This is a genomic window from Bacillus sp. MRMR6 (assembly GCF_001940785.1).
Taxonomy (GTDB): domain Bacteria; phylum Bacillota; class Bacilli; order Bacillales; family Cytobacillaceae; genus Neobacillus.
This window is the reverse complement of record NZ_MSLS01000015.1, coordinates 1-57,671: the sequence shown is the minus strand read 5'-3', so window position 1 is coordinate 57,671 and position 57,671 is coordinate 1. Positions and strand designations below refer to the sequence as shown.

At 36.3% G+C, this 57,671-nt stretch carries 47 protein-coding genes (1 of these 47 running past the window's edge); 8 read left to right on the top strand and 39 right to left on the bottom strand.

Annotation, left to right across the window (positions count from 1 at the left end; translation table 11 throughout):
• The 11 genes from ftsX to BTR25_RS15110 form a co-directional block, all read right to left on the bottom strand.
• A protein-coding gene (gene ftsX, locus BTR25_RS15160) for a permease-like cell division protein FtsX (protein WP_075688894.1) crosses the window boundary here: on the bottom strand, positions 1–29 show its start. The gene continues 865 nt to the left of window position 1, outside the view; 29 of the gene's 894 nt are visible here — the first part of the coding sequence; the start codon lies at positions 27–29; the stop codon falls past the left edge of the window.
• Positions 19–705: a cell division ATP-binding protein FtsE gene (ftsE, locus tag BTR25_RS15155; protein WP_075688893.1), complete on the bottom strand. Its 687-nt coding sequence runs from the start codon at positions 703–705 to the stop codon at positions 19–21. The genes ftsX and ftsE overlap by 11 nt, the downstream gene beginning before the upstream one ends.
• A gap of 299 nt (positions 706–1,004) precedes the next feature.
• A complete protein-coding gene (cccB, locus tag BTR25_RS15150) occupies positions 1,005–1,331 on the bottom strand; it encodes a cytochrome c551 (RefSeq protein WP_075688892.1) in 327 nt (108 codons plus the stop codon).
• A 51-nt stretch (positions 1,332–1,382) separates the two neighbouring features.
• The gene (locus BTR25_RS15145) at positions 1,383–2,246 is read right to left on the bottom strand and encodes a YitT family protein (RefSeq protein WP_075688891.1); all 864 of its coding nucleotides are present in this window, start codon (positions 2,244–2,246) and stop codon (positions 1,383–1,385) included.
• A gap of 544 nt (positions 2,247–2,790) precedes the next feature.
• Positions 2,791–3,892, bottom strand: a protein-coding gene (gene prfB, locus BTR25_RS15140) for a peptide chain release factor 2 (RefSeq protein ID WP_139311254.1) whose coding sequence is annotated in 2 segments (ribosomal slippage) — positions 2,791–3,819 and positions 3,821–3,892 — 1,101 coding nt in all. Because the reading frame shifts where the segments join, the coding sequence is not laid out codon by codon here.
• 364 nt (positions 3,893–4,256) lie between these two features.
• Entirely contained in the window at positions 4,257–6,302 is a 2,046-nt protein-coding gene (locus BTR25_RS15135) for a multiheme c-type cytochrome (protein WP_075688889.1), read from the bottom strand.
• Positions 6,303–6,607: 305 nt separating this feature from the next.
• Positions 6,608–8,467, bottom strand: a complete 1,860-nt coding sequence (locus BTR25_RS15130; protein ID WP_075688888.1) for a cytochrome c3 family protein — start codon at positions 8,465–8,467, stop codon at positions 6,608–6,610.
• Between the two features lie 126 nt (positions 8,468–8,593).
• Entirely contained in the window at positions 8,594–9,562 is a 969-nt protein-coding gene (locus tag BTR25_RS15125) for a 6-bladed beta-propeller (protein ID WP_075688887.1), read from the bottom strand.
• A gap of 30 nt (positions 9,563–9,592) precedes the next feature.
• A complete protein-coding gene (locus BTR25_RS15120; RefSeq protein ID WP_075688886.1) occupies positions 9,593–10,306 on the bottom strand; it encodes a tetratricopeptide repeat protein in 714 nt (237 codons plus the stop codon).
• A gap of 24 nt (positions 10,307–10,330) precedes the next feature.
• A complete protein-coding gene (locus BTR25_RS15115; RefSeq protein WP_075688885.1) occupies positions 10,331–11,500 on the bottom strand; it encodes a cytochrome c3 family protein in 1,170 nt (389 codons plus the stop codon).
• Positions 11,501–11,525: 25 nt separating this feature from the next.
• Positions 11,526–12,923, bottom strand: coding sequence for a cytochrome c3 family protein (locus BTR25_RS15110; protein WP_075688884.1), 1,398 nt, complete (start codon positions 12,921–12,923; stop codon positions 11,526–11,528).
• 494 nt (positions 12,924–13,417) lie between these two features.
• Between BTR25_RS15110 and secA the strand changes: the two genes are divergently transcribed.
• A complete protein-coding gene (gene secA / locus BTR25_RS15105; protein WP_075688945.1) occupies positions 13,418–15,931 on the top strand; it encodes a preprotein translocase subunit SecA in 2,514 nt (837 codons plus the stop codon).
• A 130-nt stretch (positions 15,932–16,061) separates the two neighbouring features.
• Here the strand turns inward: secA and BTR25_RS15100 are convergent, their stop codons facing one another.
• From BTR25_RS15100 to hpf, 4 genes are all read right to left on the bottom strand, one after another.
• Positions 16,062–17,129, bottom strand: a complete 1,068-nt coding sequence (locus tag BTR25_RS15100) for a DUF5667 domain-containing protein (protein WP_075688883.1) — start codon at positions 17,127–17,129, stop codon at positions 16,062–16,064.
• Positions 17,130–17,303: 174 nt separating this feature from the next.
• Positions 17,304–18,149 carry a DUF1028 domain-containing protein gene (locus BTR25_RS15095; protein ID WP_075688882.1) on the bottom strand — a complete coding sequence of 282 codons (846 nt, stop codon included), beginning with the start codon at positions 18,147–18,149 and terminating at the stop codon, positions 17,304–17,306.
• Positions 18,150–18,374: 225 nt separating this feature from the next.
• Positions 18,375–18,560, bottom strand: a complete 186-nt coding sequence (locus BTR25_RS15090; RefSeq protein WP_075688881.1) for a hypothetical protein — start codon at positions 18,558–18,560, stop codon at positions 18,375–18,377.
• Between the two features lie 29 nt (positions 18,561–18,589).
• Positions 18,590–19,138, bottom strand: a complete 549-nt coding sequence (gene hpf, locus BTR25_RS15085) for a ribosome hibernation-promoting factor, HPF/YfiA family (RefSeq protein ID WP_075688880.1) — start codon at positions 19,136–19,138, stop codon at positions 18,590–18,592.
• A 256-nt stretch (positions 19,139–19,394) separates the two neighbouring features.
• Between hpf and BTR25_RS15080 the strand changes: the two genes are divergently transcribed.
• Complete coding sequence (locus BTR25_RS15080) at positions 19,395–19,892, top strand: spore coat protein (RefSeq protein WP_075688879.1); 498 nt, start codon at positions 19,395–19,397, stop codon at positions 19,890–19,892.
• Positions 19,893–19,913: 21 nt separating this feature from the next.
• Here the strand turns inward: BTR25_RS15080 and BTR25_RS15075 are convergent, their stop codons facing one another.
• The 5 genes from BTR25_RS15075 to BTR25_RS15055 all read right to left on the bottom strand — a co-directional run bounded on the left by BTR25_RS15075 (position 19,914) and on the right by BTR25_RS15055 (position 25,422).
• Complete coding sequence (locus tag BTR25_RS15075; RefSeq protein ID WP_368482997.1) at positions 19,914–20,636, bottom strand: ComF family protein; 723 nt, start codon at positions 20,634–20,636, stop codon at positions 19,914–19,916.
• A 3-nt stretch (positions 20,637–20,639) separates the two neighbouring features.
• Complete coding sequence (locus tag BTR25_RS15070) at positions 20,640–22,130, bottom strand: ATP-dependent helicase ComFA (protein ID WP_075688877.1); 1,491 nt, start codon at positions 22,128–22,130, stop codon at positions 20,640–20,642.
• A gap of 459 nt (positions 22,131–22,589) precedes the next feature.
• Positions 22,590–23,432, bottom strand: a complete 843-nt coding sequence (locus BTR25_RS15065; RefSeq protein WP_075688876.1) for a DegV family protein — start codon at positions 23,430–23,432, stop codon at positions 22,590–22,592.
• Between the two features lie 126 nt (positions 23,433–23,558).
• Positions 23,559–24,239: a response regulator gene (locus tag BTR25_RS15060; RefSeq protein WP_075688875.1), complete on the bottom strand. Its 681-nt coding sequence runs from the start codon at positions 24,237–24,239 to the stop codon at positions 23,559–23,561.
• Between the two features lie 37 nt (positions 24,240–24,276).
• Complete coding sequence (locus BTR25_RS15055) at positions 24,277–25,422, bottom strand: sensor histidine kinase (protein ID WP_075688874.1); 1,146 nt, start codon at positions 25,420–25,422, stop codon at positions 24,277–24,279.
• Positions 25,423–25,728: 306 nt separating this feature from the next.
• Between BTR25_RS15055 and BTR25_RS15050 the strand changes: the two genes are divergently transcribed.
• Complete coding sequence (locus tag BTR25_RS15050) at positions 25,729–26,370, top strand: YigZ family protein (protein ID WP_075688873.1); 642 nt, start codon at positions 25,729–25,731, stop codon at positions 26,368–26,370.
• 38 nt (positions 26,371–26,408) lie between these two features.
• Here the strand turns inward: BTR25_RS15050 and BTR25_RS15045 are convergent, their stop codons facing one another.
• The 11 genes from BTR25_RS15045 to BTR25_RS14995 form a co-directional block, all read right to left on the bottom strand.
• Positions 26,409–27,470, bottom strand: a complete 1,062-nt coding sequence (locus BTR25_RS15045; protein WP_075688872.1) for an MraY family glycosyltransferase — start codon at positions 27,468–27,470, stop codon at positions 26,409–26,411.
• 413 nt (positions 27,471–27,883) lie between these two features.
• Positions 27,884–30,142: a hypothetical protein gene (locus tag BTR25_RS15040; RefSeq protein ID WP_075688871.1), complete on the bottom strand. Its 2,259-nt coding sequence runs from the start codon at positions 30,140–30,142 to the stop codon at positions 27,884–27,886.
• A 207-nt stretch (positions 30,143–30,349) separates the two neighbouring features.
• The gene (locus tag BTR25_RS15035) at positions 30,350–31,423 is read right to left on the bottom strand and encodes a glycosyltransferase family 4 protein (protein WP_075688870.1); all 1,074 of its coding nucleotides are present in this window, start codon (positions 31,421–31,423) and stop codon (positions 30,350–30,352) included.
• Between the two features lie 385 nt (positions 31,424–31,808).
• A complete protein-coding gene (rfbD, locus tag BTR25_RS15030; protein WP_075688869.1) occupies positions 31,809–32,648 on the bottom strand; it encodes a dTDP-4-dehydrorhamnose reductase in 840 nt (279 codons plus the stop codon).
• Positions 32,648–33,670, bottom strand: a complete 1,023-nt coding sequence (gene rfbB / locus BTR25_RS15025) for a dTDP-glucose 4,6-dehydratase (protein WP_075688868.1) — start codon at positions 33,668–33,670, stop codon at positions 32,648–32,650. The genes rfbD and rfbB overlap by 1 nt, the downstream gene beginning before the upstream one ends.
• A gap of 14 nt (positions 33,671–33,684) precedes the next feature.
• The gene (gene rfbC, locus BTR25_RS15020; protein ID WP_075688867.1) at positions 33,685–34,245 is read right to left on the bottom strand and encodes a dTDP-4-dehydrorhamnose 3,5-epimerase; all 561 of its coding nucleotides are present in this window, start codon (positions 34,243–34,245) and stop codon (positions 33,685–33,687) included.
• Positions 34,246–34,260: 15 nt separating this feature from the next.
• Positions 34,261–35,136: a glucose-1-phosphate thymidylyltransferase RfbA gene (gene rfbA / locus BTR25_RS15015; protein WP_075688866.1), complete on the bottom strand. Its 876-nt coding sequence runs from the start codon at positions 35,134–35,136 to the stop codon at positions 34,261–34,263.
• Between the two features lie 114 nt (positions 35,137–35,250).
• Complete coding sequence (locus tag BTR25_RS15010; protein ID WP_075688865.1) at positions 35,251–35,955, bottom strand: glycosyltransferase; 705 nt, start codon at positions 35,953–35,955, stop codon at positions 35,251–35,253.
• A gap of 57 nt (positions 35,956–36,012) precedes the next feature.
• A complete protein-coding gene (locus tag BTR25_RS15005) occupies positions 36,013–37,203 on the bottom strand; it encodes an oligosaccharide repeat unit polymerase (RefSeq protein ID WP_075688864.1) in 1,191 nt (396 codons plus the stop codon).
• A gap of 78 nt (positions 37,204–37,281) precedes the next feature.
• Positions 37,282–37,887, bottom strand: coding sequence for a YveK family protein (locus BTR25_RS15000; RefSeq protein WP_075688863.1), 606 nt, complete (start codon positions 37,885–37,887; stop codon positions 37,282–37,284).
• A gap of 31 nt (positions 37,888–37,918) precedes the next feature.
• Positions 37,919–38,704, bottom strand: a complete 786-nt coding sequence (locus tag BTR25_RS14995) for a glycosyltransferase family 2 protein (protein WP_075688862.1) — start codon at positions 38,702–38,704, stop codon at positions 37,919–37,921.
• A 246-nt stretch (positions 38,705–38,950) separates the two neighbouring features.
• Between BTR25_RS14995 and BTR25_RS14990 the strand changes: the two genes are divergently transcribed.
• Positions 38,951–39,943 carry an LCP family glycopolymer transferase gene (locus BTR25_RS14990; protein WP_075688861.1) on the top strand — a complete coding sequence of 331 codons (993 nt, stop codon included), beginning with the start codon at positions 38,951–38,953 and terminating at the stop codon, positions 39,941–39,943.
• 108 nt (positions 39,944–40,051) lie between these two features.
• On the opposite strand, the gene BTR25_RS14985 is transcribed toward BTR25_RS14990, so the two are convergent.
• Positions 40,052–41,017 (bottom strand): glycosyltransferase, encoded by a 966-nt coding sequence (locus tag BTR25_RS14985; RefSeq protein WP_075688860.1) that lies wholly within the window; start codon positions 41,015–41,017, stop codon positions 40,052–40,054.
• A 364-nt stretch (positions 41,018–41,381) separates the two neighbouring features.
• Here BTR25_RS14985 and BTR25_RS14980 point away from each other — a divergent pair, with 364 nt between their 5' ends.
• The 3 genes from BTR25_RS14980 to BTR25_RS14970 all read left to right on the top strand — a co-directional run bounded on the left by BTR25_RS14980 (position 41,382) and on the right by BTR25_RS14970 (position 44,877).
• Entirely contained in the window at positions 41,382–42,824 is a 1,443-nt protein-coding gene (locus BTR25_RS14980; protein ID WP_075688859.1) for an oligosaccharide flippase family protein, read from the top strand.
• 192 nt (positions 42,825–43,016) lie between these two features.
• Positions 43,017–43,337: a hypothetical protein gene (locus BTR25_RS14975; protein ID WP_075688858.1), complete on the top strand. Its 321-nt coding sequence runs from the start codon at positions 43,017–43,019 to the stop codon at positions 43,335–43,337.
• The gene (locus BTR25_RS14970; protein WP_075688857.1) at positions 43,324–44,877 is read left to right on the top strand and encodes an LTA synthase family protein; all 1,554 of its coding nucleotides are present in this window, start codon (positions 43,324–43,326) and stop codon (positions 44,875–44,877) included. The genes BTR25_RS14975 and BTR25_RS14970 overlap by 14 nt, the downstream gene beginning before the upstream one ends.
• A gap of 135 nt (positions 44,878–45,012) precedes the next feature.
• On the opposite strand, the gene BTR25_RS14965 is transcribed toward BTR25_RS14970, so the two are convergent.
• From BTR25_RS14965 to BTR25_RS14935, 7 genes are all read right to left on the bottom strand, one after another.
• Positions 45,013–46,200, bottom strand: a complete 1,188-nt coding sequence (locus tag BTR25_RS14965) for a glycosyltransferase family 4 protein (RefSeq protein ID WP_075688856.1) — start codon at positions 46,198–46,200, stop codon at positions 45,013–45,015.
• Positions 46,201–46,254: 54 nt separating this feature from the next.
• Entirely contained in the window at positions 46,255–47,616 is a 1,362-nt protein-coding gene (locus tag BTR25_RS14960) for a sugar phosphate nucleotidyltransferase (protein WP_075688855.1), read from the bottom strand.
• A gap of 71 nt (positions 47,617–47,687) precedes the next feature.
• Complete coding sequence (locus BTR25_RS14955; protein ID WP_139311253.1) at positions 47,688–48,629, bottom strand: glycosyltransferase; 942 nt, start codon at positions 48,627–48,629, stop codon at positions 47,688–47,690.
• Between the two features lie 356 nt (positions 48,630–48,985).
• Positions 48,986–51,529, bottom strand: coding sequence for an N-acetylmuramoyl-L-alanine amidase (locus BTR25_RS14950; protein ID WP_075688853.1), 2,544 nt, complete (start codon positions 51,527–51,529; stop codon positions 48,986–48,988).
• A 195-nt stretch (positions 51,530–51,724) separates the two neighbouring features.
• On the bottom strand, positions 51,725–54,322 hold the full coding sequence (locus BTR25_RS14945; protein WP_075688852.1) for an SH3 domain-containing protein: 2,598 nt from the start codon (positions 54,320–54,322) through the stop codon (positions 51,725–51,727).
• 575 nt (positions 54,323–54,897) lie between these two features.
• Positions 54,898–55,770 carry a UTP--glucose-1-phosphate uridylyltransferase GalU gene (gene galU, locus BTR25_RS14940; protein WP_075688851.1) on the bottom strand — a complete coding sequence of 291 codons (873 nt, stop codon included), beginning with the start codon at positions 55,768–55,770 and terminating at the stop codon, positions 54,898–54,900.
• A 438-nt stretch (positions 55,771–56,208) separates the two neighbouring features.
• On the bottom strand, positions 56,209–57,075 hold the full coding sequence (locus BTR25_RS14935; RefSeq protein ID WP_075688850.1) for a CPBP family intramembrane glutamic endopeptidase: 867 nt from the start codon (positions 57,073–57,075) through the stop codon (positions 56,209–56,211).
• Positions 57,076–57,490: 415 nt separating this feature from the next.
• Between BTR25_RS14935 and BTR25_RS14930 the strand changes: the two genes are divergently transcribed.
• Positions 57,491–57,671, top strand: a 181-nt coding sequence (locus BTR25_RS14930) for a transposase (protein ID WP_483295249.1), incomplete at its 3' end; no start/stop codon positions are given.

Here is a 57,671-nt window from a genome sequence, read left to right as displayed (position 1 = left end):
GCATGCCGGCCAAGAGTTCTAATTTTCATAACCGTAATCACCTCTTTGCTCATCACGAACAATTTTCCCGCCTTCAATGGCAATAACACGGTGCTTGATTGTATTTACAATTTCTCGGTTATGTGTTGCCATGACGATGGTTGTTCCGCGATTATTAATTTCTTCGAAAGTATTCATGATTTCCCATGATGTTTCAGGATCAAGATTACCAGTCGGCTCATCTGCGATCACAACCTTGGGTGAATTTACAATTGATCTAGCAATGGACACACGCTGCTGTTCTCCGCCTGAGAGTTCTGTTGGAAGCATTCTAGCTTTGTGCTTAAGGTTAACAAGGTCTAAAACTTCCATCACACGTTTTTTTATATATTTGGGTTGTGCCTCGATTACTTCTAAAGCAAAAGCGACGTTTTCATATACAGTTAACATCGGAAGAAGCTTGAAGTCTTGGAAAACGACTCCTAGATTACGGCGAAACAGTGGTACCTTCTTCATTTTTAGCTTTGCAAGGTTTACGCCATTCATTGTAATTGTGCCTGAAGATGGAACTTCTTCGCGGTACATCATTTTGATAAAAGTTGATTTCCCCGCACCACTTGGTCCAACGACATAGACGAATTCCCCTTGGTTAATTCTAACATCTATCCCATTAATAGCCGAAACCCCATTCGGGTATTTCTTATATACTTCTTGCATTTCTATCATTTAGAATCACCTATCATTGAATTAGGATCGAACCGAAAATTCGACAATAATTCTTTATTTTCTTGCATGAAAACAAAATCCTCAGACAAAATGTGCAGGATTTCGCATAGATTCATTATAACACTCTATACTGCTATTCATAGCGGTAAAAATATTACAGTTTCTTTTCAAATAATACATTAATTGACAGTAATATCCAGCCGTTACTCAAGATTTTTCGACATTTTCTCGAAAAATCTTTATAGACTCATAAAAAAAAACGTTCTGTCTATTAACAGAACATTTTATGTAAGTGGTTATTACTTTTTAGTTGCTAACCATTCAGCTACTTTGTCAAGGTCATCTCCAGAAATAAGACCCGCTGGCATAGCGCCTTGACCATTTTGAATGATATCAGCAATTTCATCCTGTGAATAATTAGCCCCAACAGCTGTTAATTCAGGACCCATTCCACCTTTAAGATTGTCTCCATGACAGCTGGAGCACTTTTGATTGTAGATTTTTTCAGCATCAGCATGAGCTGAGTCAGTACCACCACTAGCAGTATCCTCACCGCCACCACCGCATGCAGCTAAGCCCATGACGAGACCAATTCCTACTAACATTTTAATTAGCTTGTTTTTCATTCCCTACTCCCCCTATGAAAGGATTTCCATACATAAAATAGTATAACAGCATTAAGCCCTTTTGAAACCTTCTCCTAGTACTTCTGAAGCATCCATAACCACGATAAATGCAGTCGGATCAACTGTTTTAACTAATTGTTTCAATTTTGTGAACTCCCGTTGATTAACCACACACATAAGTACAGGACGTTCATGATCCGTAAAACCACCGTATGCAGATAGTTTTGTCACACCACGGTCGATTTTATTCAAAATTCCTTCTCGTACTTCCTCTTGCTTATTTGTTATGATCATCGCAGTTTTGGACCTTCCAAAGCCCACCTGAACTAAATCAATCGTTTTACTTGTTACGTAAAGGGCGATTAAGGCATACAAACCTCGTTCTATATCAAAAACAATCGCTGCTGTGATAACGATTAACCCGTCAATCAGTACCACACAGGTACCCAAGGTTAAGCCAGTATATTTATTGATAATTTGGGCTGCAAGATCCGTTCCCCCTGTAGAGGCATTCCCTCTGAAGACAATTCCTAACCCTAGGCCAACACCGATTCCGCCGAACAACGCACCAAGTAAAGCATCCATCGTCCATGGTGCAATGTCTTTTGTTAGGAACACCACAAATGGCAAAAATATCGTTCCAACAAGTGTTTTTGCCCCAAATTGTTTTCCTAATAACATAACTCCGGCAATAAATAATGGTATGTTAAAAGCCCATTGAACATAGGCTGGCTCCCAGCCGAGCACATTCAAAAGGATGATACTTATCCCGCTAACGCCGCCGGACGCAATTTGGTTTGGCAATAAAAAGACATTAAATGATAATGCTATGATTGCTGAACCAATTAGTACATAAACGTATTCGATTATTCCCTCAAGTTTAGGATTCATTTGAACATTTCTTCTTCTATTCATAAGCTATTCCCTTCTATATTCCCAGTTTTCGGCTGTAACCCGAAGTGAGTATAGCATGGACATTATTTGCTGTAAATGCCAATAAGTTACCGCATTAAAGCAATAAATTTACATTAGTATTTGTCATTTTTACTGTTTTCATGAGGCACTCTAATTAGATTAAAATCAAAGAACTTTAGGTGGTATAATGTCGAATAGAGGAGGTGAAAAAATGGAGCAATTGATAATGCAAATGATGGAGCAAATGAACATGGATTTGATTTAATAAATAAACGATTTGATACTGTTGGGGTTAAACTCGATCATGTTGAGCACCGGCTTGATACCATCGAAGTTGATACCATTGAAGTCAGACTCAATAAAGTCAAGGAAAGTATTGTTTCCCTTAAGGAGACAGTCGAAAATAATGCAGTTGAATACAGTAATGCTTGAACATAATCCCTCAGATAAATCCATAAAATCCTCTCTACCCCAACATGATTGGCAAACAAATTCAAAATAGTAAAGCCTTTGCCACTCATTGGGCAAAGGCTTTCGCTTTAAATTAAGAAATTCTCGAACGCAGATAAGCGTCGATAAATTGATCTAATTCTCCGTCCATTACGGCCTGGACGTTTCCGCTCTCTGTATTTGTGCGGTGGTCCTTCACCATTGAATACGGATGGAAGACGTATGAACGAATTTGGCTTCCCCAGCCAATTTCCTTTTGCTCACCGCGAATTTCAAGTAATTCTTTTTCTTGTTGTTCGATTTCTCGTTGATATAGCTTAGCTTTTAGCATTTTCATAGCAGATTCACGGTTTTTGATTTGTGAACGCTCAGATTGACAGGTAACGACAACTCCCGTTGGTGTGTGAGTAATCCTTACCGCTGAATCTGTTGTATTGATATGCTGCCCTCCAGCCCCGCTGGCACGATACGTATCAATTTTTAAATCTTCTGTACGAACTTCGATTTGAATTTCATCATTAAATTCGGGCATGACTTCACAGGATACGAAGGAAGTGTGACGACGGCCTGAAGCATCAAATGGTGATATCCTTACTAGTCGATGTACGCCCTTTTCTGCCTTTAGATAGCCGTAAGCATTATGACCTCTAATCGCTAAGGTTACGCTCTTGATCCCCGCTTCATCACCCGGTAAGTAATCGAGTGTCTCCACCTTAAAGCCCTTCTTCTCTGCCCAGCGTGTATACATACGGAGAAGCATTGAACCCCAGTCCTGCGACTCCGTTCCACCTGCACCTGGATGCAGTTCTAGTATGGCATTATGTTTATCATATTCTTCACTTAGAAGCAGTTGAAGTTCAAAGTCACTTAAACGTGATGTAAGCTTTTTGAGCTCATCCTCCAGTTCAGCCTGCAACTCAGCATCACTTTCTTCTTTTACTAACTCATAGGACACTTCAAGATTTTCAAACGTTTCAAATAAATCCTTAAACTCGTTTACCTGGTCCTTTAAAGCATTCGCTTCACTGATTACTACCTGTGCAGCCTGCTGGTCATTCCAGAAATCAGGATGAAGCATCGTATCATCATGCTCAGCAATCCTGGCTTCTTTATTCTCTAGGTCAAAGAGACCCCCTAAAGTCCGCTAATTTTTTASCTATTTTCTCAAGTTCGTTACGAATTTCTGCTAATTCCATTTTCGTCACCTCTATAATGATTCGGTCTTTACCGTAGTTTATGCATATCGTTCATTAGTTCCTCATTCATTATAGCCTGAGTAGCGTGGAAATTTCAAAATTGAGTTGGTATATTATTTTTGTTTTATTGTGGATAACCTTACTTATCAACATATGTATAGACATTTTCCAAAAATCTTATGTGATTAGGGAGCAGTTATCTATTTATTTTGAAATTTTCTTGAGATTATATCCACATATCAACAAATTAACATAAGTTATCTACATTTTCTAAATAACTCAACTTTTATCCTTTTGTTTTATCCACATAAAAACGAGAGGGCAATTCCTCTCGTTTTAAATGACCATAAAAAATCTTTATATTTTATTGTGATGTAGTCGCTTTTGGTGCATGGACTGCTTCCATAAATGTTTTAGTTTTACTATGACAAGTTGAGCATGAAGCCAATGGTTCAGTATGGTTCTCAGGTGACAATTTCTGACCGGTGACCCCATAAATGCTCGTTAATCCATTATGGCACTTTTCACAGAAGGCTCGTTCCTTGTCTTCCCACGATTCTCCGATATCATAAGTAAAATCACCAGCTTGATTCTCGTGACCAAATCGTTCTTTTAATAGCTTCAGGTTGGTCGCTCCATGTGTTTCATGACACTCTGCGCAAGGAATTGGTCCATTTTGCATACTTCCGTCTAATGCTAAAATAGTATGCTTAGATTCAGTACTCTTGTAAAAACTCTGAATGTCAAGAATCTTATTATTAGCTTTATTTTTAGTTTCTTCTTCTTTTAAACTATTATGACAACTAAAGCATAAAGCAAAGTCCTCTTCTGGTTGATTTTCCGTAGATGTCTTACGATAATGTAGGATTTTGTAGGCACTTCCTGCCTTTTCCTTGTATACTCGTGTTCGATTATAATGGCACTCTTCACAAAGGGTTATACGACTATCAATCTTTCCAACTACCTTGCCTTCCAACAAATCCCCTGTGTTATGTTCAAATTCAACTGGTATCTCTTCTAAGTTATATCTGTAGAGTCTTCTATCATGGCACTCAGCACATTGCCTATTATTGCTATCTATCGTCCCAACAGGCTTATCTTCCCATGTAACCTCAGGATTGTGTGTAAATATGACCTGCTCTGCTCCGATCTTGTAATCTTTGGTTGAACGATCATGGCATTCTTCACAAAGTCTAATTCTACTGTCTATTTTACCTACAGGTTGCCCTTCCCATAATAACTCTAAGTTATGTTTATAAACATAATGATCCTTAAGAAGATTCGGATTGTCTTCACTCCATGTTAAATGAGGATTATGACACGAAGTACACGAACCAGCACTAGATGAATGTTCTCCCTCAATAACATCATGGTTTGATATAATATCTCTCCTTTGAGGATTTATAGCATTTTCAGGATCAGAGTAATCTGATACATAATCTGACGAATCAGGAAAAGGTGCTGCTACGGTTCCGTCATGGCAAACTAGACAATAATTATTTGCCATTGTGTTGGTTTGTATGCTTTGAAAGTTCGGTCTTTCTAATTTTGATTTCGTAGTATTATGTGTTCCATGACAATTTGAACAGGTATTAACATTATTAGTGTAGTACCCATGAGGATTTCTTTCCCAGTTTGCAGGATCATTAGTCCCATCCTGAACAATGCTGCTAACAGTAGTAAATTTTTTTATTATAGGAAATACCTTATTTCCACTGTTGTCAGTAAAAAAAAATGTTGTCGTTTCTTCCTCCGTTCCAGTAATAAGCCTTTGGTTGAACATTAGATAATAAGTTGTACTTTGTTCTAAATCACTGACGGGGTCGAATTTTAAGATTGTATTTTCTACATTAAAAGTTGGTGTTACGGTACCTTCAATGACTCCTTCTTTGCTAAAAACGGTAATAGGGTGATTAATTATTTGCTCAGTAATTGCTTCATTATCCTGAATCTTAATAATAATATCGGTGTCTACCGAGACTCTTGTTAATTCTCCAGTTCTGAGGATATCGACTTTCTCTATCGATTTCTTCTTGGTTTCCATATCTAATAAACTAAGAAAAATGTTTGTGATGTACGGGCGTTGTATATCAGCTTGAGGATCCTCCTCTACACTATTTGGATTGGTACTATCAATAATAGTGCCATTAGTTTCAGTAGTTGTTGTATCATTAGGTATCGGGGTAGAAGATTCAATAATTTGTTTTTCTGGGGTTGCAAGTTCTTGATTTGTTATTTCTATAGAGGCAGAATCGTCAGAGGCCGTTTCCTCAGTAATCGGTAACACTTCATTACCCGAATTATTAGAAGTAAGGGCTATTGATTTTTCTGGCAGGAGAGGGAGAAGAACGATTAAGGCCATGATTATATTGAATAATTTGATGTTATAAAATTTTGCTAATCTATTCATTTAAGATCATCCTTTTCCTATTTCCTAAAAAATTTTAAATCCAAATAGAGCCTATTCATAGTTTATATGTAAAAGTAAAAATACTATTTCCTTCATTACTATTATACCCATATTACAAAAGGGATTTGAATAACAGAATGGTGAAGAATAAGTGACAAAACAGTGAACTAGAATTTGACGATTCTATGAATTTTTAGCATAATAAAAATAGATAACAGCCTGCCTACAGGCAAGCTGCTATCCTTTAAAACTAAACTATTCCATTTTGTGCTATCAAATAGTGGGGCTATTTGGTAGCTTTTTTATTAATTAACTTTTGGATGGTTAAGAGTACCTTCAGTAGCCGGAATACCACGAGGATCTAATACACCATTTTTATCATATGAATAAGAATCTGTGTTCTTTAAAGATTCTGCTCTTGAAGAAGTGTGACAAGACCAACATACAGCCATGTTCGTATAACGCTTTAATGCAGATGATGGGTTTTTGTCAATCATGTAAGCAGCCGCTTTAGTTGCATCCATTCCCGGCATTACAGCAACTTGATCAACAGTTCTGTTTTGAGCATCTAACATTAATTCTACGTCAGTACCGTGTGCAAAGTGACAACGTACGCAAGTGTAAGAGTCAGACTTTGTAGTGTGGCGGTATGCTTTAGTAAAGACACCTTCTCCTCCATTTGTAGCTGTTTGGTTAGAAGTAGAAGCTAGATAATCAGTATGGCATGTTGAACAATAGTCAGATACTGCGATACCCCAACCAGAAACTTTTCCACCAGCAGTTGTACCGTTCTTAACAGCGTTTAATGAGAAAGTGCTGATTTCACCAGCGTAAAGTGCACGTTGGTTAACAGTTGTGATTTTCACACCACCAAAGTCTTTCCAGCCGTCTTTATCAGAGTCATCTGAACCGTCAACTAATGCGTTGATTGGCATTAAGTCTAACTTTACTACATAGTTACGAGAAACTTCAATATGTGTAGCTTTTGCAACTGGACCATTAGCTGGACCATAGAACATACCTTTTGCATACTTGATATAAGCCTTCTTAGTTGGATCTGTTTCTGTATCGTAAACAAGGTAGTCATAATGGTCAATTACATCTGCAGCATTAGCTGTTGGATAAGTTCCGTTAGCATTTAAGTAACCAGCAGTTGTTGGATCCTTTGTGAATAAACGAGCGTAGTAGTAGTGGCTGTTCGTACCAGAACCACGAGTTGGGTATCCATAAAGGAAAGGGTTTGTTGTCTTAGTATAAGTTGTTGAAGTACCAGACTTTTGATATACCATAACAACTACATAGTCAGCAGGAACATCTGAAACGCCATGTTGAGCTGCAGTACCTCTAACCCCGATTAACTTAGCTCCACCAGAAACAGCATCAGCAACAGTTAGACTTCCAACAGCAGCTCCACTATAATCTACAACTGGAGCAGTTTCACCAGTTTTGTATCCTCCAGCTTTAATACCGCCACCAGTAGCTGGAGTGGAAGCCATTCCGTTCGGGCTATAGTGTAATAGTCGGTCAGAGAAAGAACCGTGTGGAGCGTGACAGCTTGCACAGTTGAATTCTGAAGTCCATTTTCCACCTGTTGCTGTTGTAGTTGTACCACCAGGAGCAGCAGCCATCGTTACAGCGCCAGTAGCGTTGTGAACGGACATGTTACCTTCAGTTGTACCCCCAAAAGTACCAGCAGAAGCGTTATGGTTACCGTTTTCGTACACGTTATAGAATCCTAATGTACCATCATGGCATGCCGCACAAGTTGCATATACACCATCCTTGAACAATAAGCTCTTAGAATCAGCGGTGTGTGTTTGGTGACAGCTAGCACAAGAGTTGGTGTTATTGTGGTATTCACCGTGTGTTCTTTGTGTACCAGTAGTACCATCTTGGTTAGTCATATCGCCAGATCTAATAACATCAGTATTTTTATTAGATCCTTCAGTGCCTACACCAGATTTATTGGCGTTATTTATATTCTTACCCCACTCAGGTGAATTCATTAATTGGTTCTGTACTTTATTTTCATTTGTTACATCTGGAGTAGTTTGTGTTGGCGTTGCAGGTTGCTTCACTCCAGATTCTGCAGAAGCAGCTGAAACGAACATTCCTACTAGGAAAAGCGCTAGTAAGAATGACAAACCAAATTTGATTTTACTCATTCTAAAAAACCTCCCTAAAATCTCTTTCTCTCTTTTTCTCTCTTTTTCTCTCTTTTTTGTTTGATTTCTATAAAACCTACTTTTCCTTCTACGCCGAGGCATCACCCCCTTTAATAACGTCTAATATTAGTAGTAGACTACTACCCTTTGATTTAACGTATCCGTAATATAAATTTGGTCATTTTCATCGATTACAAGACCGTTAGGAAGGTAAAACTGTTCGTTTTGGTCACCCATGCCTCCAAATTCAAATACCTTTTCCCCATTTTTATCGAATCCGTAAACGAAGTGACTTAGATTATTAACAATATAGACGATACCGCGTGTATCGACTGCTATTCCTCTTGGATTGACAAGGGTTGAGCTGCCCACTCCATCTTTAGATCCATTAATAGCTCTAACAAATTGACCATCCTTATCAAAAATTTGGATCCGCTGGTTTCCAGTGTCAGAAACATAGATATTTCCATCTTTGTCGACAGCAATTGCATTTGGTGCACGAAGTTGACCATTTTCAAGACCTGCTTGGCCAAATTCATTAAGTTTTTCTCCCTTTAGGTTAAAGACAAATATTTTATTTTTTTCAATATCTGTAACATAAATCTTCTCTTCAACGATTCGAATTGCTCCAGGTGCCTTTATTGCCTTTGTCTCTTCCATTTCTTTGAAGTATTCAATAAATTTCCCTTTGGAATCAAAGATTGAAATGTTACCATTATACAAATCCGCTACGTAAACATTTCCTTTCTCATCTCCTGCAATTCCATAAGGGAATTTAAACTCCCCTTCGCCTTCGCCTTCTTTACCAAATTTAAAGATAGAGGTACCTGCTAAATCAAAGACTTGGACTCTCTTATTATTCGTATCAGAAACATAGATAAATTCACCAATCTTTGCTACATCCATGGGTTTATCTAAAGGATTATCAAAGTCTCCATAAATCGTATGACTAAATACTGGTGGACCGTTTCGGTCTACAGTCCTTGCTGCTTTTTCAACTCGGTTTTGCAAGTTAAATAGATATATTGCTGCAAATGCAAGAATGACAAGAAGTACCGTGGCACCCATCCATCTATAGGTTGTTCTTTTCTTCAAGGGGTTCCTCTCCTTTTTTTGCTGTTAAGATCATTTTTTTGATACACGATCTAAGCCTTCTAAAGAGTTTTTGTGTAATGGGTCGTAACCTAATGCCTCTTTATAGATTGCTTCGGCTTCTTCTGTTAACCCCTGAACCTCAGATAGTTTTCCAATTTCATAGATAATATCTACATTTCGCGGCATTAACTGATTGGCCTGATTTAAAGTATCTAGTGATTCCTCATACATTTTTAATTCTCGATATATTGTTCCTTTGATTAAATGGCCCTTGTAATCCCTTGGTGAGAGCTGAGTAGCTTTCTCTGCATTTTTTAAAGCATTGTCATATCGTTGATTATCGTTATAAACAATCGCTAAGTTAAGGAAAGCGTTAAAATTATTTTTATCTAAATCAATTGCCACCTTTAATTGTTTAATTGCTTCATCATTATTTCCTTTTATAAAGTAGGTATATCCTAGATTTACACGATGTGTTGAATTGTTTGGCTCGGCATCAACTTTATCTTTATAAAATGAAAGCTGTTCATTGATCCGATTTGTGTCGATTTTCGGCCACAAATACTGGTCGCTTACATAGTAGGAAGTCCCTGCGGTAATTAAAAGTGTAGCGAAGATAAGCAATAGGCTTTGCCACCATTTAAACCGTTCATCCTTAGTCGATTTCTTCTCTTTTTGCTTGCTCTGTTTAGGAGTCTCAGTAGTAGTCTCTTCTTGGTTGACTTCATTTTGGGGTGCTGACATAATATCCCTCCTTAAAATCTAAATCTATTCCTGCTTATGACAGACTGAACAATTCGGTTCTGAATGGCATTGATAACATGATTGGGTCAGTTTTTGGCCTGGTTTTACTTCAATTGGATGCCCTTTTCGCCAGGAAGTATTTTTATAATGACTGCTTGGATGACACGTTGCACATGCAACCTGAGAGTTATTGGTGTTATTTGATTTCTGTAATTCGTGACAAGCCATACACATCTCTCGGTCTATTAATGCTTCAGTACCATGCTCTTTCATGAAATAACTAGTGTGACTTGGTGGTCGCTGGCTATGACACTCCTGACAGAAAGTGTTATCTTTTGCATAATTGTAATGATTCTTTTTAGGTGTTTGTATCTGTGAATTTTTGCTTAATAATTTGTTTAAGGTAGATACTTCCTCATACCCTTCTAAATCGTGGGTTGACATACCCTCATGACACTTATTACAATCCTTTAGATCAGTCTTAGCTTGTTTACCATGCGAAACAAGTTTAAAACTTTCTTCTTTATGGCTTTCAGGTACCATTCCCGTTGTATGACAAGCTGTACACTCAGTCGTAACTTTTCGAACCTTATGACATTCCATACAAGTATCCATGTCTGGCCTAGTCCATTGGATGTCAGCCATAGCCGCCGTTCCAACCTTTTCATCCCATTTGGCATAATCTGCCTGGTAGGTCATTTTCCGATCTGCAATTTTCCCGTGGGCTAAACCACTATGACATTGGATACATTCAATTCCTTCAGTTTTATGCTTATCATGTGGGATGATAATGTCCCCAGATGGTGTTACTTTTCTCATATTCATATTGTGACAAGTTTCACAAGCGTTATCCGGTATTTCATCGGGCATTCGAATGGGTGCTGTATAGGTTTGTGTTGTTTTTTTATAAAGCTCGACTACCCCTTCGGCTTTACTTTTTGCTAGATTTTCTAACCCCGGTTCGATATGACAACTAACACAATCCACTTCACTGTGAGTAGATGCTTTCCATGTGTAGAACTCTGGTTTCATCTCATGACAGGATGAGCAAAATTCAGAGCTTGATGTTCCTTTTAGGCCTGCAAAACTTACAAAGAAAAACAGGCCTAAAAACAACACGGTAAGAGTCATAATTTTAAAGATCTTATTGCGGAAACGGGGAGGGGCCGGCAGCTCTTTGTGCTCCTCTTCCATAAAAGCGTCCCTCCTGTTACATAGATTAATTCTTCACATCATCTTTAAAGCCAGTTCTATGACAGTATTGGCAATATACATCTGTCGGTGCTGGAACATCCGTTGAATCTGCTTTCGGCTTTTCACGATCGTGACAGACGAAGCATTCAGCTTTTAGGTCAGGTGTTTTTGCTTTGTCAGCGTGTGATGTTAACCAGATGTCGCTTTCTACGTGACTTTCAGGACGTTCGCCGTGACAGGCGCTACAGAATTTATTAACACGTGATTGTTCTCTAACAACCGTAATATTCGGTTTGTATTCGTGCTCTTTGTCTTCTTCCTTAACCTCGGCCATTTTTAACATTGATACTAGGTCTTCTTTAGGAATATCTCTAAGCCACTTTGAATCCTGGTGACAGTCTACACACTGGTCTAACTCTTGAAGCGCAGTACCGCCGTGGTCTCCGTTCCAGTTTGCAACTCTATGATTCTCTGGTACCTTTACGCGCTGGTGACACGTTTCACAAGCCATTGAAAGTTTTACATCTTTTGTCTGTTTTCCAACAGCTTCTAGGATGATTGCTTGAGTTTGGGCATCATGCTCAGCTAGTACTTCCTCTGCCTCTCCCTCTGTTGCTCCATCATGTGTTACTTCATTAGAAGATTTCTTTGCATTTTCTAATGCTGTCTTATCTAAGTGGTTCGGGTTAGGCGGCACAAGGTAAGCCACATCTGTCCATGGCTTTTCGCCGTTGTTGACTTTATCATGGCAGTCGATACAGGTTCCCATATTTGGTGCTAAGTATTTCTGTTCCATCATTTGCTGTGCCACTTCTGCTGTCCAATGACCGCGAACATCTTCCGTGTTAATTCCACGTGCAGCAATTTTTGCGTGGGCTACCCCTGCGTGACAGGCGATACACGGAACGCCTTCTTCAATATGACCTTTGTGGTTTACAATTAAGTCTTTTGACGCTGTCACTAGACGGTTCTTTGAGTGACATTGTAAACAGTTTTCATCAGAAACCGCTTCGTGTTCTGTTTGAACAATCTGCTCAGGTATTCCCATTACGTGGTGATAAACTTCTTTTAACGAAATCACTTTGTGTGTCATCATGTTGACGAATCCTGGCTTAATATGGCACTGTACACAGGAAATTTCGCTGTGTGCACTCGCTGTAAATGTCGTATATTCTGGAGCCATTTCATGACAGCTTGCACAGAATGTTGGAGAGTTGGTCATGGAGATTACTCCGTAGCCGCCTCCAAAAATAACAATAGACCCTATTAGGCCGACAAATAACGCTTTCCACCTATTAACTGGATCCTTCCAGTCTATTTCTCTGAGCTTTTTCCAGAGTCTCCGAATCAGGCCTGTTTTCTTATTATTCTCTCTAGTTTCGGGATCTATCTCTTTATTCTTTTTCTTCCCCCAAAAGGCCACTTTGCTCACCCTTCCCATATTTGTTTTTGTTCTCTCTCTATTTTTCTATTAACCTCTCTAATGGTAGTATCTAACATTGTAAGAGTATAATCCAATGTACAAATTGTGAATAATTTTTCAAAAACCAAAAGCACAACTTTTTTCCTAAAAACAACATTTAAACGTTGTTAATGCAAGGTTTTATTAACAACACAGATGTAGTAACAACTTGCATAGTCACTAATATTTATTCATACAACCGTATACTAATTAGCCTTATGAAGCCTATTTATGACAATTTCCTTTACTACATTGTATATGAATAATTGACATAGACAGTTTACACATTCATAAATGAAGTTTTCAATTTCGCCATATTTGGCTATAACAGTAACAATGTTGTCACTCCAAAGCGGAAGTGGTAAGATGAAAAGGGAAATTACCGAATGATTTTTAACAGATTTACTGTACTTAATAAAATAGGAAAATTCGTGAATAAAGGAGCGTTTCATCTTATGATGGGGATCTTAAATAAAGTGTTTGACTTAAATAAGCGCGAGCTTAAGAGGTTGGACAAACTGGCAAATAAAATAGATGCAATTGCCGCTGATACTGAAAAACTTACAGACGATCAACTTCGCGAAAAAACAGAAGAATTTAAGGCGCGTTATCAAAAAGGGGAATCTCTTGATGATTTGCTTGTTGAAGCATTTGCTGTTGTTCGTGAGGGAGCAAAGCGGGTTCTGGGCTTATATCCCTATCATGTTCAGTTAATGGGTGGTATTTCACTTCATGAAGGTAATATATCCGAGATGAAGACGGGGGAAGGTAAAACTCTTACTGCGACTATGCCTGTTTATTTGAATGCACTTTCTGGCAAAGGTGTTCACGTTGTTACCGTTAACGAATACTTAGTAAGCCGTGACGCGACAGAAATGGGACAGCTCTATCAATTTTTAGGCTTGACAGTTGGGCTTAACTTAAACAGCATGTCAAAGGAAGAGAAGCAGGAAGCCTACGCTTGCGATATTACTTATGGTACAAACAACGAATTTGGTTTCGATTATCTTCGTGACAATATGGTTCTCTATAAAGAGCAAAAGGTTCAGCGTCCGCTTTTTTATGCGGTCATTGATGAAGTTGACTCCATCTTAATTGATGAGGCACGTACGCCATTAATTATTTCTGGTTCTGCTGAGAAGTCGACAGTCCTATATATTCAAGCTAACGCGTTTGTAAGGACTTTAACAAAAGATAAAGATTTTACTTATGATGAAAAAACAAAAGGCGTTATGCTTACTGAGGAAGGTATCAGTAAAGCCGAAAAAGCCTTCGGAATTGAAAACCTATTTGATATTTCACATGTTACTTTAAACCATCATATTAACCAGGCGTTAAAAGCCAATGTAAGTATGCATTTAGATGTAGATTATGTGGTACAGGACGGCGAAATTGTCATTGTTGACCAGTTCACTGGACGGATGATGAAGGGCCGCCGCTATAGCGAAGGGCTGCATCAGGCAATTGAAGCCAAAGAAGGGCTGGAAGTGCAAAACGAAAGCATGACAATGGCGACGATTACCTTCCAAAACTACTTCCGGATGTATGAAAAGCTTGCTGGTATGACGGGTACTGCGAAAACGGAAGAGGAAGAATTCCGTAACATTTATAATATGAATGTTATCGTCATCCCAACGAATAGACCGATTACTCGTGATGACCGCCCGGATTTAATCTATGCGTCCATGGACGGTAAGTTTAAAGCAGTTGTTGAAGATATCGCAGAGCGTAATAAAAAGGGACAGCCAGTGCTAGTTGGTACGGTTGCCATTGAAACTTCTGAATTAATTTCTACCTATTTATTTAAAAAACGAATTCACCACAATATCTTGAATGCAAAAAACCATGAGCGCGAAGCGGAAATCATTGCTGAAGCAGGCCAGCAAGGATCCGTAACAATTGCAACGAATATGGCCGGACGTGGTACAGATATTAAGCTGGGTGAAGGTGTGAAAGAATTAGGCGGCCTTGCCGTAATCGGTACGGAGCGCCATGAAAGCCGACGAATTGATAATCAGCTGCGTGGTCGTTCTGGTCGTCAGGGTGACCCAGGGGTTACTCAGTTCTACTTATCAATGGAAGATGAACTAATGCGCCGTTTTGGCTCTGATAATATGAAGGCAATGATGGAGCGATTGGGAATGGATGATACTCAGCCAATCCAAAGTAAAATGGTTTCAAGAGCTGTAGAATCAGCGCAGAAACGTGTTGAAGGCAACAACTTTGATGCACGTAAACAGCTTCTACAATATGACGATGTACTTCGTCAACAGCGCGAAATCATTTATACTCAGCGTGACGAAGTAATGGAATCAGAAAACTTACGTGAAATTGTTGAAAAGATGATTGTTTCAACCCTTCAACGTATTGTTGATGCACATGCTTCTAAGCATGAGGATGAAGAAGCTTGGAATCTTCAGGCGATCATTGATTACGTCAATGCTAATCTGCTGCATGAAGGAGATGTCACTGTTGATTCTTTACGCGGGAAAGATCCTAGAGAAATAAACGAAACGATTTTTGCAAAGGTGAAAGAACGGTACGATGAGAAAGAACAACTGCTTTCACAGGAGCAAATGCGTGAATTTGAGAAGGTTGTTACGCTGCGTGCTGTTGATACAAAATGGATTGATCATATCGACGCGATGGACCAGCTTCGCCAAGGAATTCACCTCCGTGCTTATGGACAAATCGATCCACTTCGTGAATATCAGCATGAAGGGTTTGCAATGTTTGAAGCAATGATTCATTCAATCGAAGAAGAAGCATCTAAGTACATTATGAAGGCAGAAATCCGCAATAATCTGGAACGTCAAGAGGTTGCAAAAGGGCAGGCTGTTCATCCTAAAGATGATGGTGAACCTGTTAAAAAGAAGCCGAAGGTCAACCAAATCAATGTTGGACGTAACGATCCATGTATTTGTGGTAGCGGTAAGAAATATAAAAACTGCTGTGGAGCAGCGAAATAATAAAAGTGTTGGAGGGTCGGCTGCTGCCGACCCTCTTCTGTATGTTACTTTCTTTGAAAGGTTCATTTGTATTACGCCAGTAGTAAGATAGAAAAAGGTGTCCCGAATTTCGGTACACCTAATTTTTTAGCTATTTACCATTACCTTCGCCTTTGTTTCCTTGACCCTTATTACCTTGAGATTGGTTCCCTTTGCCATTGTTACCTGCATTATTTTTCTTTTCTTCTACTTTAGCAGTTCCAGCGTTTTTCTTTTCGCCTGCATTCTCAAGAGCTTCTGCTTTCTTTTCTTGTCCCTTATTTACTTTTTCAGTCTGCTCTGCATTTGCTTCTGTAGATTCTTCAACAACGAATTCTTCAACAACTGGCACTTCGCTCTTTTGCTTTTTATACTTTTCCTTTTTGACTGCAGCTTCTTCCCCTACAGTAACTTCATCAGATACCTTACCCTCTAATTCTGCCATTTTTTCTGCAAACTTAGCATCTTTTTCTTGTAATCTAACAGCCTTCTTTTCTAGTTTTACAAAGGTTTTTTGAATGTTTTTCATGATTGCTTGTTGTGCTCTTGGATTTTCAACCTTTGCAAGCACCACCAATAATGCATCAATATTATGAGCTAGCTTGCTCTCAACTTCTGCTGCTTCTGTTTCTTCACCTTCAACAGCTTCTTTTGTATCAGCCTCTGCTACTTCAGGTAATGATTCATTTGCTTGCTCTTGAGTCTCTATCGCTTTTTGTAAAAGCGCTTCTGCCTCTTCTGTTTGACCTTCGGCAATTAAAGCATTCGCCTCAGCAATACGTTCAGCCGTAAATTCTGCTAAAAGCTCTGCTTCTTTATAATCATTAAACGTAAAAGCAAGACGGATTTTTTCTGTCATGGTCTTAACAAAGTAGAAGAAATCACCAGGAACAAGAGAAGGTGCCTTTACTTCTTCTTCCGCTGTAACTTCTGCATTACCTAAGACAGCATCCTCTTCTTTTACCTCTTCCTCAGTTGCTTCTCCATCTTGTAAATCAATGATTCCCTCAGTAGCTTGTCCTTCATCTTCAATTGTCTCTGTTACTAAATCCACCTGTACCGTTTCCTCAATTGATTCCGTACTTTCATTTGCAAATACTGAACCAACCCCTACAGAAAAAACAAGTGTTGAAGCGAGCATACCGCTCGTTAATAAAGATGTCATTTTTTTGTTTTTCATGTCACTATTTGCCTCCTAATCTTTTTCTATTAAAAACTACGTCATCCTGTCATCACTTATGTGGGTATTTATCAAAAAATATTTTACAGATAACTGGAAACCCAACAATTCCTCTCTTCCACTTTCTATTTCAAAATAAAATGCCCTCCAAAATCCAATGGAGGGCGTGTGTATTTACCTATTCTTCTTCATAAAGTCAAGAATTTCTAAGTCGATTAGTCCTGCTTTTTGTTCACGCATTTCAAAGTTTTCTGTATGAATAAATGACTTAAGGGCTTTATTAATCTCCTCGTCGCCCGCTACAATGCTTCCTAAGTAATTCCATTTAACAAGCTGCTCTTTGAGCTCTTGTTTAATATCCCCTTCTACCTGCACGACTCTTTCGGGCTTTGAAGGAGCAAAATACAGTTGTTGGAGCTGGTAAATTCGAATTAATTCCTTTATTGGCTCTGGATGTTCATCCACTCTCAGGTCGATAAAGCGGTCATTAAAGCCCCCATAACCACCCTTCTCCTTTACAATATAAAGCGCTGCAGACTGTTGCCCTCTGCTGTCTCCTCCCGCTTCCTGGCCGGCATCAAGAGCCGCAAGAAGCTTATCTGCAAGGGAACCTTTTGTATCTGTGTACGCACGAGCCATCTCAGAAACCGTTTGTTCATCTACTAAGATATTTCCTTGTGCTGCAAAATGAGTGCCTGTCAACCCGCCGGCCCAATCATAGCATTCTTTCCCAGTAAAGGTAGCTGCATTCCCACTTGCATCAATGAGACCGACCTGGCGCATTTCTCTGTCTGGATCATCCTCAATGAGCAGTTCTAGTGTTTCCTGAGCTGTTTTGCCTTGCTCCATTAATTCAAGTGCTTTCGGACCATAGGCTGTATTTGCATATGATTGTGTTGCGACCGCTCCTGCACCGGCGCGTGCCCACGGAACAACTGCGCCTACTCCCAAAAACTTCGACTGTGTTGCGATCCCCCATTCTTTTTCAATTGGATCGTAACCAACAATAGAAAATGTCATATTTATAGCCTCCTTATATACCTTAATGTTACCAAGCGGCAATGGAACAATCTGTTCGAGATTCAGTTCCTCCCATTAAAACACCCTGTTTCTGGATCATGCAGTGATTTGTATTTAACACCTCTTTCTATTATTCATATTATATAGAATATTTGAAAATTAGTATATTGAAATAGCAGGCGGCTTTTATAACGAGCTAACAAAAAAACGCCTTCCAATGGCGTTTTAAATCCAACCTGTTTGCATGACACCATTTTTGTCTAAGAAGTACCACTTGTTCGAGTCAAGGATCCAGCCTGTTTGTCTAACTCCTCCTTTGTAAAAATACCATTTCCCATTTTCTAACTTTAAGATGGGATACTTAATTTGATATTTGTTTGTACCATAAAAAGTAATAAAAAACGCAGCCACATATTAGGGGCTGCGTTTTAAAAAAATGATTATTGAGCTTCAATCAAGCCGTAGCGGCCATCTTTCCGCTTGTATACAACATTTGTACGATTAGATTCAGCATTTGTAAATACATAGAAGCTGTGGCCAAGCAGGTTCATTTGCAGAATCGCTTCTTCGCTATCCATTGGTTTAAGGTCGAAGCGCTTTGTACGGACTAGTTCAAGATCATCTTCATCTACATCAACAATTTCTGGTGTTTCGGAAGTTGCAAATGTATTTGGTAAATCACCTTTTTCACGGAATTTCCGGTTTACTTTTGTTTTATGCTTGCGAATTTGACGCTCAAGCTTATCTGTAATTAAGTCAATTCCTGCATACATATCAGTATTTGTTTCTTCAGCTCGAAGTACGAGGTGAGGCATTGGGATCGTTACCTCTACCTTTGATGTTTTATCTTGATTGAATCTTAAATTCACATTTACCTTTGCCTTTGGTGCTTCTGTAAAATAGCGTTCCAATTTAGAAATTTTCTTCTCAACGTATTCTCTAATTGCTGGAGTTACCTCAATGTTTTCACCACGAACGTTATAATTCATTAGTGGACTCCTCCTTTATATTCCTATGTAGATACATTTCTATTTTACCCTATGAATATCCTGCTAAATCACGATAATAATTTTGTCGATTTATCGACAAAAACATAGGGAAAATAGTATTAAGCAGGTAATATTGAAATCGCCTTCATGATGAAGACTCCTTCAATTACAGTCTATTACTAATAGGGACAAAATACCACTTAAAAGCGTTTTGAATAGACTTACAGGGATGAAATTTTGAATTGGAGGACACAAAATGGAAATTCAAGATAGAAAAACACTTGCCTGGCACGAAACTCTAGAATTGCATGAGTTGGTTGCCTTTCAATCAAACAGTTTAATGAAACTTAAAATGGCTTTTAAAAATTTACCAGACCAGGAACTCAAGGAAATCTACCGAAAAACAATTAACGATTTAGAAGGAAATCTTCGGGAGTTACTTAAATTTTATCCATCTGCTCCAGGTTATCAAGCACGAGACTACGATGAAGTTCGTGAAGATATCGGCTTTTATGCCGGTGATTTGTTATCACTAATGAAAACAATGATCCGTAATCTTGGTATTGCCATTACAGAGACTTCCACTCCAGCCTTAAGAGCAGTGTTAGTTAAGCAGCAAACTGGTGCGATCAAAGGCCAGGAACGAATCTATAACTACATGTACAAAAAAGGGTTATATCCATCTTATGACCTAGGTCAATTATTAGGCAATGATATTGCAATGGCACAAAAAGCATTAAACATGAAATTCTAACAATAATGCTTTTGATTACTATTATCGTGCTATCGTAATGGATTCCACACTCGCAGCCCCGGCTTCTTTCAAGAGCTTGGCCGCATGCCTCAATGTTGATCCTGTTGTATAGACATCATCGTACAACAGGATTTTTGCTCCTTTAAGATTATGGATTATTTCAAGCTGAAATACCTGTGGTAAATGTATCCTTTCTGTTCGGGACTTTTTCGACTGTTTTTCTGAATGGAGCCGCGATAACAAATAATCCTTCTTGAAGACCTCAGATATTAATGCCTCAGCCTGATTAAACCCCCTCTCATAAAGGCGAACATCACTTAAGGGGATCGGAACATGACTAGTTGGATTTATTTTAGCAGCTAGTTGTTTAATTTGTTCTGCAAACACTTTGATCAGTACATAGTCACCTCGAAATTTAAACCTTGCCATGGTCTCTTTAAGAAAATCATTGTAAAGATAGAGGGAGTGATTCTTATCCAAGTACCCCTGCCACTCATTGTCCTCTTCCCACCGAACACAATCATGACACAAATCATCCCGGCGGTACTTATCATCTAAATACTGAAATGACCGGCAGCAGATTCGGCATTTTTCTCCTTCTAGCCTGACAAGCTTTTGGTCACACACTAAACATAAATGCTGTTCTCTTTCCTCAGAAAATAGCGATTTCCAGCCAATCAAAGGACGAAGGGGTTCATGACAGACCAAACAATATGCTTGATTAAATAGGGACAACCCTTTCACCACCTAGCCATCAATTAATCCTTTCAATCTACCTTCTCGATTCATGTATTCGATTTGATTTTTTGCTTTTACCATTTCTTTTGTTTTTCCATAATGAAAAAACGTCACAGCTCCATTTGGAAATTTACGGCTGCGTCCTGCTCTGCCAGCAATCTGTACAAGGGCACTTTCTGTAAAAACGTCATCCTCGGCCCCGATTACAGCTACATCAATATTTGGAAAGGTTACACCACGTTCCAAAATGGTCGTTGTTAGCAGTAATGGAATTTGCTCATCTCGCATTTTTTGAACTTTTTCTTTTCGCCATGGATCTTCCGCATGTACCGCTTCGATTTTTGGGGAAAGCCGGCGAAGAATAGCTAATGCTTTATCCATTTGCACTATATGTGGGAAAAACAGCAAGGCCTGCTTACCATTTCTGAGACGGATGCTTGCCCATTGGAGGACGTTTGAAGGAAGGTTATTTTTTTTTAACAGCTTCTGCCAATTACCACACCAAACATACTCAGGTACTGGAAGCGGAAAGCGATGGAATCTTGCAGGGATAGTCACGTAAGCTCTTTTACCAGACAAGCATTCATTCTGCCATTTTTCATTAGGAGTTGCGGTTAGATAAATCATTGAGGATTTTGGCTTTCGTGCTTGACTAACTGCGTACTGTAGCGATTCTTCTACAGTGTAGGGAAATGCATCCACTTCGTCTAAGATCATCGTATCGAAAGCTTGATAGAAACGGAGGAGCTGGTGAGTGGTTGCAATCGTTATTGGTGCATAGCGGTGACGGTCTTCACTGCCGCCGTAAAGTGAGGCAACCGGGGTGTGGGGGAATGCTGCCTTTATTCTTGGGGTTAGTTCTAGTACAACATCCGTACGTGGTGTAGCAATACAAACCCTTTTCAGGGCAGCAAGTGCTGCTGCGATTCCGGCAAAAAGCACCTCTGTTTTTCCTGCTCCGCACACGGCCCATACTAACAATTCTTGATGACTCTGGATGGCTTCTTTCAATCGATTTGAAGCTTCTTGTTGCCCTGCAGATAATGTACCCTGCCATTCTAGAGTTTTTTCTGGTATAGTCCAATCAGGTACTGGTCCCTTCCAGCCAATTAACGGTGTACATTCACTCAATCTCCCCATCATTAAACATTTACGACAATAATGGCAGGTTTCATCACACCTTGAACAAGGGAACCTTCCAAACCAGTGTTGTTCTTGATTCCCACAGCGAACACAAATAGGTTTGTGGTTTGTAAGGTAATCAATTCCTTTTCGGTAGGTAATATAACCATTCTCATAATGGGATTGTATTTCTGGCAGTGTGTAAGGAAGATCATCCATTAATAATTGTTTACCAGTAAGCAGATGTTGAAGGTTTACATTCATGGGGTATTTTAGATTAAGCGTGAACTGTGGGATTTTGGAGAACTGTGAGATAGGCCTAGAGTTAGTTTTACACAGACTGGGGATTAACTTATCATTTATCCTTTCGAAGCGCACAAAGCACCTCCTTTTTAGTGTATCCACATGAGTATTTCAACAATATATGATAAAATTCCTTTAAATAAAACTTTATTCTTGTTAATTCTTCAATAATGACTTGTTGGCTCACTAGAAAAGTGGACGACTTGTATAGTCCGTTATGATGTATGTCATTGACCCATTATTTTATTATAGAGATACAACCTTATATCGCCCCCAGTATCTTGCTACGGAACGCTATCAAATGGCAGGTCTTTTAAAGAATATGAAATATGATACCTTGTTTACCCCACCTCAATGGGCCGTAATTTTAAAGAGATGAGAAATTAGGAACAAAAACCTTTAATGGTGCCCTGCCAGCTTCTACCGCACGAGAACAGAGAATGGTGGCAGAGGCAGCCTTCAACTAGCCATGTAACAAGATTATTCTCTTGGACAGTGCCAAACCTGCCCCATAACTCAGTTCGCATGGGGCTTTTAACTTTTTTTCATCCAGCCCATTCCCATTGCACCTTCACCAAGGTGAGATCCGATTACCGCCCCGAAATAGCTGAGGGAGAATTCGACATTTGGATATAAGGGCTCAAGTTCCTTCATCCATTCTGAGGCTTCTTGTTCACGATTTGCATGGATGACAACAGCTTGAAATCTCTCTCCACTTGATACATTCTCACCCAATAAGTCTGCAATTCGCTTTAATGCCTTTTTCTTTGTACGAATTTTTTCAAAAGGAACAATAACCTTGTCTTCGAAATGGAGCAGTGGCTTTACTTGGAGCAAACTGCCGATAAAGGCTTGAGCACTTGAAAGACGTCCTCCCCGCTGCAGGTGTGATAAGTCATCGACCATAAAGTAGGCCCTAGCTGATATTTTTAACTTATCAAGTCGTGACATGATGGTGTCTGCATCTTCGCCCTTCAAAGCCATTTTGGCCGCTTCTAGTGCATAGAATCCTTGCGGCATGCAACTGACCTCGGAATCAAAAGGATAAACCTTAATTCCGTCAACCATTGTACTGGCTGTCACCGCGCCTGAGTAGGTTCCACTAATGCCGCTAGAAAGGTGGACGCAAATAACTGATTCATATTCCCTAGCTAGTTGTTCAAATAGCTCGACAAACAGGCCCACGGGCGGCATGGAGGTGGTGGGCAGGTCTCTTTCCTTAACCTCTTGATAAAACTTGCTTGCAGTAATATCGATTTCTTCCCTGTAAACCTCCGTTCCAAAGATTACATTTAATGGGACCATATGAATATTAAACTTTTCTAGTATATCTTTAGAGATGTATGCTGTGCTATCGGTTACAACTGCCGTTTTCATTATTGAAAGACCATCCTTTTTTATATGTACATTTTTGTCTGTTATTTATTTTATAGGAAAACAATTGAATTTGCATTATTTTATGGTCCATAAAAAGAGCACACTCAAAGGTGAGTGTGCCCGATATTACCGTACTTCAACCCAACCATTCTTTATCGCAACGACAACTGCCTGGGTACGATCGTTTACATTCATTTTTTGAAGTATGTTACTTACATGGTTTTTAACTGTCTTTTCGCTTATGAACAGGGCTTCCCCAATACCACGATTACTTTTTCCATCAGCAAGCATTTGTAGTACTTCGCATTCACGGCGTGTAAGAAGATGAAGCGGACGCCTGAGTTCTACAGATTGGACATAACCGGTGCCTGATTGCCCTGCAGCTAGTTTACGATACTCATTCACAAGATTATGAGTCACCTTAGGATGTAAGTAACATCCACCATCTGCCACAACTTTGACAGCATCGATTAGCGCGTCTGCATCCATTTCTTTTAATAGATACCCGCTTGCTCCCGTTTGAAGAGCATGGGTCACGTAGTTTTCATCATCATGAATGGATAAAATAATTATCTTGGTATCTGAATGTTTTTCTATTAATTCACGGGTTGCTTCAATTCCATTTACGTGAGGCATATTAATATCCATAATAATAACATCAGGATTGTAGGCATTCACGATTGAAAGTGCATCGCCTCCATCATCACCCTCTGCAACGACTTGAAAGGTTTTTTCAAACTCCAGGATTCTTTTTACCCCTTCTCTGAATAGCTGATGATCATCGATAATTGCTATTTTTGTTGTCATTTTTTTCGCCCCTTGTCCTTCTTGTTTTGTTTGTATTTTACGACGGTAGTGGAACTCGAATCGTTACGCTAGTTCCTTTGCCGATTTTTGATTCAATTGTAATTTCTCCGTGAAGAAGATCGGCCCTCTCCCTCATCCCTATGATTCCAAAGGACTCCGGTTTCGTGTTTATCGCGTTAAATCCAGCACCGTTATCAGTTATGCTGACGAAAATAGCCGATTTTAGCATCTCTAACTTAACCTTTATGGAGCATGCATTTGCATGCTTTAACGCATTCTGAACCGATTCCTGAATAATCCTAAACAAGCCTACCTCATATTTTGTTGGCAAGCGCTCTTCTGTCCCAACACTCGTAAATTCAATTTTAGAATGGTTATGATATTCTTCGATTGTACGTAAATATTTTCTGAGGGTAGGGACTAAACCTAAATCATCCAGGGCCATTGGTCTTAAATCATAAATGATCCTTCTGACCTCGTATAGAGCGGCACGAACCATTTTCTTATAGCTATTTATCTCCGAAAAGGCTTCTTCGGGTCCTCGCTCTCTGTACACTCGTTCAATTAAATCTGATCGCATAATGACATTAGCCAGCATTTGAGCCGGACCATCGTGAATTTCCCGCGACAGCCTTTTACGTTCTTCTTCCTGGGCTTCAATAATTTTCAGTCCGAGGTCCTGTTTCGCCTTTGCATTCTCATACTCTTCTCCCATTTGCTTTAAATCGCTTAATAAATAATTCATGACAACGGAGATTTGCGAAATGAGTTGATCTGCTTGGTTAATGGTTTCATCTAAGCCCAATAACCTGCGCTCTAAGTCATCTCGTTTATCTAATAATTGCTTCTTATATTGCCAGTTAATCGAAAGATCCATTTGCAGCTGGTGTGCCTTTTCATATGCTTCACGGACCTCTGCTTCTGAGTAAGCCTTAAAATTCACACTTAGCTCTGATAAGGTTAATCTTGCATCATGCACTTGTTTTTCTAAACGTTCTTCTTCATTGATCAGTTTAATCATTAGCTGCTTAATATTGTTTAATTCATCCCTCATATTTGCATAGTCTTGACGACTTTTCTCGCCAATTCTGAAGATATCACTTTTACTGCTTATAACCGTTTCAAGCATGACTTCGCGAATTTCATCTATTGATTTAATATTAATCTTCTGAATCTTTGCCATAGTATCCTCCAAGGGAAGTTTCACCATATATAGTTTACCGTGAACTGCCGCTTTTTACCATAAAGAAACACTTATATGGAAATTTTCCCAACCTTTAAAGGTAGTAGTATAATTGAGGCTAAGGAGATTAAAGAGCTATTTAATAATACGGCTAGCAACTCATATATATACGATTTATTATAACACGGTATAATTACTACCATATTAAAGTTATATTACACCAATATTATTTTAACAGCTAAAAAGCTTACGCGCCTAGACTATTTAGCTTATCTGAAGAAATTAGATTTAGAGAGGAAATTATTTATGTTAAAACAATACTTTACTGTCAAAGCATTTGGGGAACACGAAATTTCAATTCAAAGATCTCGCTTTATATCTTATATTGCAAGAGCTGAAACGGAAGCAGAGGCGCAGGAATTCATCCAAACCATTAAAAAGAAGCACTGGGATGCTACGCATAACTGTTCTGCTTATCTTATCGGTGAGAATGATCATATACAAAAAGCCAATGACGACGGCGAGCCGAGTGGCACAGCTGGAGTTCCTATCCTCGAGGTCTTAAAAAAACGGAAGCTAAAAGATACTGTCGTCGTCGTGACTCGATATTTCGGAGGAATTAAACTAGGTGCCGGCGGACTCATTCGAGCTTACGGCAAGTCAACCTCTGAAGGCTTGGATGCTGTCGGAATTGTTGAAAGAAGGCTAGTCCAGACGATTCATGTCAAAATTGATTATACGTGGCTTGGAAAAATCGAGAAAGAGTTGAGGGCTTCTAACTTTATAATTAAAGAAATTCACTATCTCGATATTGTTGAAATAGAGTCGTTTGTCGATAAGGACCATGTTGATAACTTTATTGATTGGATGGTGGAACTGACAAATGGTCAGTCAGTAATTGAGGAAGGCGACAACCTTTATCTCGAAGAGGACTTTATTCGAATTTAAAAGCGGCTACCCCAAATATATTTGGGACAGCCGCGTTTTCATCTATCTTTTGCGGTTGTAAACCGCAACATGCGGAGGAATTTTAGAAGTGGATGAAAATCCTTTCCCATCAAGCCAACTTTTTCAGCTATTAGTTCCATTAGTATTATAAGAACAATAATTAAGAAAATAGCTCCGCCGATCTTGGCCTGAGAATAAATAACAGCTACCAATCCAAAAAAAGCTGCCATCGCGTAAATAATTAGCACAGTTTGCCGATGCGAATACCCTAGTCTAAGCATGCAATGGTGCAAATGAAACTTATCAGGGGCGCCCAATGGCTGATTATTAATCAACCTTCGCAGGATGGCGAAAATAGTATCAGAAATGGGAACCCCCAAAATAATTACTGGGATAATAAAGGATATAAAGGTTACATTCTTATATCCGAGCAAAGAAAGAACTGAAATAACAAACCCCAAAAAGAGTGCCCCCGTGTCCCCCATAAAGATACTTGCGGGATGGAAGTTATGATATAAAAACCCCAGTGTGCTTACTAAAACGATTGAACCTACGGCCACCACGTACAGATTACCCTGAATTAGAGCCATCCCTGAAATTGTAACTAAAGCTATTGAAGATACCCCTGCTGCTAACCCGTCAAGACCATCTATTAAATTTATCGCATTGGTGATTCCAACAATCCAAAGAATTGTAAAAGGAATACTTAATAGGCCGAATTCAAGATGTCCACCAAGAGGCAGGTTAATAAACACCACTTGAAGATCGCCTAAAAAAACCACAACAGCGGCTGCTGCTAATTGTCCAATCAACTTATATTTTGCTGGAAGCTCAAATAAATCGTCACATATACCCGTAATAACAATAATCGTACAACCAATTAAAATCGCAGTGGATGCGGGATTTATTGGCTGAAATAGCAAGATTCCAATGATAAAACTAATAAAGATGGCTAGCCCGCCAAGCCTAGGCATCGTTGCCTGATGGACCTTTCGGTGGCTTGGCTTATCTGTTGCACCAATGATTAATGCTAATTTTTTTATGATTGGAGTAATAAGGATAGATATAGTAAAACATACCATCAAGGTAAAAAAAATCATTGCGACCCTCCTTGATAGTATTTTGTCCATAAAAGTCAAAACAAAATCATTATAAGGGTAATTTACTACTTAAATCCTAATAAAAAAGAAAAATCGAATAAGCTTTACACCATCAGCAGACTCCTTCAGTAGAGATACGGATCGAAGCACTAATTCAAGGGAAAAATCCAAAGGGGAGTCATTATTCATCCGAATCAGGGTAGTGTAAATCCTTCTTGTGCTTATTTACAATGCCGAGCACATGACAAGAAAATTAAGCTGCCATTCACCAATAGAGTTTGGTCGAACGGCAGCTTAAGAGGGTGTTTTATTCTAAATAGAATGTTGAGTCAATGTTGAATTTAATATAGAGGAGCCCTGAGGGAACTTATAAAAGGCATTCCTCACTAGAATAATATAAAGAAAAAAGGAAATTATTTAATATCGTTTCTATCCAGTTCTTCCTTACTAATAGTAGCAGAATAAAATCCGTCTACACCCATTTCATAAAAATTCACCAATTCCACTAAGTTGTATATAGGGTGTGTATATACAAATACATTTACACTATGCAAGTTTTCAACGAAAATTCTATTTACTCGGGATGTGGGCATGGTTACTGCTTTTATTTGATTTATATTATCTTTCACAAAAGTAATAACCTGTTCATTATTATCTGGTGATACATATAACGTATAAATAATATTTTCGAAATTATAGATACTATTAACAATTTTTAACATCTCTTGGTTGTAAATTTGTGGAATTATCCTTTTTAGAATTGCTGGATCGTAATTAGCAGAATTAATAATTTGTGAAAACTGTTTTATGATTTTAGTTGGATCTGTATGTTTTGTATCTGTTACGATAAAGATATCTGGATAATTAATTAGTAACTCAATTATCCCATCTATATCTAATGGTGTATATTTTTGATTAATACTTTGTTTCATAAAATAATCATACGTCCAAGGCATATTATCGATTAGTGTTTCCGGAGTTTGCATTAACTGTTCAGCATAAATTAATCTCCAGTCGTGCCTTGCTACTAGAATACCATCAAGCGTCAATTCAAAATCAACTTCAAAAACCCTGCTCCCCTTATTATAATAAGAATTTTGGAAAGCCTCTAAACTATTCGTGTAGTAATGTCCATCAATTTCTCCCATAGCATGGGAAATTAACTTATTATTCTGGATCAAAGAATTGGGAAGGTACAAATTACTGGTACGTATAAATGCTTTTGTTCTATCAACAAATTCACCTTGACCTTTAAGAACTAACTTAATTTCAATGGCTTCTAAGCGCTTCGCTTGGTTTTGAGACCCTGCATTCATTCCATTTTTCGCCCATCCAAGCCAACCGTGGTCCTGAATATGCACTCGGTAGTAAATATCAAAGTGGTCAGCCATCTCACCAGTTAAGTTAATTGTTATGGCTTCTAATCGTTTACTTTTTCCAGATGTACCAGACACACTACCGTTTTCCACTGTAGATAACCATCCATAATCTTGTACATGTGTTGAATACACAATCTTGCCTGGATAGGGAGAATTTTTCAATTGTACTTTTATCGCTTCTAACCGTTTAGCTTTTCCACTAGTTCCACTTAAGGCTCCATCCTCGACAAACTGCTGCCATCCGTAATCTTGAATATGGGTAGAGTACGTGACAGATGGATCTATAACAAAAAAGTTATTAACCGAACCCGGAGCTTGTCCACCTTTTGCAACTAAACGAATTTCAATGGCTTCTAACCGTTTAGCTAAACCTGCACTACCTGCAGGTTGTCCATTTTTCGCCCATCCCAGCCAACCAAAGTCTTGAGAATGTACACGATAATAGATATCATATTGATTTGCAGAATCGCCGATTAGTTTTATTTCAATAGCCTCAAGTCTTTTAGCTGCTCCTGTGGTTCCGGAAATTTTTCCATCCGAAACAAAGTCTTGCCAACCATAATCTTGAACATGGGTTCTGTAAGAAATTCCCGGAACTCCTGAGATTTTGATTGCTTCTAATCGTTTGGCAACTCCCTTAGTCCCGGACAATGCCCCATTAGCAACGATGTCTTGCCAACCATAATCTTGAACATGAGTTGAGTACATTACAGATGATGTTGATATCGATTGAACTGATTCATCGCTTTCCTCTAAGGAATCAGCACCCAATTCAGCTGTTGCTTCTGTACTTTTTTTATATTCTTCTCCCGAAATTTCTACTGTCACTGTTTGGTTGTTATCAGTTGTGTTGCTTGTTAACTCTTGGTTTTCAACAACATTAGATAAGTTGTTCATAGTATTCAAATCTACTATTTCAACCCCAAATGAATTTGATTTAGTAATTTGGTATTTCATACTTTCAAAGTCTGATAAAGCAAGTTCATTTATCTCTTCGGAAACATTTAATGTAATGTCTTTTGTAATCATTGAGGTATCGGTAACAATTTCAATTCTTCCATTAACATACCCTTGTGATTCTTCATCCACCCAGCCAGTTAATGTTAATGTTGTATTGTCATTAATGACAATCTCTTCTTCCACGCCATTATAATAAATTTGATAAAACTTTGAACCTTCATCAAAATTTCCTAATTCAGAGTTTATTGCTGTATGTCCGACACTTAAATTGGATAAAATTGAAATACCTATAAATAAAATACTGATTAGAATTTTAGCTATTTTTCTTTTCATTCTCAAGACTCCTAGATGCCCCCTTTTGTAAAGTAAAACATATGAAAAATATAGTTATTTCAAGTATTTCTAATGAGAGCACATACAAGAAAAACAGGCTACCATTCACCAATAAAGTTTGGTCGAATGGCAGCCTAATAGGGTGTTTTATTTTGTGTCATAAATGACTAAGTCATTCTATTGTATTAGGGTTATATAATTATAGTATTATCGATTTTTGATATTTACCGGCTTAATCCCCTTCATAAAATTCAAAAGAGGTTTATAGTCTTCGCGTACAAGTCCAATTTTTTCAACAAACAATTCAATTGTTATTAAAAGAGCTAGTATCACGATAAGTGAACCCCAGATAGTTGCTTGTGAAAAGATAAATGCAACAAGACCGAATACAACTGCCATTGCATAAATTAACATAACCGTTTGACTATGAGAAAAACCGGCTCTTAATAAACAGTGATGAAGGTGCGATTTATCTGGTGCTGATAATGGTTGTTTATTTACTAGGCGGCGAATAATTGCAAAGAATGTATCAGAAATAGGTACACCGAGAATAATAACAGGGATAATTAACGAAATGAATGTTACGTTTTTATATCCTAATAGTGATAATACTCCGATGATATACCCTAAAAATAACGCTCCAGTATCACCCATAAAGATTTTTGCAGGATGAAAATTATAGAATAGAAATCCTATCGTACTAAAAGCAACAATTAACGCAATAATTGTAACATAGTCATTCCCCATTATAAATGACATACCAGCAATCGAAAATAGTGCAATGGTAGAAACTCCACCTGCTAAACCATCTAAACCATCTATTAAATTAATAGCATTTGTAATTCCAATGATCCAAATCATTGTTAACGGAATACTTAAATAACCAAAGTCTATTATTCCGCCAAATGGAAGGTTGATAAAATCCACCTTTAAACCACCGTAAATGACGACAACAGCTGCTGCTGCCAACTGACCAGCAAGTTTTACCTTTGGTGAAATTTCCTTAACATCATCCAGCATACCGGTTAAAATTATTATTAATCCTCCGATAACTATCGACAGGTGATATTCTCCATATAGAGCCTCCGAAGGGTTACTAATTAGAATACCGATTAAAAAACTTATGAAAATAGCTAATCCTCCAAGGCGAGGCATAATACGTGAATGAACTTTCCTTTGATTTGGTTTATCAGTTGCTCCTATTTTGAATGCTAGTTTCTTTACTAATGGTGTGAGGAGTATTGACGAAAAAAAACAGATAGCTAGAGTTAAATAAAACATATGCCCCTCCAAAATTTCCGTATCAATATTTTTTATTAATAGTTTAATAAATATACCCTAATGGATTATAGCATAGTCCATTATATAAATAAACTACCCTTTACATTAATTATTTCCCTTGAAATCCCATGTGAATAGCCATATAAAGCAATATTTCCTATCAAAATAGGGATGAAAGCGAATTCCAAACTACTAATATTCTTAATAATTTAGACAAGATTCATCAACTCTTAAGGTAATTTGTTGAAGTTTGTTCCAATAATTTAGACGATTGATAACAAGAAAAGTTTCACTATGTATATTATTTCTTCTAGGTATTTTTGCTTTTGTATTAAAATGAGGCTGACCCTCTTGAGCCAACCCCATAAAACATGAGTTTATGAATTTATTTCTGCTCTAAATAAGCGGTTAAAGCATCTTTCCAATCACGAAGGGGTGTTAAACCCTGCTCCTCTATTTTCCTCTTGCTTAACACCGAGTATTCCGGTCGAGCAGCCGGACGTGGAAATTGTTCAGTTGTTAATGGATTTACTTTTACATCCATACCTGTCTGCTTAAAGATTTCAACTGCAAAATCATACCAAGAGCAAACCCCGCTGTTTGTTGCATGATAGATACCATATTTGTCCGTTTCCATTAACTCGACCATGAAGCGAGCTAAGTCAACAGTATAGGTAGGAGAACCCACTTGGTCGTGGACAACTCCAACTTCACCACGTTCTCCACCAAGGCGGACCATCGTTTTAACAAAATTATTGCCATGTATTCCAAAAACCCAGGCTGTGCGCACAATAAAGAATTGTTCTAAATGCTCTTGCAAAAGCTGTTCCCCAGCAAGCTTCGTCCGACCATACGCACCTAAGGGTTTTGTAGGTTCATCCACTTCATACGGGTCTGTAGCCGTCCCATCAAATACATAATCTGTACTTACATAAAGCATTTTAGCGCCCGTCTGTTTGGCTGCTTTGGCCAGGTATTCCGTACCGGCTGCATTGACTTCGTATGCATTTTCTTCATCTGCTTCAGCACCATCCACATTCGTATAGGCTGCACAGTGAAGAATCACATCGGGCTTGACTTCGTTAATAAAAGACTCAACATCTATTTTATTTGTTATATCTAGCTGTGTTCGGTCGACACCATAAGCCTGATGATTTTTCCTTTCCAGCTCTTTCAGTACATCTTGACCTAATTGGCCTGCTGCACCTGTTACCACTACCTTCATTACTCTACCTCTAATCTGTCGCCATACTGAGACTTCACATATTCCTGATACTCGCCTGAGATAATATTTTCCCACCATTCGCGATTGTTTAAATACCAGTTAATCGTTTGTTCGATACCAGTATCAAAATTGTATTTAGGGGACCAGCCAAGCTCAGTACGTAGTTTTGTTGCATCAATTGCATAGCGGCGGTCATGACCAGGACGGTCTTTAACGTATTTCATTAAAGAATCCGGCTTGTTTAAGTGATTTAAGATCGTTTTTACAATTTCAATATTTGTGCGTTCATTATTGCCGCCAACGTTATATACCTCACCATTACGTCCTTTATGAAGAACAAGGTCAATCGCTTGGCAATGGTCTTCAACATGAAGCCAATCCCGAACATTTAAGCCGTCGCCATAGATGGGAAGATCCTTGTCATGTAAGGCATTTATAATCATTAGAGGAATAAGCTTCTCAGGGAAATGATAGGGTCCATAATTGTTTGAGCAGCGAGTAATGTTAACTGGAAGTCCAAATGTTTCATTGTAAGCACGGACTAGCATATCAGCCCCAGCCTTACTAGCACTGTAGGGACTGTTAGCAGCTAATGGAGTTTCCTCTGTAAACAACCCTGTCTCTCCTAATGTTCCATACACTTCATCTGTTGAAACTTGGAGGTATTTTGTTACACCATAGGTCTTTGCCGCATCAAGCAATGCTAAAGTTCCTTGGATATTTGTTTGAACAAAGATACCAGGATCGGTAATACTGCGGTCAACGTGAGACTCTGCAGCAAAGTTAGTAACATAATCGAACTTTTCTTCTTGGAAGAGATTATTAATAAATTCCCGATCCGCGATGTCACCGCGTGCGAATTTATAATTTGAAGCATTTTCTATATCCTTAAGGTTTTCAAGGTTTCCAGCATACGTTAACAAATCAAGGTTAACAATTTGGTATTGTGGGTATTTATTTACCATATAGCGGACAAAGTTACTGCCAATAAAACCTGCTCCGCCTGTAACTAGTACTTTCATATTTGCATTGCCTCCTATTTTTCAAACACAAAATTAAGGTGAGTTGCTTCACTTAAGCTTGGTTGTTTTGCATCTTTTTCAGAAAGAATCGGGTTTGCTGCAGGCCAATCAATTCCTAACTCTGGATCATTCCAGAGAATTCCCCCATCATGTTCTGGTGAATAATACTCATCAACTTTGTATGCAACAGTTGTATCAGGTACCAGTGTGCAAAAACCATGGGCGAATCCTTTTGGCACTAACAGCTGTCGCTTATTGTGCTCGCTCAAGATCACACCAACCCATTGACCGTATGTAGGGGAACCTTGACGGATATCAACTGCTACATCATAAATTGCACCAGTCACACAACGGACGAGCTTTGTCTGCGCCTTTGGGTTCAATTGAAAATGCAGCCCTCGTAATGTTCCTACTGGTGAAGAAAGAGATTGATTATCTTGTATAAAGTCATAATTCAAGCCTAACGAATCAAATAATTCCTTATTATAGCTTTCCATAAAATATCCCCGATGGTCACCAAAAACCTTCGGCTCCAGGATTTTCACACCCTTAAGTTTCGTTTCAATAACATTCATACTTTACCCTCACCATCATTTGACTTCTTGACTAGCAATTTTCAATAAATATTGACCATATTGGTTTTTCTTTAGCGGTTCAGCTAGCTCTACCAGCTTCTCCTTTGTAATATATCCCATTTTATAGGCAATTTCCTCAAGACAGGCAATCTTTAAGGATTGTCTCTTTTCTACTGTTTCAATAAATTGTGATGCTTCTAAGAGCGACGCATGGGTACCAGTATCTAACCATGCATACCCGCGTCCTAGAAGCTCAACATTAAGTTCATCCATTTCTAGGTATGCTTTGTTTATATCAGTAATTTCTAATTCACCACGAGGTGAAGGGGAAATACTTTTCGCAATTTTAACAACTCGATTATCATAAAAATAAAGACCTGTTACAGCATAATTTGACTTTGGAACTTCAGGCTTTTCTTCAATAGATACCGCCTTGCCGTTTCCATCAAATTCTACTACCCCAAACCGTTCCGGATCATTAACGTAGTATCCGAAAACTGTCGCTCCTGTTTCACGGGACGCAGCTCTTTTTAGAAGTTCTGTTAATCCATGTCCATAAAAAATGTTGTCTCCAAGTACAAGTGCTACATTATCATCACCGATAAACTCGTCTCCTAAAATGAAGGCCTGTGCTAATCCGCCTGGATCCGGCTGAATTTTATATGTAAAGTTCATTCCTAAATCCGACCCATCACCTAAGATTTGTTCAAATCTCTCGGTATCCTCAGGTGTTGAAATGATCAAAATATCCTTAATTCCAGCTAACATTAAAACAGATAGCGGATAATAAATCATTGGTTTGTCATAAACCGGTAAAAGCTGTTTTGACACTACCTTAGTTAACGGATATAGTCTTGTTCCGCTGCCTCCTGCAAGAATAATACCTTTCATGAAAGAAACCATCTCCTCATTACTATTATTTTAGAATAACCCTTAAATCATCCTTCCTCATTATATAGAACGTTGTCCCATAAAGACAATTGCAAATATAAGTGTAATGAATAATTAACGTTTGTAACTTAATAAAGCCAATGTTGTAAGAAGCCTGCCTTTTAATTGTGCTGATAAGGAACGTTTTTTGATACCAGTGACATTTCCACCATGACGAACATATTTTACAAGCGGTCTATCAATAAATACTATCTTTTTCTTTTTTTGCATACATACGAGTGCAATCCACTGATCGTGCATTTCAATTGTAGGAGGGAAAGGTAAGAAGTCAGACACCACTTCCTTTTTGAATGCCATAAGTGCACCTGTATATGCGTTTTTTAAAATATTCCCAAGTATCCCTTGATTTATGTTGTTACTGTTGTAATTATTCCAAGAAGGATTTATTACATCCAATTTCCCATCAACTACAACAGCGTCATGAACCACCAACATAGCGTTTTGCTCGTCAAAGGCATTCATAACTAATGCGACTTTATTTTCTTCCCAAATATCATCCTGGTCACATAGGAAAAGGATATCTCCTTTAGCAAGAGATATCGCCTTTTCGAAGCTTTTTATTGCACCTGCATTTTGTTTATTAATAAAGATTTCAATACGACTTCCATATGTTTTTTTTATTAACTCTACCGTTTTATCAGTTGAATTATCATCTACTACTACAATTTGATCATCAACACTAAGCTGTTTTATAACCGATTCAAGTTGCCTAATAACAAAATCTTCACCATTATAAGTTGCCATACATACAGATATCATTAACCGAAACCCTTTCTTATTTTGATTTTAGCCTTACCAAAAAAACAAAGGTATTGACTAAATCCTTTTGGGACTAAAAAGGGTGAATAATAATGGATAAACTAATTGAAAACTTAACCCCGTAAATGAAAACATATTCGAAAAGGTATTAAATAAAAACATTGTATTCATGATCGCAACACCTATAACAAAATATTCACTATTTAATCTTTTCAAAATTAAAATATAGAAGAAAGCAAAAATAAAGATGAATATTGTAAATAGACTGATTCCAAACCATCCGAGTATTACAAATGGCTGAGAGAATGCTGTTGAAACATTTAATTCCGGTGTTATTTGTTTCCCACTTGGTACCTCGAGTTCATAGAGCGAAACTACTCTTTTACTAATAAAATCAGGTATGGTTTGAGTAATCACAAAGGTAAATGTAGCCAATGTGTTTATGTCTTCTTCGTGCTCATATTTATTAATGGTTTCTTGCAAGTTAGCTAAAGGAGAGGCGAGGTAAATATATCCCCAAAAATATTCTTTTGGAATTAATGAGTCTTTAAATCCCTCTGTAGCACCGCCAATTTGCATAAAAAGATTATTATCTAATAGTGAGGTATTTGTTTGGTAAGTGTTATTTACCCTTACATTACCTACAATCCCAAAAAGATAAAGCCCTAAAAACCCTAGTGCTAATAATCCGGATACTTTATTTAATGTAATTTGCCGTTGATATTTAATTAAATAAACGAACAAACAACTTATTAGTATCATAACAAGCATGCCCCTGTTCATTATTAACAAAGAAGGAACAAGAGTTAGTATAAAAAAGATAAAAAGATTTCTTGTATTTTTTGTTTCAGATAAGATCATTTGAAATAAATAGACTGAAAAGAATGAGTTAAATGTAACCAGCAATACATGAAAGGTTGGGATTCCAAATTCATGATAACTCAGCGGAATCTTTGTGAAAATTGCTAAAAGAGGGAAATTACCACCATGATAAAGGAACTCGATAAAATAACCACACAGGATGAGATAAGTTATCCACTCTACTTTATGTGTAAATTGAAGTTTATTAAAGGTAATAATATTTCGTTTTAAAAATGTTCTTCCAATAAAAAAAGCAATAATCATGGAACCCAAAAAAAAGACAATCAACGGAATACCTATATCTGGAAATAACTTTGACCATTTAAAAGAATAAGCCGCCAACACTGCTAGAAATGACGATATATATATAAAATACGGATTTATCAATCTTGCGATTCCTCCTTCCTTATCAGTCAACATCATATAATAAACAAGTTAGAAAGTTGGCATATCTCCCTCTACCAATTATCTAGTAGTCTTTGCCCGACGGAAGAGAATGAATGCAGCAAATGTTCCCATGACTAGTCCAATGAGAACCCCCATTAACATATTCGCTTTAGGCCTTGCATGAAGAATTTGATTTTCTCCACCACTTTGTGCTTTCTCTATAGTCACCACCTTTTCGACATCTAAATAGTTATAAATTTCTTGGTTATACACTTGTACAATTTTATTTACTATATCAGTAGCTTGTTCTGCATTGTTATCACTTACTGTAATCCTCATTAAATTAGAGTTATTTTCATTCGAAACACTGACTTTTTCTGATAGATCTTTAATGGTCATCTCAAGGTTCAGTTCTTTTATAGTCGGATCAAGCATGACAGGTGTATTGACTATCGTTTGAGCAGTGTTAAAAAATCTGCCGCTATCTACAGGTTGTTTAAAAACACCATTCATGTCTTCAGCTTTTGGCTCAATTAGAAATAAAGAGGTGGCTTCATAAGTAGGTGGAGGTGCATCTTCAGTCATGATTCTCCCAAAAACACCACCCAAAATAGCAAACAATAAAATCACCCAGAAATACTTTTTTATCGTTTTAATAACATCATTTATCAAAAGCTCTTCCATAGTTAAGCCTCCATTCATCTATTTCAAAATCTTAAAATAATTTCCATCCCCACTTATTAAAGAATTTAACCATAGATATTAAGAAAATTTTAAATAAATTCGAGTTCTTATGTGCACCTCTTTCATAATAATGAATAACACTTGAAAAAGGACTATATACAATCCTCTTACCACGCTTTTTAAGTTCTAAACACAAATCGTAATCTTCGAAGTACATAAAATACCGTTCATCAAAACCATTTACAAGTTTAAATTCTGACCCTCTAATCAACATAAAACACCCAGAACCAATTCTTATATCAACAAGCTGATTATCTGGAAGATTTCTGCACTCATACGATTCAAGACGTTTAGAAAACAACTCCTTCACAAAAGTAAAAGGAATAAACCGTAATGCATAATCAAAAACTGTTACACGATTCCTAATTAAATGCTGTGTTGATCCATCCGCATTTAAAACTTTAGGGACAATTAAACTAATGGTCTTATCTTTTTCCAAATGATCAATCATGGCTATTAAATTTTCTTTTTCTAAAATAATATCTGGATTAAATACTAAAAAGTAGTCTTCTGTTGCTGAAAGTAAATTGTAATTATGACCAAATCCAAAACCTTCATTTTTATCGTGGAAGATTATATCTGCAAAGTCCTGGTATTTTTCTAAATGTTCTTTGTAATCATTATTAGAATTATTATCGAGTATAACAAAACGAAATCTTTCATCAGCGCAAAATTCTTTCTTTAACTTTTCTAAGACATCAAATATATATTTACTGTTGTAGGTTACAATGCTTATGGCAACTCTGGAGTTAGACAAATAATTCACTCACACTTTCTATTCTACTTTGGCATCTATATATTAAACCAAATACATTTATTAACAATAAGGGCACTTTATTTCCAACAAGAATTTATTTTATCATAACTTGTCGTAATATGCACTTATTGGTCATGATTTCCCGAATAAACTAATTGAAAAAATAAATAATCAATATTATAATACTTTACATGAATGCTTATTTATACTCATTAATGTCTAACTTCATAATAGAAGGGAATTTATATGAATACACGATTAGGAAAAAATACTCGAAAAAGGAAGAAAAAATCAATATTCTTAAGATTTTTACTTTCTATTTTTTTACTCTTTGCAGTCGGTGGCGGTATTTATGCATACAACATGTATAGTGATGTAGCAAGTGCTGTTCAAAAAATGCACCAACCTATCTCAAGAGAAGTGTCAGAAAAGAGAGAAGAAGAAATAGAATTCCACCGGAAAGATCCACTTTCAATTCTTCTAGTTGGTGTTGATGAACGTGATGGTGACGCAGGACGTACGGATTCAATGTTAGTAATTACAATTAATCCTGACCTTAAAACTACTAAAATACTAAGTATTCCACGGGACACTCGAACAATGTTAATTGATCAAGAAAACCCTAAAAATAATTGGTTAGATAAAATAAACCATGCCTACGCATATGGTGGAATTGAAATGTCGATTAATACTGTCGAACATTTTCTAAATATACCAATTGACTACTATACAGAAGTAAACATGCACGGCTTTAAAGAAATCGTAAATGCTGTTGGTGGTATTGATGTTAATAACCAATATGAATTTGAGTTAGATGGAGTAACATTGCAAGTTGGCGAGCAGCATCTAGACGGAAGGGAAGCATTATCGTATGCTCGAATGAGAAAAGCAGACCCTCGGGGAGATTTTGGAAGGCAAGAGAGACAACGAGAAGTAGTATCAAAAATAATAAAAAAAGCAGCTACATTTTCTACATTAACCAACTATGAAGATCTTTTAACTGCTCTAGAAGAAAATATAAAAACAAATTTGACCTTCGACGACATTGTTGGCATCCAAGCAAAATATAAGTCAGCTGCAAATAATATAGAAAAAATGGAAATAGAAGGGGAAGGCCAAACAATTAAGGATATATGGTATTTTATGGTTGAAGAAGAAACAAGGCAATCTCTTTCTAATCAATTACGTGAACATCTAGGATTAACGGCTGACACAGTTGCAGTAATTGACCAATATTAAAAGCAGAAAAACCCCAGAATTCAAATAAATTCTGGGGTTTTTTCGACGACAAACTGTAAAAAATCATCAAGGGCATAGTTATGATCGAAAAACCTTACTAATTACAAATCATTTCTTTGCTACTTGAAGTAATTTATTCATTAATGTCCCTTTTGAAACACCAAGTAATACTTCAAAGGAAATCAGTACAGGGTCTCTTGATAATTGTTTAAGCATAGCGATTAAATTTGCAAAATTGGTGTTTGTAAAATAATTATTTCTAGCCTTAATAAACTCTTCATACTCTCTAATTTCCTGCTTTTGGTTATCTGAAAAATCCTGTGAATTTAACCAATCCACCTTCATTTTCTCCATTAATATCCTTTTGACCAAGTAATCCTTTTTGCTATTAATTCCGACCAGAACCTTAGCCCCGATTTGGTTATTGGAATGAATTCGATATCGGACTAACGGTTTCTCACTGTAGGCGATTTTACCTTTAGAAGTACCAAATAAAGCAAGCCAATGGTCATGCACATATTGTTCACTAGACGGAAAAGGTAAAGCTGCCTTAGCCGTTCCAGCTTCAATGAGCATTGTGCAACCGGTAATACTATTCCTTCTTAAAAAGAATGGAAATAAATTCTCACCGTATTTATGTTCCAACCTTTTTGAGACCTCTCTAAAGCTATCGGATACTTTGTTGCTATGATCGTCAATGATGGATAAATCTGAATAGGCAATCAACGCATTTTCCTGTTTGATTTTTTCTAATAAACAAGTTAACTTATTCTTTTCCCAAATATCATCTTGATCGCAATAAGCAAAATAATCACCAGAAGCGACTTTTGTTAGTTCTCCAAAGGTTCTATTACTCCCCATGTTCACATGATTACTTCTAAAGGTGTATGGGATATTTGTAATATATTTTGATAATAGCTCTTTAGTTGAATCTATTGATTTCTTGCTAGAGCAATCATCAAGTACTAACAATTCTAGATTTTTATAATCTTGATTATTAATACTTGTTAATTGTTCAATAAAAAATTGGATATTTGGGTTGTACACTGCCATAAGGATAGAAATCTTTTCCATTTTACCGCTCCTATATATAAGAGTTTCTTTCAATCATTAATAGATAAAGGTATAAGTTTGCTTATTACACACTTTCGCAACTTAAATTAACCTTTTTGTAGCATAACAAAAAAATAACAATTGAACAATCTTCATCTCCATTCTCATTGTTATTATACCAATTAGCAACTATCTGAAAAAGATACACTTAAGGTGATTTAATCAGTGAAAGAATTCTAAATAGGGGATAAAAACGTTTATTGTATTTTAAATTAAAGTCGATTATAGTAAAAAAAGGACTAAAATTGGAGGATAAATTTTTGAGATTACGAAACAAATAATCAGGTCAAATTTAAGTAAATTATAAAAGGGTATGAATAAATAGATGAAGAAACTAATTTCTAATTACTTATTTACTGTCATGTATCAGTTATTGCTGATCATTACACCATTTATTACAACACCATATATTTCAAGAGTACTTAAACCTGAGGGAATTGGGATTGAAGCATATGTCGCTTCAATTGTTCAACTCTTTATAGTTTTTATCACTTTAAGTTTTTCCTTATATGGCAGCAGGCAAATTGCCTCCAAGCAAAATCAAAAAGAAACATCAGAAGAGTTTTGGTCAATTTTCCTCTTTAAAATTCTAACTTCGCTGATCGTCATCGTTGTTTACTACTTTTTTGTAAATGGAAGTTCAGAGTATAAAATCCTGTATCTTATTAATATCCTTACCTTGTTGGCAAATATTATAGATATTTCTTGGTATTTTTTTGGTAAAGAACAAATTAAAGCAATATCTATTCGTAATATGTTAGTAAAAATTATAGGTATTATTCTTATCTTCACCTTTGTAAAAGATTCTAATGATCTTGATTTATATGTGTTGATCAATGCGGGTACTCTTTTTATCGGACAACTCATTATGTGGATACCATTATTACGAGAAGTATCCTTTGTCAAAATATCTTTTAAAAGCATTTCCAATCATTTTAAGCCCATTATGATTTTATTTTTGCCACAAATAATGATTCAAATATACGTACTAGCGAATAAAATAATCTTAGGAAACGAATCTGGTGAAATTGAAGTAGGATATTATAATCAGGCATATAAGATTATTATAATTGCTTTAGGTGTAATTTCTTCACTCGGTTCAGTAATGCTTCCAAGAATGGCCTCAGAGTTCAGCCGCGGGAATAAAGAAGAAATGGAAAGATATGTGAATTTCGCTATGCAATTTATTTTATTAATTACTTTACCGATGACACTTGGTATGATTGGAATTGCTCCTAATTTTGTAACATGGTTTTTAGGTAATGAATTTGAACCAGTAACCAATTTACTAATAATTATGAGCCCTGTCATATTTTTTGTGGGTCTTGCAAATGTATTTGGTATACAAATCTTAATAGGTACAAATCAACAAAATAAATATTCTATTGCCGTGACAAGTGGTGCTATTCTAAGTCTTATATTAAACTTTTTACTGATAAAACCTTTGGCCAGCACCGCAACTTCAATCTCATTACTAGTTGCTGAAGGAGTTGGGGCTTTAATTCAGATTTATTTTGCAAGAAGTTATTTTAATTTAAAAAAGTTTTTTCTAATGTTTACCAAATGTTTCATTTTGAGCACCTTTGTATATATTTCAGTTGTATTAGTAAGCACCTATCTACCATTTACACCTTTATTGATAACATTTATTCAATTATCAGCAGGAATGATCACATACATTATTGGCCTCATTATCATAAAGGAACCAATAATTTTGAGATTATTTGATACAGTAAAAAGCAGATTCCATAGAAATATACGGGGATAAATCACCTTTATCAGATACCACAAACATATCCAAAGAAGAGGACATTTATGTTCTCTTCTTTTATTATTTCATAATAACAAAAAAATCCTGATATTATTCCAAAATCTGTTTTTGATAAATATTTTACGTATGTTATACTTTGCTTTATATAATTTTGTCTACTAACTTAAATTCACAATCAGGGAGGTAAATATGAATTTTAATGAAGTCATGGCATTAATTCTGCCTTCGATAATTGCATTACATTTTTATTCAAAGGTAATTAGGGGAAAGTTAAATTTACTTGATGTATTCTGTCATAGTGCGTTATTTATGGTCTTTACGAACGCTATCTGCTATGCAATATTAATTTATTTAAACAAAACACTAATCTTTGATTTTACAAATATCTTTACTTTAAAATATAGTCTCATGGCTACATTTGTAGCATTAATTATTGTAGTATGCTATCGATTTTTGGAATTAAACATACGCATCAGTCTTAGAGTGGAGTCAAAAGATGAAGAAAAATAAAATACTCCTTAGTATCTCAGCTATTACATTGTTATTTATTACTACCATCATATTGACTGCAACTATTTATATAAATATTAATTTTGCACACCAAAGTGTAGATGAAATGATTTACTATCTTTTTAACGGATTTGGTGGGTCACCCACTGACGTATTTACCAATGCAATTGCACAAAGTTTAATACCGATAATATTTATATTACTTTTCTTACTAATACCAATACTCCCCTTAAAAATAAGAGAAAATGTTATGGAAGTAACATTAAAAAGTAAAATAATTAAATTTACGTTATTTCCAAATAAATACTTGTATAAATACAGATTACTCTATGCTTCTTTGATGTTACTTCTTTCACTAGTTGTTTGTTATAAATTGCTTGGAATTAATGAATATTACAGCCGTTTAACAAACTATTCAACCATTATTGATGATAATTATGTTAATGGTCAAGACATTTCAATAACTTTTCCTAAAGAAAAAAGAAACTTAATTATCTTATATTTGGAATCAGCTGAAAATACACTTATTAGTAAAGAATTAGGCGGTGGTTGGGGTTATTCAGTTACTCCAGAGTTAGAAAATATTGCATTGCAAAATATAAATTTCTCTAATACCGATAAAATTGGTGGTGCCCTGCCTATAGCAGGTACCGGATGGACCGCTGGGGGGCTTGTTGCTACTACATCAGGCATCCCTTTAAAAATTCCAGTTAACGGAAACGATTATACTTCCTCCGATAACTTCTTAGGCGGTGCTTATACTTTAGGCGACATTCTGCACGATGAAGGATATAACTTAGAAGTCATGTTTGGTTCTGATGCTAATTTTGGGGGACGTAGTAATTATTATACTAGACATGGTAACTATAAAATATTTGATTTAAACACAGCAATTAAAGATGGTAAAATGAGTGAAGATGACCAAGTATGGTGGGGATTTGATGATACTCACTTATTTAATTGGGCAAAGGAAGAAATAACTGAATTATCCAGATCAGAAAAACCATTTAGTATTTCCTTATTAACAGCCAATACACATTTTCCAGATGGATATCTTGAGAGCGATGCCGAGAATTTATTTGAACACCAGTATGAAAATGTCTTTGCATATTCATCTAAACAATTGTCTGAATTTATAACTTGGTTACAACAACAGGAGTTTTATAATAATACAACAGTAGTCATCGTAGGAGACCATCTTAGTATGCAAGACCCTGAGTTTTTCAACTCTAATATGTATGGGGGCTATGAAAGAACAATATATAATGCGATCATAAATTCTCCCGTTGAGCCCGTAAATTCAAAAAACAGACTATTTACAGCCCTAGATATGTTTCCAACAATTTTAGCAAGTATTGGCGTTGAAATCGAAGGGAATCGTTTAGGTATCGGTACAAACTTATTTTCAAATCGTAAAACAATAGTAGAGGAAATAGGAATTACTAATGCAGATCAAGAGTTAGCAAAAAACTCGAAATTTTATTATGATAGTATTCTTCAAGATGATTACTTAGAATTATTAAAGAAATCAAAAAAGTAAAGGTTCTGTATATGTCCTATTTGATTACCGCCGAAAAAGGCAGGGATATCCCTGCCTTTTTCGTATTTTATATTAATTCATCATAAAAAAACGAAAACAGTGAACAATAAGAGCGATAAAAGATTCTTTTAAACTTTACTTACCTAACAACTGACTATACATATTAAAGGCTTTTTTGATAGTGTTCTCCTGAAAATCATATTTATTTAAAGCTAATCTCCTAGCATTTGCACCAAGGCTTTCTCGATAACTAGCATTATTCAGGAGATGAATGACTTCAGCAGCAATTTCATCAGGTTTTTCTGTCACCTTTGCAAAAAATTCTTCATTATTTTCATTGATACCTTCTGCACCTATTTCAGTTGTTACAACTGGTAAACCATATGCTAGTGCTTGTACGATTTTAAATTTTACGCCTGCACCTGATAGCAGTGGAGCAATAAATACAGCAGCCTTTCTATAAAACACATCTAAATCCTCAACAAATCCTGTTACCTCTATATCGGCTCTGTTTATTTTTTTTAACCACTCTGGCGGTTTTGAACCAGCAACAATAAATTTTGCGTTCGGTACTTCATGACGAACTTTATCCCATATTTCCGAGATAAACCACCGGACACCTTCATAATTTTCAGGACGGTCCATCGCACCTACAAACAAGCAATCTGTATTTTCTTTTACCCTTGCAGCATCCATTGGCAATTCTAATGCGGGTGAAAAGGTATCTATCGGACTTGTTACCCCCATCTCGACTAATATTCTTTTATCTTTCTCACTAAAGGTGTACACTTGATCACATAAATTCAAGTATGACCTTTCCCTTTTTTCTACTGACCAGGAACCTAGTTTGGCGATTATTTTTCTTTGTGACATTCCTTTTTCCTGCACGGTTCTCTTTACATATTGGGAATATACGTCATGTTCTAAACATATGATTGGTGCATTTGTCTGCTGTTTAATAACTTTTATTAATGGTAAGGTTGGTGAATACTGTAGATCGATTAAATCAAATTGTTTTAGGTAGCCTTCTGATTGTAACTCATCCACTATCGTATAATCTAACTGGTTCAAAGGATCATTAATGAGTTTAAATAGTTTTAAAACCTTATATGTAATGGTTTTGTTAGGAATAGCTGCAAGGCGTAAATTTATCCATTCCGGCACCTTTTTTTCTGCCTCTTCATTCTCCTTACTATTTGGAGCTAACATATGAATGGAAACTCCTCGTTTGTTTAACTCATCTAAGTATTTAAAAAGGAAATACCCCCCTGCGTGGGGGATACCTTCGTATGGAACAAAAGGTGTAATATAAAGTACTTTCAAAGAATAACCTCCTAATCGTTGACCGATATAGAACTTCTATTATTAAAAATCTCGTTAGCTGTGTGAAATATACTTTTCTGATATCTGCTGCCAATCAACTGCTATTCTTTCGATTTTTTCATCAATAGGTCCGATTCCCGATTGAACTTCAATAATGTGTATCTGTATAATGGCTTTTATGGAATGGAGGTCTACTTCATTGATATATAGGACATCTCCCGAACTGACCTTTGTAAGACTTCCGTTTAATAGAAACTCTCCTAGTCCACTAATGACAGTCCATGTTTTTTTACTTCTATGATGCCTTTGATAAGACAAATTACATTCACTATTAATAATGATTTTCCTCGTGTATACTTCTAGTCCCTCATCTGTCATTGTATAATCTAAAACAGTGGAAGAACCCCATCTTCTTTCCTCATACATTGGCTGATGCTCTTCAACGTATTGCTTAATTTTAGGACTTTTTTCTTTTGTAGTTACAAGAACCCCATCTGGACTTAAGGCCACAACAGCATCCTTTACTCCTAATACAGTAACCGGAATATCTAATTCATTAATAACGTGCGTATTTAACGCACCTTCAGCAACTATTCCTTTTCCAATTAAAGGTGACGTAATTTCTTCAGTTAATGTATTCCATGTTCCTAAATCCTTCCAACTTCCATCATAAGGAATACAAATAATATTTTTTGTTTCCTCTACCACTGCATAGTCAAAGCTAATCTTTTCTAAATCAAAATAGGAATGTAATAACTGTTCGTAATCTGTCGGTAATCCTTTTTGTTTAATTTTATTTATTATCGCATTTAATTTAAAGCCAAATACACCACTGTTCCATAAAGCATTTTCGGCTAATAGTTTTTTTGCTTTTTCTTCAGTTGGTTTTTCTGTAAAATAGTCAACAACCAGATAATTTCCCGTAGATTCTGCAGGCACGATATATCCATACTTTTCAGAAGGATATGTCGGACGAATACCAATTAGTCCCAGGTCTGCTTTCGATAATTGTAACGCCGCCTCAAGTTCTTTTACGATGGAGAAAAACTCATTATCAACAAAAGGATCAACAGGTAATGTTACAATAGTTTCATCTAATGAGACTTTCTGAACAGAGTATAAATATGTCGCAGCAAGCGCAATGGCAGGAAATGTATCTCTCCGCGTAGGTTCAATAATAATATGAATGTTATTGCCTAATTGCGATTTCAATATCTCGACTTGCGACTTGCTCGTCGCAATAAAAATATCTTCTTCACCCACATGTTTGGTAATTTGTCTTTTAACTCTTTGAACCATTGATTCAAAGGAACCATCCTTTGTTGGTAATACTTTTAAAAATTGTTTTGAACGTGCATCATTGGATAATGGCCATAATCGTTTCCCAGAACCGCCAGATAAAAGAATAAATTTCAAAGCGATACCCATCCTTTATTATTTGATTTAAATAAATAAATTTTACAATCATGTAAAAATACTTTCAAATATTAGCTATTACTATTTTTTAATTTTCGAATTAATGGCTCCCATAAATAAAAGTTCGCCTTTCGACCCATTTTTACCAAGAGGAGTTTTAATGGACCATAATTACGGTATTTTTCAAAATAATATAAATCTGAATTTAAGTTTAAATTAAACTTTTTACGATTTCCAAGATCTTTAGTACTGAAGCCATGAACATGTTTTACCGAAACCTCTGGGTAATAACCTGTTTTATAGCCTCTATCTAATAATTTTTCAGATAAAATCAGCTCTTCTGCATACAAAAAGGTGCTTTCATCAAAATACCCTACTTCATCCATTACATCAGATTTAAATAGCATAAAGCAGCCCATAAGGCGATACGGATAACGTTCATCCTTTACCTCTAACAGCCTAGAAATTTTATTAGACAATAATTTATTGATAATAATAAATACAGGCAAAAAGAAGGGTACCCAAAATTGATCAAACAAGGTTGGCATATTATATGGACCTTGCTGTTCACCCTCCATCCCAATAATTTTCGGACCAATTAACGCTAAACGATTATCATTTTTCAATTGATGTATTAGAGATTCAATTAATGGTTTTGCAATAAATATGTCGTTATTCGACACTAAAGAATATTCATATCCTAATTTTTTTGCTAACTTTAGCCCAAAATTGTTGCCTTTGGCATAACCATAATTTTCATTTAGGACTATCGTATACTTCGTTTGATTTGTATCATAATTAGAATCATTTAAATCCTTTTCATCTAATACAATAAAGTTATTTTTCTTGGAGTAATTTGTCAGAAGGTTCCGTTCCGAATCATTTGAATTATTGTCTACGACAATAAAACAAATGTTAATATTTTTTTCGACATCTAAAAAGTTATTGATTAACGAAATGGTTTGTTCGGCTCTATTCCAATTTAAAATAATTACTGCTACTCTTTTCAACATACTCTCCCCTAAAAGTAAAATAAACTTTTACTTATATTATCTTAATTCTTATTGTAACCTATGTACTTTTTGCTGATACAGTCGCAATCATGTCTTTTTACACGGATATTATGGAACTTCATCTATATCTTAAAAGTTTATTTCAATAATATTTAGTATCCTTGTAAATACTATCATTTCTTCTAGACAAAAACCAACATTTTTCTACTATATCACGTTTTTGTAAATAAACATGGAATGAGAAAGATTGAGCAAAAATCAACAGCCAATTTAACTCTGCAAAATATAACAAGGACTAGAAATCTATTTGATTTCTAGTCCTTGGACTTAATTCTACTATCTAAATTCGTTAATTCTTAATAAATTTTAAAGTACTCATGTATCCCGTCAGCAATTGCCTTTGCGAGTTTATTTTGATAAGAATCTGTAAATAGCTTTTGACGGTCGCTAGCATTATTAATAAATCCCAACTCCAATAAAGTAGCCGGCATAGCTGCTTCACGTATAACTGCAAAGGATGAACCAGCAGTTCCACGATTATTCGCACCAGTATAACTTATCATATTTCCTTGAATTAAGCCAGTAAGTGACACACTCTTCATGATTCTATCTGGATTATTATGCATCTCTTGATTGATTTTCGAAGGATTTGCTGAATCAAACTTATAAAAATAAGACTCAATTCCAGTAGCTGTTGTTGAACTTGCTCCTGTAGAGTTAGTATGAATACTAACGAAAATATCCGCAGCTAAATTATTGGCCATTTTAGGCCGTTCTAGCAATTCTACGGCAGTATCGTTATTACGGGACATATAAACTTGATAGCCTCGATTCATTAATAATAATTGAACTTTTTTTGCTACAGCCAAATTCAAGTCAGCTTCACGATATATCCCTGCAACTGCCCCAGGGTCATATCCACCATGTCCTGGGTCTAAAAATACTGTCAAAGGCTTCTTGAATGCAGCAATTGTACTAACTGGCTCTCCTAGTCCCTTAGGCACTAACTTAATTTCAATTGCTTCTAAACGTTTTGAATGCCTTTCTGAGCCAGCTTTCATCCCATTTTTCGCCCAACCTAACCAGCCAAAATCCTGTGCGTGAACACGATAATAAACATCATAATAATTTGCAATATTACCAGTAAGATTGATTTTTATTGCTTCCAAACGTTTGCTTTGTCCAGATGTACCTGATATTTCACCATTAGATACATTATTTAACCAACCATAATCTTGAACATGAGTGGAATAAATAATATCTCCACTATAAGGTGCATCCTGTAAATCTATCTTAATTGCTTCTAAGCGTTTCGCTTGTCCCTTGGTTCCGCTTATCGCACCATTTGCTACAAAATTCATCCATCCGTAGTTTTCAACATGAGTTGAATAAATGACAGATGGATTTTTAAGGAAGGACTCCGGAACTTTCCCACCTTTTTCTACTAAAACTATCTCAATGGCTTCCAATTGTTTCGATAATCCTTCTTTACCTGCGGATTGACCATTTTTTGCCCAAACTAACCAACCAAAAGATTGTTGAAAAACACGGTAATACACATCATAATGGAGTGCCATTTCTCCAGATAGGTTGATTTGAATAACTTCAACACGTTTATTATTCCCAGGTGTACCACTTACTTCCCCATTAGAAACACTAGGCAACCAACCATAATCCTGTACATGAGTTTTGTAAGTAATTCCTCCAGAATATGGAGCATTTTCAAGAGAAATCTGTAATCCTTCTAATCCTTTTTCTTGGTCAATTGTCCCATTTATTTTCCCATCAGAAACTGYATCTAACCAACCATAATCTTGAACATAGGTTTTATACGTTACAGATAGCTTTTTTTGTTCGTTCGGTTCAATATCAACAGATAGGGTGGAACCCTTTTCTACAATAATTATTTTAATTGCTTCTAAACGCTTAGATTGACCACTAGTTCCTGCTAGCTCCCCATTTTTCACCCATTTCATCCAACCATAATTTTCAGCGTGGACACTATAATAGACATCATAATTTGCCGCCTGGGGACCAGTTAGTTCAATTTTAATTGCTTCTAATCTTTTTGCTTTTCCTACAGTTCCACTTTCTTTATTATCAGAAACATAATCTAACCAGCCGTAATCTTGTACATGAGTTGAGTATCGCACCCCTAAATCCTGTACATTATTAACTGAAATTCTAATACTTTCTAATCGTTTTGCTTGTCCTTCTGTGCCTGACATCTCTCCCTCAGAAACGGCATTCAGCCAACCAATGTTCTGAACATGGGTAGAATAGTTAATAGAAGGATTTCCGCCTGTTAATTGTGCAGGTAATGGTATAGATTCTTGTAAAAGATTATTTTCTTCTATTAGAGTTTTTTCTTCATCGATAATAGGCATTAATAGTTCGACGTCTTGCGATTTAACAATTCCTTCTCGATTTCCTACTGTAATATAAACAAATTCTCTATCAACTTTCGTTATCGAATACTCCACTTCCGAAGCAAGTATTAGAATTGAAGTTTGTAAACTATCATCCGAATACACTTCTGTTGGTGAGTGAGTTAGAAGTCTCTCTGATGTAACTTCTGTTTCAGCACTAACTACCGAAAAATTCAGGTTTTCAGCCCCGACCATTCTGGTCAATTTTTCTTCTATGTATGCCAAATCTCCATCCCATTGAAAGTAAACTTTTCCATCCTGTATATAATCAATACTAAATTGAGTAGCAGGCTTGAATTCTCCAACTATTTTTTGATCTTTATTAAAGATGTCAACACTTTCGATTGTTTCGACATATTCAGCATAAATGTCATCTGAATTATTCTCCTGTGAGAATGCAAGATTAGGAGAATAAAGAGATGACAATACCAGACAAAAAAGAATAAAAACTATAAAATTTCTTTTAAACACAATATTGTTTCCCCTCCTTCTACATTATTATATATTTTTTTTCATATATTTGAGTAGCAATCTAATAAATTGTTGAAAAATGTTTTAAAAAATTTCCTCACTATATTTTTTGTGCTTGTTTGAAATAAGCAAAAGCTGCCCTCAAAAGTCTTTTTAGATTCCTTTTGAGGGCAGCTCTTTATTAATATAGATTATTTATTTATACACTGGTATTTCCAAGAAAACAGTATATGGCTGTATTTTATATACTTCATACATGGTGTTAACTTGTTTATATGCCCAGCCAATATCAGTCGCATATTGATGTCCTGCAAACCCCTTAGTAGCCATCACTTCTGGGTTCCAACGCATTTCATATATTGTATTTTGGACAACTTTATAGCTGTTATTGCCATTCGTATAACCATCATCAATAAAAGAAGCCCCTCCGACTATTGCGTCATATGGTGTGAACCAACCTTTTTCATAGGCTGTTTTAGCCCCACAATCAACTGGACAGTGATCAAACGCACCTATGCCATACATATTATAAACAGTCTTGCCATTATAAACTACACCTTTTGCAAGAGTGGAATTACCATTTCCTGTTTCTAATAATGTATGTGCCATTAAATATACTTCATTAATCCCATATTTAATTCCTGCATCAATAAACGCTTGACCCTGGCCTGCTAATATTCCTTTGCCTACAAGGTACTGATTTAAAGCCTCTTTTGAAACTCCACTAGTTTTTGTTAGGTCCATGAATTGAAGTCTTTGTTTCTCATCATTTATAAAATTATTTGGGTTTAAATAATATAGGACATCTGTAGATGCTGCATTGCGCCATGCACCTATGCTTACTTTGTGCCAGCCACTATTATTTTCTTCTACAATATTTAGTAAGGTGCCTTTCATTACTGTAGCGTAAATATGACTTCCTGCATTCATTTCTGACCTGATATTAAGGTAATCGACAGTTGCTTGACCCACTCTTAAATTATCAGTTGCAAGTGAACTATGCACAAATAAGGTTTGTCCTTTGAATTCAATTTTATACCACTTTGTGCTACCTGAAACCATATCACCTGAAACATTATTATCCAACAATTGGAACAGTGTTCCGTTTACAACGGTAGCAGCAATTGTACTGTTAGTAGTTGGAGCAGTCCTAAGATTAACGCTGCTTCCACTTATAGAGCCACCATTAACTGCATTAATATATTGACTGCTGACATAAGCGGGAGCATTTCTATATTTATCAGTCTGCGGAGTAACTTTCATCTGCATATTTAATGCATCATTTAACGTAATGTTATAGTAATTGGATAAATTAGACTCAATAAATGGCTTATTTGTCAGTCCAGGTGCGGTTCCACCCTTTTCAACTAACCTAATCTCAATTGCTTCCAATCGCTTCGAAAATCCTTTTGTACCAGCAGATCCCCCGTTTTTAGCCCAATCTAGCCAACCATAGGTCTCTGCGTGGACACGGTAATAAATATCGTAATGTTGTGCCATTTCACCTGTCAGGTTGATCTTAATAGCTTCTAGACGTTTACTTTTTCCAGATGTTCCCGATAATGCTCCATTGGATACATTATTTAGCCAGCCATAGTCTTGGACATGGGTTGAGTAAGAAATGCCTCCAGGATAAGGAGCCTTATTTAAGGAAATCTTTATGGCTTCCATTCGTTTTGATTGTCCTTGTGTTCCTGACGTTTGTCCATTTGATACATTCGACAACCACCCGTAATCTTGAACATGGGTGGAATAGACAACAGCCGGATCAATGATTAATGGTTTATTTGTAGAACCCGGTGCAGCCCCACCTTTTACCACTAGAACAGTTTCGATTGCTTCTAAGCGCTTTGAAAGTCCTTGTGTACCAGCAGAATTTCCGTTTTTAGCCCAATCTAGCCAACCATAGGTCTCTGCGTGGACACGGTAATAGATATCATAATGTTGTTCCATTTCACCAGTTAAATTTATTTGAATTGCTTCTAAACGTTTACTTTCACCAATTGTTCCTGATAATGCTCCATCTGAAACATTATTTAGCCACCCATAATTTTGAACGTGGGTCTTGTAAGAAATACCTCCAGGATAGGGAACATTATCTAAAGAGATTTTTATGGCTTCCATTCGTTTTGATTGTCCTTGTGTTCCTGACATTACTCCATTAGCTACTCCAGCTAACCAACCATAATCTTGAACATGGGTTGTATACTTAACAGTAGGATTTTCTATAGAACTAATTTGGGAGGTTTGCACTGACTTTATAGTAGTTCCCTCTGTTAATGTGCTGAAATTATTCTCATTAACTATTAAATTATCTTTCGAAGTTGTTTCTTCTATTAAAGTTCCATTTTCGCTTTCTACTACACTTGTAATTTGCTCATTTAACTCAAGAGACTTTACTTCCTTAACCAAAAATGAATCAGATACAGCCAATTTAATTTGTATATTGGCTGTTTCAGAAATTGGAATTACATTAAATTCATCGTTAACGTTAAGCGTGATGTCCTCTATTTGATTTGAAGTACTTTTTTGAATGTTAATTTTCCCATTAACAGATGTTTTTAATTCATCCTTCCATCCTGTTAATGTCAATTTTACCTTTTCATTAACTTCTATAGTATGCTCTTCACCATTATAATTAATGAAATAATAGATGGTATCCTCTACAACATTTCCTGTTTTAGAACTATTTATCTCATAAGTAACATCATTATTCGATGCGTAAGCAATTAAACCATCAGAATAAAATGTAGAACTCAATAGCATTCCTATAACAACTAATTTTCCTCGCATGTATCATACTCCTTGAAATTAAATTTTTATTATTAAGAACAAGAATTACAACTCACAATCGACATTCTTTAAAACTATATACTATTAGTCTAGCATAATAAATAGGGTTAAAATATTTTTATAAATTACCATTTTAAAGGAGCCACAAAGAAACGATCACTCAGGATATTTTCACCTTAGTAATCTATTATCTTATTACTACATAGAATATTATCATAAATTGGTTGCTTTTGTAACAATTTATCTAAATTTGTAAGTTAGTAACTATCACCAATTATCTTTATGAAGATTAAATGAAAGATCTATTCTCCTTTTTCTAGTTATACTAATTATAAGAATATCATTTTGAAAAAGTTCAGCACATAATTTACAAGAGTAATAGCCGTAAATAGGTTATATTCAAAAAAATAAATAAATCAATAAAAAGACTAGAAATACACTTTGTGATTTCTAGTCCTAAAAATTGATTAATATCTTATTGCAAAATTTATTTATATATATAACTAATTGAAAAATGAATTAGTAAATTTCAATAGTGCTTAACGAATTCGTCATTACCTGGATAAATATGTATTTTATTTCGAATCAAGTTTGTTTGCCATAAATTTCAATAAGTCTTCCCTTAATTCTTCCTTTTGCAGTGCAAATTCTATCGTTGTTTCAATAAAACCTAGTTTTTCTCCAACATCGTATCTTTTTCCTTCAAACTCATATGCAAAAACACGTTGGATTTGGTTTAGTTTTTGGATTGCATCGGTTAACTGTATTTCACCGCCAGCACCAATCTCTTGTTTTTCAAGGAACATAAATATCTCAGGGGTAAATACATAACGGCCAATGATTGCAAGGTTTGACGGAGCCGATCCTAATTTAGGTTTCTCAACAAAATTACAAACTTGGAATGAATTACCATTTTGAGTTATTGGATCAATAATACCATAGCGATTAGTCTCTTCCTCTGGCACTCTTTTTACCCCAATAACCGACGAATGGGTTCGATCGTACTCATTCATCAACTGTTTTAAACACGGAGTCTCAGCCTGTACGATGTCATCCCCTAGTAAAACAGCAAACGGCTCATTCCCAATAAAATTACGGGCACACCAAACGGCATGGCCAAGACCCTTTGGTTCTTTTTGTCTAATATAATGAATATCCACCATTTTTGATGGTTCCTGAACTTTCTCAAGCAATTCATATTTTTCTTTCATAAGAAGTGTTTGTTCAAGTTCATAAGCATAATCAAAATGATCTTCAATTGCTCGCTTACCTTTTCCGGTTACAATAATAATATCTTCAATACCAGATTCGATTGCTTCTTCCACAATATATTGAATCGTCGGCTTATCAACAATGGGCAACATTTCTTTCGGCATTGCTTTAGTAGCAGGTAAAAAGCGGGTACCAAGCCCTGCTGCTGGAATAATAGCCTTTCTTACCTTTTTCATTTGAGTAACGCCCTTCCTCCTTTTTACACTTGTTAAAAAGGTTTGTTTTTTTACCCTCATTTTACTCTAAAAAGAATTTTACACAAGAAGATTAGGAATTAAATCCAATTAATTTTTTTGAAGATACTAATATAAAATTTAAATAGTGTCGATATTTATCGAGATATATTTGTTTTCTGAAAATTTATAATAGTGTACTATAAACTAAATGCTAATTTTTAGGAGGATGATAGTATGCCGCTCCTGCATATGAAAGAAATATATACACCTCTTAAACTAATCGGTATCAAGGTGTTTAAGTGTACAGATGGAGATACATATATCAAATTCTGGAACAAACCACGCAAGAAAATATTCAATTAAAAAAAGAGCTAACTCTAGTTAAATTAGAGTTAGCTCTTTTTTCCTTAGCGTATCCAAGCACCTGATTACAGTACATTAATGGGCCACTTCCGCTGATTCAGGCATGGTGTTAACCTTCTTCTTTTTTTCATAATACAAAAGAAAAAGATGTACAAATAAAACAATTACTGCAAATATCTCTACGGCAAACTCATAGTAATACCAGGAAATAGTAACGGTTATATCATATAAAGAGTGTATAGCTACCGTGACCCAAAGATTTCTCGTCCATAGCAGAATCAGGCCAAATAACAGACCCATGTTAGCCAATGTAACAATTGTACCAATCTGATAGTTCCAAGAAGCCTCAGCTCCTAATGTGTGATCAATTCCAAAAAGGATCGAAGTGGCGAAAAGTGCAATCATTAAAAAGCTGTCACGAGATCCTTTTTCCCAACGCTTCGGAAATGTTTTTTTGAAAATAAGAAGTAGCAAGATGATGTAACCAAGACGCCAAACTTCTTCTAGGCCAGCTAAGATATCGCTGAAAATATCGTAACCAACCGTATCAACCTCATCGAGTATGGTCCATGCTGGCTCTATGGAACCTTCATCAATAACTGGTAAATCCGTATACTCTTGGACATATTGTTCGTAGTCATTGCTATACTCTTCAAATACATTCGCCGAGAATACATGCACAACGGAACTCCCAACGATAAAGATCAGAAAAGCTCCCGTAAACTGGAGCCAAATTTGCCGTTTACTCCTTTGGTTACCTTTGTTTAACCTGCGATGCAGTTTGATTCCGATAAAAAAAGAGGCAACCATGATTGCATCATAAAGACTGCTGGCTAAATAGCTGAATCTGCTTAAATAAAGGAGGATTTCAACTCCTACTGTAACGACGAGGAGTGCAAAGAGCAATCGTTTCGTAATGGGCTCAGTTAAATGATCGATCATTAAGATTCATTCCCTATCATATATTTTCTTCTAACGGCCAAAATACTGAACAGCCAAAATTCCAAACCCATTTAAACCAACCACGAATAAACAACAAGCAAAAAACCACTTCCACCTACGAGTCATTGACCGAATCTCCTTTTAGTTTAGGCGTGGTAATGAGTGTTGATTTGAGATTTTTGCGAAATCTGCGAGACTCCTCGGAAATGCTAACGCATTTCCTTCGTGCGTGGGCAGATTCATAGGTGTTATTCAATGTCCTGCGGGAGGACGGGGCAGGGGAGACCCCGCAGGCGCAAAGCGAGGGCACTGAAAAAGTCCTTTGTTTTGAGGCAGTTGAAGGTTGATTTTATCAACCCTTCAACTGCTTTTTATTTTATAATTAAGGTAACAAGACTTTAAAGGTGGTACCGAAATGATTTCCTTTCAAGATTCATTTAATCTTAGCCCATATATAGGAATTTATGATCTCATTGTTCCAAAAGATAATATGCTTCGCCAAATTAAAAAACTAGTCGACTTTTCATTCATAATTGAAGAATTAAAAGATAAATATTGTCTGGATAACGGTCGCAATGCCGTGCCACCAATTCGAA

Excerpts from the sequence above, each read along its gene's own strand:
- ftsE (WP_075688893.1), bottom strand. The coding sequence starts at position 705 with ATGATAGAAATGCAAGAAGTATATAAGAAATACCCGAATGGGGTTTCG.
- cccB (WP_075688892.1), bottom strand. The coding sequence starts at position 1,331 with ATGAAAAACAAGCTAATTAAAATGTTAGTAGGAATTGGTCTCGTCATG.
- BTR25_RS15145 (WP_075688891.1), bottom strand. The coding sequence starts at position 2,246 with ATGAATAGAAGAAGAAATGTTCAAATGAATCCTAAACTTGAGGGAATA.
- BTR25_RS15135 (WP_075688889.1), bottom strand. The coding sequence starts at position 6,302 with ATGAATAGATTAGCAAAATTTTATAACATCAAATTATTCAATATAATC.
- BTR25_RS15130 (WP_075688888.1), bottom strand. The coding sequence starts at position 8,467 with ATGAGTAAAATCAAATTTGGTTTGTCATTCTTACTAGCGCTTTTCCTA.
- BTR25_RS15120 (WP_075688886.1), bottom strand. The coding sequence starts at position 10,306 with ATGTCAGCACCCCAAAATGAAGTCAACCAAGAAGAGACTACTACTGAG.
- BTR25_RS15115 (WP_075688885.1), bottom strand. The coding sequence starts at position 11,500 with ATGGAAGAGGAGCACAAAGAGCTGCCGGCCCCTCCCCGTTTCCGCAAT.
- secA (WP_075688945.1), top strand. The coding sequence starts at position 13,418 with ATGATGGGGATCTTAAATAAAGTGTTTGACTTAAATAAGCGCGAGCTT.
- BTR25_RS15100 (WP_075688883.1), bottom strand. The coding sequence starts at position 17,129 with ATGAAAAACAAAAAAATGACATCTTTATTAACGAGCGGTATGCTCGCT.
- BTR25_RS15095 (WP_075688882.1), bottom strand. The coding sequence starts at position 18,149 with ATGACATTTTCTATTGTTGGTTACGATCCAATTGAAAAAGAATGGGGG.
- hpf (WP_075688880.1), bottom strand. The coding sequence starts at position 19,138 with ATGAATTATAACGTTCGTGGTGAAAACATTGAGGTAACTCCAGCAATT.
- BTR25_RS15080 (WP_075688879.1), top strand. The coding sequence starts at position 19,395 with ATGGAAATTCAAGATAGAAAAACACTTGCCTGGCACGAAACTCTAGAA.
- BTR25_RS15065 (WP_075688876.1), bottom strand. The coding sequence starts at position 23,432 with ATGAAAACGGCAGTTGTAACCGATAGCACAGCATACATCTCTAAAGAT.
- BTR25_RS15060 (WP_075688875.1), bottom strand. The coding sequence starts at position 24,239 with ATGACAACAAAAATAGCAATTATCGATGATCATCAGCTATTCAGAGAA.
- BTR25_RS15055 (WP_075688874.1), bottom strand. The coding sequence starts at position 25,422 with ATGGCAAAGATTCAGAAGATTAATATTAAATCAATAGATGAAATTCGC.
- BTR25_RS15050 (WP_075688873.1), top strand. The coding sequence starts at position 25,729 with ATGTTAAAACAATACTTTACTGTCAAAGCATTTGGGGAACACGAAATT.
- BTR25_RS15045 (WP_075688872.1), bottom strand. The coding sequence starts at position 27,470 with ATGATTTTTTTTACCTTGATGGTATGTTTTACTATATCTATCCTTATT.
- BTR25_RS15040 (WP_075688871.1), bottom strand. The coding sequence starts at position 30,142 with ATGAAAAGAAAAATAGCTAAAATTCTAATCAGTATTTTATTTATAGGT.
- BTR25_RS15035 (WP_075688870.1), bottom strand. The coding sequence starts at position 31,423 with ATGTTTTATTTAACTCTAGCTATCTGTTTTTTTTCGTCAATACTCCTC.
- rfbD (WP_075688869.1), bottom strand. The coding sequence starts at position 32,648 with ATGAAGGTAGTGGTAACAGGTGCAGCAGGCCAATTAGGTCAAGATGTA.
- rfbB (WP_075688868.1), bottom strand. The coding sequence starts at position 33,670 with ATGAAAGTACTAGTTACAGGCGGAGCAGGTTTTATTGGCAGTAACTTT.
- rfbC (WP_075688867.1), bottom strand. The coding sequence starts at position 34,245 with ATGAATGTTATTGAAACGAAACTTAAGGGTGTGAAAATCCTGGAGCCG.
- rfbA (WP_075688866.1), bottom strand. The coding sequence starts at position 35,136 with ATGAAAGGTATTATTCTTGCAGGAGGCAGCGGAACAAGACTATATCCG.
- BTR25_RS15010 (WP_075688865.1), bottom strand. The coding sequence starts at position 35,955 with ATGATATCTGTATGTATGGCAACTTATAATGGTGAAGATTTTGTTATT.
- BTR25_RS15000 (WP_075688863.1), bottom strand. The coding sequence starts at position 37,887 with ATGGAAGAGCTTTTGATAAATGATGTTATTAAAACGATAAAAAAGTAT.
- BTR25_RS14990 (WP_075688861.1), top strand. The coding sequence starts at position 38,951 with ATGAATACACGATTAGGAAAAAATACTCGAAAAAGGAAGAAAAAATCA.
- BTR25_RS14985 (WP_075688860.1), bottom strand. The coding sequence starts at position 41,017 with ATGGAAAAGATTTCTATCCTTATGGCAGTGTACAACCCAAATATCCAA.
- BTR25_RS14980 (WP_075688859.1), top strand. The coding sequence starts at position 41,382 with ATGAAGAAACTAATTTCTAATTACTTATTTACTGTCATGTATCAGTTA.
- BTR25_RS14975 (WP_075688858.1), top strand. The coding sequence starts at position 43,017 with ATGAATTTTAATGAAGTCATGGCATTAATTCTGCCTTCGATAATTGCA.
- BTR25_RS14970 (WP_075688857.1), top strand. The coding sequence starts at position 43,324 with ATGAAGAAAAATAAAATACTCCTTAGTATCTCAGCTATTACATTGTTA.
- BTR25_RS14955 (WP_139311253.1), bottom strand. The coding sequence starts at position 48,629 with ATGTTGAAAAGAGTAGCAGTAATTATTTTAAATTGGAATAGAGCCGAA.
- BTR25_RS14945 (WP_075688852.1), bottom strand. The coding sequence starts at position 54,322 with ATGCGAGGAAAATTAGTTGTTATAGGAATGCTATTGAGTTCTACATTT.
- galU (WP_075688851.1), bottom strand. The coding sequence starts at position 55,770 with ATGAAAAAGGTAAGAAAGGCTATTATTCCAGCAGCAGGGCTTGGTACC.
- BTR25_RS14935 (WP_075688850.1), bottom strand. The coding sequence starts at position 57,075 with ATGATCGATCATTTAACTGAGCCCATTACGAAACGATTGCTCTTTGCA.